The following is a 57671-nucleotide window of genomic DNA, read 5'->3' as shown; positions in this document are numbered from 1 at the left end:
CGCAGCCGCAGGCTGTTGCCGACCACGAACACGCTGGACAGGGCCATGGCGGCACCGGCCAGCATCGGGTTGAGCATCCCCGCCGCGGCCAGGGGGATGGCGGCCACGTTGTAGGCGAACGCCCAGAAGAGATTGGACCGGATGGTGCCCAGCGTGCGCCGCGCCATCCCGATGGCGTCGACCACGCTGCGCAGGTCGCCACGCACCAGCGTGATGTCCGCGGCCTCGATGGCGACGTCCGTGCCGGTGCCCATGGCCAGGCCCAGGTCGGCCTGTGCCAGGGCGGGGGCGTCGTTGACGCCGTCGCCGACCATGGCCACCACGCGCCCCTGCTCCTGCAGGCGCCGGACCTGCTCCACCTTCTCCTGCGGCAGCACGTCGGCGATGACGGTGTCGATCCCCACCTCGTCGGCCACCTGGCGGGCGGTGGCCGCGTTGTCCCCGGTCAGCAGCACCGGCTCGAGCCCGAGGCGCCTCAGCTGGGCCACGGCGGCGGCGCTCGTGGGCTTCACGGCATCGGACACCACGAGCAGGCCGCGGGGAGCGCCGTCCCAGCCGACGGCCACCACGGTGCGACCCCGCTGGAGGTGCTCGGCCTCGGCCCGGGCCAGGTCGGCGGTGAGCGTCATGTGATGCTCGGCGAGCAGGGTGGGGCGGCCGACGACCACCGTGCGGCCCTCCACGGTGCCGGTGACGCCGAGCCCCTCGACGTTCGCGAACCCCGAGGCGGCGGGCAGGTCGCCCGCGGTGCGCGCCGCATCGGCCACGGCACGGGCGATGGGGTGCTCCGAGGAGTCCTCCAGCGCACCGGCCACGCGCAGCACCTCCGCGGCGTCCTCGCCGGCGGCGGGCACCACCTCGGCCAGTGTCATGTGCCCGGTGGTCACGGTGCCGGTCTTGTCGAGCACCACGGTGTCCACGGTGCGGGTCGACTCCAGCACCTCGGGGCCCTTGATGAGGATGCCCAACTCCGCTCCGCGGCCGGTGCCCACGAGCAGGGCGGTGGGCGTGGCCAGGCCCAGGGCGCACGGGCAGGCGATGACGAGCACCGCCACCGCGGCGGTGAACGCGGCCGTCGGACCGGCACCGGACAGCAGCCAGCCCCCGAGCGTGACCAGGGCGATGAGCACCACGACCGGCACGAACACGCCGGAGACCCGGTCGGCCAGCCGCTGGACGGCGGCCTTGCCGGTCTGCGCGTCCTCCACCATCCGCGCCATCTGGGCCAGTTGCGTGTCGGCGCCCACGCGCGTGGCGCGCACCACCAGGCGCCCACCGGCGTTCACCGTTGCGCCGGTGACCTCGCTGCCAGGGCCCACCTCGACGGGGAGGGACTCGCCGGTGAGCATGGAGGCGTCCACGGCGGACGTGCCGGAGACGACCGTCCCGTCGGTGGCCACCTTCTCCCCGGGGCGCACCACGAACTCCTCGCCGGCGCGCAGCTCCCCGGCCGGGACCGTCACCTCGCGCCCGTCGCGCAGCACGGAGACCTCCTTGGCCCCCATCTCCAGCAGGGCGCGCAGCGCGGCGCCGGCCCGGCGCTTGGCGCGCTTCTCGACGTAGCGTCCGGCCAGGATGAACAGGGTGACGCCCGCGGCGGCCTCGAGGTAGATGTTCCCCGCGCCGTCGGAGTGCCCGATGGTGAACTCGAAGGGGTGCTTCATGCCGGGCGTGCCGGCATGGCCGAGAAAGAGCGCGTAGAGCGACCAGCCGAAGGCGGCGAGCGTGCCCATCGAGACGAGGGTGTCCATGGTGGCCGCGCCGTGGCGCAGGTTGGTCCAGGCGGCCCGGTGGAAGGGCCAGGCGCCCCACACCACCACGGGCGCGGCCAGGGTGAGCGAGGCCCACTGCCAGTTCCGGAACTGCAGGGCCGGCACCATCGCCATGAGGATCACCGGCACCGCCAGCACCGCGCACACGAGCACCCGACGGCGCAGGGCGTCGAGCTCGTGGTCGGCGTGCTCGGAGCCGTCGAAGGCCTCACCGGGGGAGTCGGTTCCCGGGGTCGGTGGGAGCGCCGGCAGCGTGGCCGTGTAGCCCGCCTTCTGCACCTCGGCCACCAGCAGGCCCGGGTCGTACCCCTCGGGTACGGTGACCGAGGCCTTCTCCGTGGCGTAGTTGACGGTCGCCTCCACGCCCTCGAGCTTGTTGAGCTTGCGCTCGATGCGGTGGGCGCACGAGGCGCACGTCATACCGCCGAGCTCCAGCTCGACGGCGGACGTGCGCGGGAGGGAGGGCGCGGTCATCAGGCCCGCTGCGCCCGGTAGCCGGCGTCCTCGACGGCGGCCAGCACGGCATCGGTGGACACGTCGTCGGCGCCGGTGACGGTCAGCCGACCGGTCTCGTGGCTCACCTCGACGGACTCGACGCCGGGCACCTCGGAGACCTCCTCGCGGACGGACGCCTCGCAGTGCCCGCAGGTCATGCCGGTGACGTTGTACTCGGTGGTGGCCATGGGTGCTCCTCTCGTCGGTGGCGCCGGGTGGCGCCACCGACGAGAACGCACATACCCCGGAGGGGTATTCCGTGGGGACGGTCAGCGGCGGCGGGCGCCGGCCACGGTGAGGCCGCCGGCGCCGACGAGGGCCAGACCGGCCAGGCCGAGGGCGGTGGTGTCGTGCGAGCGCTCGGGGGCGGTCCAGCCGGTGTCTACGATGGGGCCCTCGGTGGGCTCCTCGTTGGCCACGTACCAGCGCTTGTCGGCCGGCACCACGCCCTTGGCCACGAGCTGGTCGGCCCACTGGGCGTCGGTGAGTCCGTCCGGGCGCACCGCGTGTTCGAGCTGCTCCAGGAACTCCCAGTCGGGCTCGGCGTGGAACTCCATGCCGTAGCCCCCCTCGTTGGCTGTCGAACCCAACACCGAGGTGCCCACCTTGGTGAACTCGCCCTCACCCGTCCGCAGGAAGTGGGTCGTGTTGTGCGCGTAGGTGCCGTCGAACTCGCCGGGGTCGGGGATGCACCCGGTCGCCTCCACCGACACCGAGCGGACGTCCTCGCCGAGTCGATGGGTGGTGTCCTTCACGTACGAGCCCGGGACGGGGTCGTCGCTGTCGTCGTTCCAGAAGTCGTAGTCCGGGTCCACCACCCAGTGGAAGGACTCGTCCTCGGAGGAGAAGGAGGACTTCCCGGCACGTTCGGCGTTCTCCGGGCAGCCGCGGAAGATCCAGTCGGTCTGGTCGTCGTTCTGCACGCCCAGACGGTGGCGTCCCGGGTCCTCCTCGTTCGCGGAGACGCTCGTCACGCTGTTCCACCGGTCGAACCCGTGCACCTCGCGGTGCACCAGCCCGTCCTTTTCGTAGGGCAGCTCGAGGTAGTCGCCCCGGGTGGTGCTGGTCCACGGCCGGGTTCCGTCGGAGCCTGCCTCGCCCACGGAGAAGGTGTTCTCGTACGGCGCCGGGAGCTTGGGCTCCTTCGGCGCGGCCTGCGCCATCTGCACCGGGGCGGTCACCCCCATGGTGGCGACGGCGAGGACGGCAAGAGTCGTGCGCTTCATGGTTTTCCCCTCTGTGTCACGTCCCGACCCCCTGCCGGGACCCTTCGACCCTAAGCGCCTCACGGGGAGGGGGAAGCCGGGGCCGGGCGTCGGCGCCTGATTGTGCGCGGACTGTGAACGTGACCTGTCACGACGGGACCTCCGAGAGTCCAGTGACTCCGGAGGTCCCGTCGATTCAGGTGTCAGGCGGGCGTCAGCGACGGCGGGCGGCCACCACCGTGGCGCCACCGGCGCCCAGCAGCGCCACACCGGCCAGGCCGGCAGCGAACGCCGCGGACTGGTCGCCCGCCTCCACACCGGTGTCGACGATCGGGCCCTCGTCGTCGTCCTCACCGGGAGGCTCCTCGTTGGCCACGTACCAGCGCTTGTCGGCCGGCACCACGCCCTCGGCGACGAGCTTGTCCGCCCACTCGGCGTCGCTCATGCCGTCCGGACGCTCCTCCTTCTCGAGCTGCTCCAGGAACTCCCAGCCCTCGACGGTGTGGAACACGCTCTCGCCGCCCTCGTGGAAGGTGCCCTCGGTCACGACGGTGGCCACCCGCGTGAACTCCGTGTCGCTGGTGCGGACGAAGAAGCTGTTGCCGAACATGTAGCCCCAGTCGCTCTCGGTGGGGCACGTGACCGTGACGACCTCCAGGGCCCGGGTCTCCGGCGACAGCTTGCTCGTCTGGGTCTTCTCGTAGTGGCCCGGGGCGAACTCGGGGTCGACGATCGGGTTGTCCTCGGTGGACTCCTCGTCGACCACCCACCGGAAGGACTCGTCCTCGCTGGTCCGGCCCGACGGCATCTTGCCCGGCGTGCCCTCCTGGCAGCCGGTCAGACCGTCGTCCTGGATCCCGAGGCTGCTCGGCCCGTGGTCCGGGTGGTCGTTGTTGACGTTGTTGTTGTAGTCGGTAACCAGCAGGTTCAGCGTCGCCAGGCCGTCCTCGCCCTTCTTGGGCTGGGTGACGTCCCCGTCGACGCTGACGCTCCAGGGGCGCTCGCCCTGGCCGTCGGCCTCGCCGACCTCGAAGGTGATCGGCAGCGGCTCCCAGTCCGGGCCGGAGGTGCGGTCGTCCGGTGCGGCGGACGCCGGCGTCGCGAGTGCTGCCCCCAGCAGCAGCGCGGTCCCCACTGCGAAGGTCTTCGTGCTGTCCATGTCCTGCTCCCCTCAGATGATTCTGGACGTGTGAACGTTTCCGACCGTATCGATCTCGGGCCCCGGCGGGAAGTGCGGACCCCGGTGCCCGAGGCGCCGGGGTCCGCTGCGGCAGTGCGGCGACAGCCGCACGACAGCGCGTCAGCCCAGCTCGGTGGCGGGGCGGATCGTCCCGGTCACCTCACCCAGCCCGATGCGGGAGCCGTCCGGTCCCGGCGCCCAGCCGGTGATGGTCACCGTGTCACCGTCCTCGAGGAAGGAGCGCTCGCTGCCGTCCTCGAGCCGCATCGGCTCCTGGCCGCTCCAGGACAGTTCGAGGAACGACCCGCGCTCGGCCTTCTCGTCGCCGGAGACGGTGCCGCTGGCGAACACGTCCGCGGCCGAGAGGGCAGCGCCGTTGACGGTCATGTGCGCGAGCATCTGCGCCGGCGACCAGTACATCTCCCGGTAGGGCGGGCGGCTGACGACTGTGTCGTTGAGGCGCACCTCCATCTCGATGTCGAGACCGAACAGGCCGCTGCCGTCACCGCGCAGGTACTCCAGCGGCTCGGGGTCCTGGGTGGGGAGCTCGGTGCGCGCCTGCTCCAGCGCCGCCATGGGCACCACCCAGGCGCCCACCGACGAGGCGAACGACTTGCCCAGGAAGGGGCCCAGCGGCACGTACTCCCAGGCCTGGAGGTCGCGCGCCGACCAGTCGTTGAAGAGCATCACACCGAAGAGGTGGTCAGCCGCGTCGTCCACGGAGACGCGCTCGCCCACGGTCGTCGGGCCACCGACGAGGAAGCCCAGCTCGGCCTCGATGTCCAGACGCTGGCTGGGGCCGAAGGTGGGCACCTCGGCGTCCTTCGGCTTGCGCTGGCCGCAGGGACGCACCACGTCGGTGCCCGAGACCACGATGGTGCTGGAGCGCCCGTGGTACCCGATGGGCAGGTGCTTCCAGTTGGGCGTCAGCGCCGCCTGGTCCGGGCGGAAGATGCGGCCCACGTTGGTGGCGTGGTGCTCCGAGGCGTAGAAGTCCACGTAGTCCGCCGGGCGGAAGGGCAGCACCATCTCCACCTGGCCCAGCGGCAGCACGTGGGGGCGCACCACGGCCGGGTCGGCTCCCTCGGCGAACAGGCCGGTGACCCACTCGCGGGCGCCGGCCCACGCGGTGTGGCCGAGCTCCAGCAGGCGGTTGAGCGTCGGCTCCTGCAGGGCGCCGGCCCAGGCGCCGCCGGTGTCCGCGCCCGTGGCGTGCAGGGCGGCCGGCAGGTCCAGCACCTCGTCGCCGATGCGGACGCCCAGCCGGGGTTGCGCGGCGTCGCGGGTGAGGAAGGCGCCGTAGGGCAGGTTGTGCGGGCCGAAGGGGTGGTCGGCGGGCAGGTCGGGCCAGGCGGTCATGCGGGCTCCTCGTCGGTGGTGTGGTCGGTGGGGTGGGAGGGGGTGCTGGCGATGGTGGAGGGGTCGAGCACGCCGAGCTCGGCGGCCTCGGTGAGCGGGTCGGTGACGCCGCAGCAGCCGAAGGAGGTCCACGCGGCGCGCACGCCCTCGACGGCGCCGGAGTCGAGCGCCAGCACGGTGTCGGCCACGGCGCGGGCGTCGCGCTCGGCCAGCGCGGCGGCGACGTCGTCGGGACCCAGTCCGCAGAGGGCGCCGTGGGTGGCCACCACGACGTTGAGCATGCCGTGCATCTCCTCGGTGCCCTCGCCGGACTGGGCCGGCGCGGTGCGCGCCACGGCGTGGTGCAGGCCGCCGGTGAGCTTGAAGGGCACGTCGCGCTCCACGCAGGAGGTGATGAACCCGGCGAGCTCCTGCGGCGTGGGGACGGGGCCCGCCGGGGAGGCCTGGGTGCGCCACTTGGCCACGACCCGGGGCCCGCCAGTGCGGTCCGAGGCGGCCAGGCGGTCGAGCAGGGACTCCAGGGTGGCTGGGTCGCGGGGCGCCTCGAGTGCAAGGTCCACGCCGTGGTCGGCCGTGGCGTGCCAGTCGGCGTCCGCGGCGCGCTCCACCACCTCGAGGCGCACCTGCTCGCCGAGGCCGCGCAGCGTGGCCACGGCGCGGGTGACCGCCTCGGTGCCGGTACCGGGGCGGGCGGCGATGCCCACCGGGAGGGCAGCGGCGTCGGGGGCGGCAGGGGAGTCCGCGAGAACTTGCGGGAGCTGCGCCACGGCGTCGACCGAGAGCAGCAGCGGTCCCAGGCGGGAGCCGAGCGGGGCGGTGCGCCAGGCGCGGTGCTGCGCGACGGCATCGGGCAGGGGTGAGAGCCCCGGGGGGAAGATCGCCGCGTCGTCCACGAACGCGCGGGTGAGTCGCTCCATCGCCGGTGGGGTCGCCATGCCGCGCACGCTAACGTACGCGTGGCGTACGTCACTGCCGCGTGCGCCCACACCGCCGCCATCACCTGGAGGTCGAGCCATGGCGTACTACCGCTCCGTCGGATCGGTTCCCCCCAAGCGACACACCCAGCACCGGACGCCCGAGGGCGGGCTGTACTACGAGGAGCTCATGGGCGAGGAGGGCTTCTCGTCGGACTCCTCGCTGCTCTACCACCGCAACATCCCCTCCACCATCAGCGACGCCCGCGTCTGGGACCTGCCCGACGCCACGCTGACCCCCAACCACCCCCTGCGCCCGATCCACCTGCGCCCCCACGACCTGTTCGGCGGGGACGAGCCCACCGAGGGCGTCGACGTGGTGACCGGTCGACGGCTGCTGCTGGGCAACGCCGACGTGCGCCTGTCCTACGTGGTGGCCGACACCACGAGCCCCTGGTACCGGAACGCCATCGGTGACGAGTGCCTGTACGTGGAGCGCGGCAACGCCCGCGTGGAGACCGTCATGGGCGCCTTCGAGGTGGGGCAGGGCGACTACCTGGTGATGCCGCGCGCCACCACGCACCGGTGGATCCCGCGCGACGCCGGCGACGAGGGCTACTCCGAGCCGCTGCGCGTCTACGCCATCGAGGCCTCCAGCCACATCGGCCCGCCCAAGCGGTACCTCTCGCGGTTCGGGCAGCTGCTGGAGCACGCGCCCTACTGCGAGCGCGACCTGCGCGGACCGGAGGGGCCGCTGCTGGCCGAGGACATCGGTGCCGCGGCCGACGACGAGACCGAGGTGTACATCCGCCACCGCGCCACGGGGGAGGACTCCACCGGCGGCCAGGGCGGCACTGTGCACACGTTGCCCTTCCACCCGCTGGACGTCGTGGGCTGGGACGGCTGCCTCTACCCCTACGTGTTCAACGTGGCCGACTACGAGCCGATCACCGGCCGCGTCCACCAGCCGCCGCCCGCCCACCAGGTGTTCGAGGGGCACAACTTCGTGGTGTGCAACTTCGTGCCGCGCAAGGTGGACTACCACCCGCTGAGCATCCCGGTGCCCTACTACCACTCGAACGTGGACTCCGACGAGGTCATGTTCTACGTGGACGGGGACTACGAGGCACGCAAGGGCAGTGGCATCCGGCAGGGCTCCATCAGCCTCCACCCGGGCGGCCACGCCCACGGCCCCCAGCCCGGGGCCTACGAGAACTCCATCGGCGTGGAGTACTTCGACGAGCTGGCTGTGATGGTCGACACCTTCCGCCCCCTCGACCTGGGAGAGGGCGGTCTGGCCAGCGACGACGGGAAGTACGCCTGGTCGTGGCAGAACTCCGCCCAGCGCACTGCAACCGAGCAGCGTCCGCTCGGGGAGGACGAGGTTCCGCCGGCCACGGAATGAGGCCACGCCATCCGACCACGGTCCCAGTGGGCGTCCAGCCTCTGGGAGTAGCGTGACGCTCCCGCCCGGCGGACGTCGGACGGGAGCACTGTGTCGGGGCCGGTCGGCCGCGACGGACCGACTTCGCGGAAGGAGCCCAGGTGGGGCAGCAGGTCTCGACGAGCAGCGCAGGAGGGCCCCGGGCCACGGCACGGAGCGCCCCCTCGGGACGCCGCTATCTCACCGGTCTGGACGGGCTGCGCGCCCTGGCCGTCGTGTCGGTGATGCTCTTCCACTTCGACGCCGGCCTCGACGGCGGCTTCCTGGGCGTCGACGTGTTCTTCGTGCTCTCGGGATACCTCATCACGAGCCAGCTGATCACGCGCTGGAGCCCGACCACGGTGGACCTCAAGCACTTCTGGGGGCGCCGCGTGCGGCGCCTGTTCCCGGCGGTCTTCCTCCTGCTGCTCGTCGTCTCGGTGGCCATGCTGGTGCTCGACCGCACCGCCGTGCGCTCCTACGTGGGCGACGTGCTCGCCGCGGCCACGTACACCTCCAACTGGTGGTACGTGTTCCAGGAGCGCAGCTACTTCGAGGCCGCCGGCCGGCCGCCGGTGCTCCAGCACCTGTGGTCCCTGGCCGTGGAGGAGCAGTTCTACCTGGTCTGGCCGCTGGTGGTGGCCGGGCTGACCTTTGCGTTCACCAAGGCCTCGGCCCGCCGTTGGGCCGTGTTCACCATCTCCCTCGTGGGTGCGGTGGCCTCCTCGCTGTGGATGGGGATGGGCACGGCCGCGGCCGACCTGCCGGCCGCGGGGGACGCCAGCCGCTTCTACTTCGGCACCGACTCCCACGCGATGGGCCTGCTCGCCGGTGCTGCCCTGGCCGCCCTGCGGGGTGGCGCAGGCTTCAGCGACCGGGCGCCCCTCAAGCGCGCCGGCGTGCTGTGGACCCTGCTGGGCCTGGCCGGCCTGGGCGGGCTCGGCTGGTTCTTCGTGACCCAGGCCGAGACCTCCGAGTGGCTCTACCGATGGGGCTTCGCCGCCCTGGCCGCCCTGGTGGTCGTGCTCGTCGTGGCCGCCACCCGCCCCGGTCCGGTGGAGTGGCTGCTGAGCCTGCCGCTGCTGCGCTACCTGGGCACCCGCTCGTACTCCCTGTACCTGTGGCACTGGCCCATCGCCGCGTTCACCCGGCCCGGCATCGACGTGGAGTGGCCCGAGCCCGTGGTGCACCTGGTGCGCTGGGGCCTGACCCTGCTGCTGGCTGAGCTGAGCTACCGCCTGGTGGAGAACCCGGTGCGCGTGAACGGCCTGCGCGCCACGTGGGACCGCCTGCGCCGCACCGGCCGGGCTCCGCTGACGGCGGCCGCCGGGCTGACCACCGCCGTGGTGGCCCTCACGGCCACCCTGGGCGCGGTGGCCGCGACCACCGACCCGCAGGCCGTCGAGCAGCAGAAGGTGGAGGAGGTGCTGGGCAACGCCGACGTCGGCACTGCCCCCTCGGGGGACCAGACCCCGGCGCCCGACGGCCCGCAGGCCAGTGTCCCGGACGAGTCCGAGGAGAAGCCGACGGCATCGCCCACCTCCCCGCCGCCCACCGAGGGGGGCAAGGGTGCTGCCTGCGACCCCTCGAAGATCAGCGGTGACCGCGTGGCCGAGGGAGCCGACCCGCAGTGGCTCGGGCAGTCCAAGCTCGGCGCGGACACGCTGCCGGTCCCCTCCGACGGCACCAAGGTGGGCGACGGCACGCAGTGCATGAACGTCACCGTCTTCGGCGACTCCGTGGCCATGTCCGCCGGTCCGGTCATCTCCCGCGCGTTCGGGGCCCTCGACCTGCGGGCCACCGTCGGCGTCCAGGCCAGCGAGGTCCTGGGCTACGCGGAGAAGGCGGCCAAGGCCCACGACATCAAGAGCGAGGTGGTCGTGGTCCACACCGGCAACAACGGCCGGATCAACAAGGACGACCTCGTCGACGCCGCCACCCACCTGGCCAAGGAGAAGGCCGTGAAGCACGTCGTGCTCGTGCGCCCCAACTCCAACACCAGCTGGGACGCCGACAACCAGGCCGTCTTCGACGAGCTGGAGGACGAGGAGCTGGACCCCAAGGTCACCATCGCCGACTGGAAGGGCGTCTCCGAGGGCCACGACGACTGGTTCCTCAGCGACGGCACCCACCCGGACTACATCGGCAAGGTGCACTACGTGGTGGAGATCCAGCGGGCGATCACCGAGCACTGACGGCTGTCTGACGCTTCGAGGCCCCCACCGTGTGCGGTGGGGCCCGGCCGTCTGCTGGGAGCCTCAGGCGTGGCCGGTGGCCGGGGCGGGCTGCTCGTCGACGAACACCGTGGGAACGGCCTGCTCCCCAGCCGAGAGGCGCAGCGCGGCGGCCGGCAGCTCCGCCCGCGACGCGGCGTGGCGCGCCCGGGCCGCCCCCACCGCCTCGGGGCCGGTGGGGGCCACGACCTGGCCACCGCGCACCAGTGGCACGAGGAGCTCCCGGTCGTCCCCGTCGTGCTGGGGCACCTCCCCGATGCCGACGAGCTCGGCCTGCGCCACGCCGTCCACGACGCGGCGCACGGCGGTCTTCCGGCCGCCCACGGACGTCTTGTGCGCGCTCGCCTTGGCGACGTCGACCATCGTGCCGTCCTCGCCCTCCCGGGCCACCAGCTTGTAGACCATGCCCGCGGTGGGGTGCCCGGAGCCGGTCACCAGGCGGGTGCCCACGCCGTAGGTGTCCACCGGGGCCGCGGCCAGCGAGGCGATGGCGTACTCGTCGAGGTCGCTGGTGACCACGATGCGGGTGCCCGTGGCCCCCAGGTCGTCCAGCTGGCGCCGCACGGCGTGGGCCTGGCCGAGCAGGTCGCCGGAGTCCAGGCGCACCGCGCCCAGGCCGGTGCCGGCCACCTCGACGGCGGTCTGGACGCCGCGGGTGACGTCGTAGGTGTCCACGAGCAGGGCCGTGTCGGTGCCGAGGGACTCCACCTGGGCGGTGAAGGCCTCGCGCTCCCCGTCGTGGAGGAGGGTGAACGAGTGGGCGGCCGTGCCCGCCGTCGGCACGCCCCAGCGGCGCCCCGCCTCGAGGTTGGAGGTCGAGGCGAACCCGGCCACGTAGGCGGCGCGGGCGGCCGCCACGGCGGAGCCCTCGGCGGTGCGCCGGCTACCCATCTCGATGCAGGGACGGTCGCCGGCCACGGCGGTCATGCGGCTGGCGGCCGAGGCGACGGCGCTGTCGTGGTTGAGCATCGAGAGCGCGAGGGTCTCCAGCAGCACCCCCTCGGCGAAGGTGGACTCCACGACCATCAGCGGGGAGTGGCCGAAGTACAGCTCGCCCTCGGGGTAACCGTGGACGTCCCCCGAGAAGCGGTAGCCCGCCAGCCACTCGAGGGTGGGCTCGTCCACCACCCGATGGGTGCGCAGGTGCTCCAGCTCGGACTCGCCGAAGGTGAAGTCCACCAGCGCCTCCAGGAAGCGCCCCGTGCCAGCCACGACGCCGTAGCGCCGGCCCTCGGGCAGCTTGCGGGCAAAGAGCTCGAACACGCTGCGCCGGTGCGCGGCGCCGCTGCGCAGGGCGGCCTGCACCATCGTGAGCTCGTAGTGGTCGGTCAGCAGGGCGGTACTGGTCACCGGCTCACCCTATGCATGGGGCCCCGCGCCACCGGGGGTGGTGCGGGGCCCGGGCACGTGCTGGTCGGCCGGGGATCAGCCGACCCAGGCGCGCGCGTTGCGGAACATGCGCAGCCACGGGCTGGCCTGGGCGGGGTCGCCGTCGCTCCAGGACATCTGCACGGTGCGCTGCACCCGCTCGGGGTGCGGCATCATCGCGGTGAAGCGGCCGTCGGCGGTCGTGACGGCGGTGAGCCCCTCCGGCGAGCCGTTGGGGTTGGCCGGGTAGCTGGTGGCCACCCGCCCGTGGTTGTCCACGTAGCGCGCGGCGGCGACGACCTGCGAGGCGTCGCCCCGGGCCTCGAAGTTCGCCCGGCCCTCGCCGTGCGCCACCGCGATGGGCAGGCGCGAGCCGGCCATGCCGGTGAAGAAGACCGACGGGTTCTCCACGACCTCCACCATCGAGAGGCGTGCCTCGTACTGCTCGGAGAGGTTGCGGGTGAACCGCGGCCACGCCTCGGCGCCCGGGATGAGGTCGGCCAAGGCGGCGAACATCTGGCAGCCGTTGCAGATGCCCAGGCCGAAGGTGTCCTGGCGCCCGAAGAAGGTGGCGAACTGCTCCGTGAGCCGCTCGTTGAACAGCACCGAGCGCGCCCAGCCCTCGCCGGCGCCCAGGGTGTCGCCGTACGAGAAGCCACCGCAGGCCACCAGGCCCGTGGCGTCGGCCAGGTCGAAGCGGCCGGCCTGCAGGTCGGTCATGTGCACGTCGTAGGTGTCGAAGCCCGCGCGGTCGAAGGCGAAGGCGGTCTCCACGTGCGAGTTCACGCCCTGCTCGCGCAGGACCGCCACCTTGGGCCGGGCGCCGAGGTTCAGGTAGGGCGCGGCCACGTCCTCGGCGGGGTCGAAGGAGGGCGCCACGTGCAGGCCGGGGTCGTCGTCGGCCCCGAAGGCGGCGTGCTCCTCGTCGGCACAGGCCGGGTTGTCGCGCAGGGCCGCGATGCGCCAGCTCACCTCGTCCCACACCTGGGCCAGCTCGTGCACGCCCTCGTCGAGGGCGGGCGCGCCGCCCAGCGTGACGCGCACCCGGCGCTCGGCGGTCGCGCGGCCGACCGTGGTCGAGACCTCGCCCAGCCCGTGGCGCGCCAGCAGCTCGAGCACCTCGTCGGAACGCCCTGCCGGGACGCCGAGCACCACACCGAGCTCCTCGGCGAACAGGGCGGCCACATCGGCGACGTCGGCCTCCACGCCCACGGCACCGGCGAAGGCCATCTCGGCCAGGGTCGCCCACAGGCCGCCGTCCGAGCGGTCGTGGTAGGCCGTCACCAGGCCGGCCCCGCGCAGCTCGGTGAGCGCGGCGGCCAGACCCACCAGCAGCTGGGGGTCGTCCAGGTCCGGCACGGTGCCGCCGAACTCGCCGCGCACCTGCGCCAGCATCGAGCCGCCGAGGCGGTTGGCACCGCGGCCCAGGTCCACCAGCACCAGCTCGTCGTCGGCGTGCACCTGCGGGGTCCACGTGCCGCGCACGTCCTCCAGGGAGGCGAAGGCCGACACCACCAGCGAGACAGGGGAGACCACCTCGTGCTGGGTCCCGTCCTGCTCCCACTTGGTGCGCATCGACAGTGAGTCCTTGCCCACCGGCACCGAGACACCGAGTGCCGGGCACAGCTCCATGGCCACCGCCTGCACGGTGTCGTAGAGCGCGGCGTCCTCGCCGGGCTCGCCGCAGGCGGCCATCCAGTTGCAGGACAGCTTCACGCCGCGCAGGGTCACCGGCGCCGCGAGCAGGTTGGTGAGCGCCTCGCCCACGGCCATGCGGCCCGATGCGGGGCCGTCCACCGCCGCGAGCGGCATGCGCTCGCCACTGGCCATCGCCTGGCCGGACAGTCCCACCAGATCGCTCAGGGTGACGGCCACGTCGGCCACCGGCACCTGCCATGGGCCCACCATCTGGTCGCGGTGGCTCAGCCCGCCCACGGTGCGGTCGCCGATGGTGATGAGGAAGCGCTTGGAGGCCACGCTCGGGTGGCGCAGCACGTCGAGGGCCGCGCCGCGCAGCGCGTCACCGGTGAGCGACGCGGTGTCCAACGCGTCGGTGGAGCGCTGCACACGCTGCACGTCACGCAGCATCTTCGGCGGCTTGCCCAGGAGCACCTCCATCGGCATGTCCACCGCGGTGTCCTCGGTCTGGTCTCCGCCGGCACCCGCGGCGCCGGTGACCACCAGCTGGCCGTCAGCGGTGGCCTCGCCGACCACGGCGAAGGGGCAGCGCTCGCGCTCGCAGAAGGCCGTGAAGCGCTCCAGGGAGTCCGGCGCGATGGCCAGCACGTAGCGCTCCTGGCTCTCGTTCGACCAGATCTCCTTGGGGGCCAGGCCGGACTCCTCCACGGGCACCGCGCCGAGGTCGAAGCGGGCGCCCAGCCCGGCGTCGTCGACCAGCTCGGGGAACGCGTTGCTCAGGCCGCCGGCGCCCACGTCGTGGATGGCCAGCACCGGGTTGTCCTCGCCCAGGCTCCAGCAGTGGTTGATGACCTCCTGGGCGCGGCGCTCCATCTCCGGGTTTCCGCGCTGCACCGAGTCGAAGTCGAGCTCCACGGCGTTGGTGCCCGAGGCCATCGAGCTGGCGGCGCCACCGCCCATGCCGATGCGCATGCCCGGCCCGCCCAGCTGCACCAGCAGGGTGCCGGGGGCGAAGCGGACCTTCTCGGTCTGGCCGGCGCTGATGGCGCCCAGGCCGCCGGCGCTCATGATCGGCTTGTGGTAGCCGCGGCGGACGCCGTCCACGGTCTGCTCGTAGACGCGGAAGAAGCCGCCCAGACCGGGGCGCCCGAACTCGTTGTTGAAGGCGGCGGCGCCCAGCGGGCCCTCCACCATGATCTCCAGCGGGGTGGCGATGTGGTCCGGTGCGCTGGCCCCCCCGGCCTCCCACGGCTCGTCGGTACCCGGCAGGTGCAGGTTGGAGACGGCGAAGCCGGTGAGCCCGGCCTTGGGGGCGCTGCCGCGACCGGTGGCGCCCTCGTCGCGGATCTCGCCACCGGCCCCGGTGGAGGCGCCGGGGAACGGGGAGATGGCGCTCGGGTGGTTGTGGGTCTCCACCTTCATGAGCACGTGCACCTCGTCCTCGCGCTCGGTGTAGCGGGAGGCGCCGGGCTGCTCGGGGAGCCAGCGGGTGATGCGGCCACCGGTCATGATCGAGGCGTTGTCCTTGTAGGCCACCACGGTGCCCTCGCCGGCCACGGCCTCGGTGTGCCGGATCATGCCGAACAGGCTCTTCTCCTGGGCCTGGCCGTCCACCACGAAGTCGGCGTTGAAGATCTTGTGGCGGCAGTGCTCGCTGTTGGCCTGGGCGAACATCATGAGCTCCACGTCGGTGGGGTTGCGCTCCAGGCGCGTGAAGGCCTCCACGAGGTAGTCCACCTCGTCCTCGCTGAGGGCCAGGCCCCAGGCGGCGTTGGCCTCCACGAGCGCCTCGCGGCCCCGCCCGGCGATGTCGACCCGCTCCATCGCGGCCCCCTCGCGCTCTGCGAACAGGCCCGCCAGGTCGTCGGCCGAGACCAGCACGCTCTGGGTCATCCGGTCGTGCAGCACGGCGGCGCAGGCCAGCCACTGCTCGTCGGTGAGGGGCTCGGTGGTGGCCAGGCGGTACTCCGTCACCCGCTCGACGCGCTCCACCGCCAGCCCGCAGTTGTGCGCGATGTCGGTGGCCTTGCTCGCCCACGGGGAGATGGTGCCCAGGCGCGGGGCCACGAGCACCACGGCCGCGCTCCCGGAGGTGTCCTCGACGGCGGGCTCGCCGTAGGTGAGCAGCTCGCGCACCCGGCCGGCGGTGGCCTCGTCGAGCTCCGCGGTGGAGGCCACGAGGTGCAGGTACCGCGCCGTGACGCCCTCGATGCAGGGCACCACCTCGCGCAGCCGGCGCAGCAGCGCGGTGGCGCGGAAGTCGGAGAGGGCGGACCCGCCCGGGACGGTGGTCAGCACGAGGTCGTGCGGCAGCGCGGCCATGTCAGGGACTCCTGGGCAGGGGGCGGGACGGGGCGGCGACATTCTAGGTCGCGGCCCCCACCCCTGTGCCGGGGCCACGGCGCCGGTGGGCGGGGACGCGCGCCGCTCTCTACAGTGGGGGAGTGCCTGAACCTCATCACACCCCCGGCCTGTCCGATCCCGAGGGCTCCCTCGCGCTCGCCGGGCGTTCCGAGCTCGACGCGCCCTGGTACACGCTCGTCTGGAACGACCCGGTCAACCTCATGAGCTACGTGACCTTCGTGCTCATGGACCACTTCGGCTACTCCCGGCACGTGGCCGAGGGGATGATGATGGACATCCACACCAAGGGCCGCTGCGTGGTCTCCACCGGCACCCGCGAGGCGATGGAGGTGGACACCCAGGCCATGCAGGAGTACGGCCTGTGGGCCACCTTCGGGCAGGACACCTGATGGCGCGCGCGTTCCGCTGGGAGGGCGACGCCGCGGTGGCGCACCTCGACGAGCTCGAGCTCGAGGCCCTCGCCGACGGCGCGACGGCCGTGATCACCATCCTCGGGGAGGAGCCCGGGGCTGCCGTGACCGGGACCGATGCCGTGCTGCCCGAACTCTCCGGTGGCCCGACCTCCTCGGGAGGTGCCTCGGCCGAGGACGACCTGCACGCCCGCTTCGAGGCGCTCACCGCCGGCCTCACCCCGAGCGATCCCGAGCTCGCCGTCGACCCGGTGGACCCGGCCGAGCTCCACGGCGGCGACCCGGCCCTGTCCCGCCTGCTCCCCGCCGCGCACACCAGCGACGTGGCCGCGGCCCGGGACTTCGCCGCCCTGGCCCACGACGGCATCCGCGCCACCAAGGTGGCCAACCTGCGGGCCCTCGTGGCGGCCTGCGAGCGGTCCCGGGAGTCCGGCGTCATGGCCCTGAACCCGCGCGAGGCCCGGCAGGTCATGGCCGCGTTCACCGACGTGCGCCTCGTACTGGCCGACCGGCTCGGCATCCACGAGGACCACGACGCCGAGCGCGTGGACGCCCAGACCTCCGAGCTCATCCGCGCCGTGGAGCGCGGGGAGACGCTCTCCGACGCCGACGAGGTGGCCCTGCAGCTGGGCATCCACCACGGCTTCGTCGGGTGGATGCAGGAGACCCTCGTGGAGGCCCTGCTGCGGCACTGACCGGCCGGGGACGAGGGGGCCGGCTGCCCTAGGCTGGAGCCACCATGACTGCAGCCCCTGACCAGACCGTCGCACCCGCCGCCCACGCCTCCGAGCACGCCGAGGCCACCGGCTCGGACGTGCGCGTCCGCTTCTGCCCCAGCCCCACCGGAACGCCCCACGTGGGCCTGGCCCGCACCGCCCTGTTCAACTGGGCGTACGCCCGCCACACCGGCGGCAAGCTCGTCTTCCGCCTGGAGGACACCGACGCCGCCCGCGACTCCGAGGAGTCCGCCCAGGGCATCCACGACATGCTCGAGTGGCTGGGTCTCACCCCCGACGAGGGTGTCCGTGAGGGTGGCCCGTACGCGCCCTACCGCCAGAGCGAGCGCCACGACCACCACGCCGAGGTGGCCCGCAAGCTGCTCGAGGCCGGCTACGCCTACGAGTCCTTCTCCACCCCCGAGGAGGTGGAGGAACGCCACAAGGCGGCCGGCCGCGACCCCAAGCTGGGCTACGACAACTTCGACCGGGAGCTCACGCAGGAGCAGAAGGACGCCTTCCGTGCCGAGGGGCGTGAGCCGGTGCTGCGCCTGCGCATGCCGGACGAGGACATCACCTTCACCGACATGGTGCGCGGCGAGGTGACCTTCCCGGCCGGCCAGATCCCGGACTACGTCATCGTCCGCGGCAACGGTGTGCCGCTGTACACGCTGGTCAACCCGGTGGACGACGCCGCGATGCGGATCACCCACGTCATCCGCGGCGAGGACCTGCTGAGCAGCACCCCGCGGCAGATCGCGCTCTACCGCGCGCTCATCGCCATCGGCGAGGCGGAGCAGGTGCCCACCTTCGGCCACCTCCCGCTGGTGCTGGGCAACGGCACCAAGAAGCTCTCCAAGCGCGACCCGGAGGCCAACCTCTTCCTCCACCGCGACCGGGGCTTCGTGCGCGAGGGCATGATCAACTACCTGGCCCTGCTCGGCTGGTCGATCGGGGGCGACCGCGACCTGTTCACCCCCGAGGAGCTCGTCGAGGCCTTCGACGTGCACGCCGTGAACCCCAACCCGGCGCGCTGGGACCAGAAGAAGGCCGAGTCCATCAACGGCGACCACCTGCGCCAGCTGGAGCTGGGTGACTTCACTGGCCGGATGCTGCCCTACCTGCAGGACGCGGGGGTGCTGCCGGACCGTCCCTCGATGGGGGAGCTGGCACGCCTCAAGGACGTGGCCGAGCTGGTGCAGACCCGTGTGCCGGTGCTCAGCGAGACCGTGCCGCTGGTGCGGCCTTTCTTCGTGGATGACGAGGCGCTGGAGCGGGACGAGGCCGCCGTGGCGGGCCTCAAGGAGGACGCGCCGCAGGTGCTGGAGGCCGCCGTGGCCGCTCTGGAGCAGCTGCCGGACACCCCGGCGGTCTCCCTGGGGGAGGACGGCGACGGTCCGCGCTGGGTGACGGCCGACATCGAGGCCACGCTGCGCGAGGCGCTGCTCGACGGGATGGGCCTGAAGCCCAAGGTGGCGTTCACGCCTCTGCGCGTGGCCCTGAGCGGCGCGAAGGTCTCGCCGCCGCTGTTCGAGTCGATGGAGATCCTGGGTCGTCCGTCGACGCTCGCACGCCTGCGCTCCTTTCGGGAGCAGCTGGCCTGACGCGGATCTCGCGACGGGGGACGGCCGATTGGCGTCCCCCGTCGGAGTTGTGTAAGGTATCGCCTCGGTTCGCCCCGCTGGGGAGAGCCGCTCACGACAGGTGAGGGAGCCCTCGGGTTCACCGATCTTGGCGCGAGAACCCTTGGGGTATGGTGTAATTGGCAGCACGAGTGATTCTGGTTCATTTAGTCTAGGTTCGAGTCCTGGTACCCCAGCCAGCAGCACGAGGAGATCTTCGGATCACCGAGATGCTGCAGAGGGCAAGCCCTTGTGGTAGAGTCCTCCAGTCGCAAAGAGCGACACGGCCCCGTTGTGTAGCGGCCTAGCACGCCGCCCTCTCAAGGCGGTAGCGCGGGTTCAAATCCCGTCGGGGCTACAGTTCAGAAGGACCCCGGTCTTCGGACCGGGGTCCTTCTGCATGTCCGGGTGATGCCTGTCCGGGGGAGGAGTCGTCCGACGGGGCGGCCGACCCTGGGTGCACCCAGGGTCGGCCAGAGGTGGCCCGAGCACCGGGCGCGTGGCCCCCGTCACGTCCGCGAGCGGGTTTGGTCACGGCTCGATTTCAGTTTCCCCGGGGGCTTGGTCAGGCGCCGATCGGGTGTCACAGTTCCCCACGAAGGGGGCTCACGGTCCCCGTCCCACACACCCTCTGACCGAAAGGGCGCGCCATGAACAAAGCGGACCTGGCCACCATCCTCGAGCCCGTCGTGGGTAGCCACCACGCGGCCTCGCGGGCGGTCGACACCCTCGTCGACGCGATGATCCGTGAGGTGGCGGCCGGGGGGACGGTGACGCTCACGGGGTTCGGCACCTTCGAGCGCGTGGTGCGTGCCCCGCGCACGGGGCGCAACCCCCGCACGGGCGACGTGGTCCGCATCGAGGCCACGGCCGGCCCCCGCTTCCGGCCCAGCCGCACCTTCCGCAAGTTCGTGGCCGACCCGGACTCGCTGCCCGCCGCGGGCCTGGCCGGGGGGCGCACCCGCCGCTGACCGCCTCGGACGGGCCGTGGACGAGCGGGCGGAGCACGTAGGCTGACCCTCGATCCCGACCCGACCCGTGGAGGAGCACGATGACGCGCGCCGCCGTCCTTGGAGCTGGCAGCTGGGGCACGGCCTTCGCCCAGGTGCTCGCCGATGCTGGCACCGAGGTGGTGCTCTGGGGGCGTCGCGCCGAGCTCGTGGAGGCGGTGAACGCCGACCACCGCAACGAGCAGTACCTGCCCGGGCACACCCTGCCGGAGTCGCTGCGGGCCACGGCCGACGCCGCCGAGGCGTGCCGCGGGGCGGACGTCGTGGTGCTCGCGGTGCCCTCGCAGACCCTCCGCGACAACCTCGTGGAGTGGGCGCCGCTCATCCCGGCCGACGCGACCGTGGTCTCGCTCATGAAGGGAATCGAGCTGGGCTCCGGCCTGCGGATGAGTCAGGTCGTCAGCCAGGCCGCCGGCATCGACCCGGAGCGGGTGGCGGTGCTCTCCGGCCCCAACCTGGCGCGCGAGATCGTGCAGCGGCAGCCCTCGGCCAGCGTCGTGGCCTGCACGGACGCGGCACGCGCGGACGCCGTCGCCGAGGCGTGCGACGCGCCCTACTTCCGCCCCTACACCTCCTCCGACGTGCTGGGCGCCGAGGTGGGCGGTGCGGTGAAGAACGTGGTGGCCCTGGCCGTGGGGATGGCCCAGGGGATGGGTTACGGCGACAACACCTCGGCCATGCTCATCACCCGGGGACTGGCCGAGATCACCCGTCTGGGCACGGCCCTGGGAGCCGACCCCACGACCTTCCTCGGCCTGGCGGGGGCGGGGGACCTCGTGGCCACCTGCTCCAGCTCCCTCTCGCGCAACCACCAGGTGGGCACCCGTCTGGGGCAGGGCGAGTCCCTGGAGGAGGTGCTCGCCTCGCAGAGCCAGGTGGCCGAGGGAGTGAAGTCCTGCCGCTCCATCCAGGCCCTGGCCGAGCAGCACGGCATCCCGATGCCGATCGTGCAGGCCGTGGTGGGAGTGGTGCACGAGGGGGTCTCCGTGGAGGAGACCGCGCACCGCCTCATGGCGCGGGTCCGCAAGGCCGAGAGGTACTGATGCGGTCCGCGCGGGTTGAGTACGATCCTGCGCGATGACTGCTTCGAACCAGACCCAGCCCGGGCGCCGCCGCGTCGCGCTCGTCTTCGGAGGCCGCTCCAGCGAGCACCCCGTCTCCTGCGCCACGGCCGCCAGCGTCCTGGCCGCCATCGACACCGACCGGTGGGACGTCGTGCCCATCGGCATCACGCGGCAGGGGCAGTGGGTCGTCTCCACGGCCACCCCCGAGGAGCTCACCATCGGCGCCGGGCACATCCCGGAGATCACCGGCGGTGAGGAGAACGTCATCGTGCCGCTGGGCTCCACCCACACCGACTTCCAGGTGGTGCGCCAGGGCCTGCCGCCGGAGGTGCTCGGCGAGGTGGACGTGGTGTTCCCGCTGCTGCACGGCCCGTTCGGCGAGGACGGCACCCTGCAGGGCCTGCTCGAGATGGCCGACCTGCACTACGTGGGCTGTGGCGTCGCGGCCTCGGCGCTCATGATGGACAAGCACCACATGAAGGTGGTGTTCGAGTCCGCCGGGCTCGAGGTGGGGCCGTACGTGGTCATCACCGACCGCCGCTGGCGTGCCGACCGGCAGGGGGCCCTGGACGAGGTGGCCGGCCTGCAGCTGCCGGTCTTCGTCAAGCCGGCCCGCGCCGGGTCCTCCATGGGCATCACCCGGGTGGACGACCTCGCGGAGCTGGAGGCCGCCGTGGAGGCCGCGCGGGAGCACGACCTCAAGGTGGTCGTGGAGGAGGGCATCGACGCCCGCGAGCTCGAGTGCGCGGTGCTCGACGGCCACGGTGCCGACGCCCCGCGGGCCAGCACGGTGGGCGAGATCGTCGTCTCCGGCGACCACGGCTTCTACGACTTCGAGGCCAAGTACCTCGACGAGTCCTCGACCACCCTGTCGGCGCCCGCGGACGCCCCGGAGCACGTCATCGAGGAGATCCGGCGGCAGGCCGTGGTGGCCTTCGAGGCGGCCGGGTGCGAGGGCCTCTCCCGCGTGGACTTCTTCGTCACACCCGACGAGCGCATCCTCATCAACGAGATCAACACGATGCCGGGCTTCACGCCGTACTCGATGTACCCGGCGCTGTGGGCCGCCTCCGGCATCCCCTACCCGGAACTCATCGACGAGCTGCTGACGCTGGCCCTGGAGCGCCCGCTCGGCCTGCGCTGATCAGCCGCAGCTGCGGCCGGTGGTCTCCAGGGCCCCGGCCGCGTCGGCGAAGTCGACCACGAGGTCCGAGGACTGCGGGTAGCGGCGCGGCACCAGCACCTCCAGGGCGGGGGTGCGGCCGTAGGTGACCAGGGCGATGCCGTCGTCGAGGTCCTCCACGACCCAGTCCACGCCCTCGATCGTGAGGCAGCGGTCGGTGCTGGGAGCGGGGGGCTCCACCCCGCAGCGCGCCACGATGGCGGGGTTGCCCCAGGCCGCGGCGCTGTCGCGGGCCTCCTCGGCGACCGGTTGGCGCACGGCGCCGGCCACCGCCTGCGGGTACCGCCCGGCTGCCTGGGCACAGGCGGGCTCCGCGGCCATGGGAGCGGGGGAGACCGCCACCTCGCCCCGGGAGCACCCGGCCAGGGCGGCCCCCGCCAGCACCGTGGCGGTCGCCGCCCGCAGGGGCCGGCGGGCGGTCCGGGCGCGGACGGTGCAGGGGTGGGGGAGCATCGGCACAGGGTAGCGTCGCCGCGTGGTCCAGACCCTTGCCGACGTCTCCGAGAACGAGCTGCTGCCGCGGATCTGGCGGCACCTACCCACCACCGGCCCGGGTGTGGAGGTCGGCCCCGGGGACGACGCGGCGGTGCTGGTGGCCGGACCGGGCACGGTGGTGACCACCGACACCATGGTGCGGGGGGCCGACTGGCTCGACGAGTGGTCGACCGCCCGGGACGTGGGGGCCAAGGCGGTGGCGCAGAACCTGGCGGACGTGACCGCGATGGGGGGCCGCTGCACCTGGATGGTGCTCACCCTGGTGGCCGACGCCGCGACGCCCGTGCGGTGGGTGGAGGACCTGGCGCGCGGTGTGGGCGAGGCCGCGCGGCGCGCAGGGGTGGCCGTGGTGGGCGGGGACCTCTCCTCGGCCGCGCCGGGCACGCGGATGGTGAGCGTCACCGCGCTCGGGCGGGTGGCCGGCCGACCGGTGCTGCGCTCGGGGGCGCGGGCGGGGGACCAGGTGGCCGTGTCGGGGCCGTTGGGGCGGTCCGGGGCCGGCCTGGCCCTGTTGCAGCGGGGGGTGCTCGAGGGGCCGGGCAGCGCGGCGGCGGAGTGCCTGGCTCACCACCGGGCGCCGTGGGCGGACCCGGAGGCGGGGGAGGTGGCCGCCGGTGCCGGCGCGACCTCGCTCATGGACGTCTCCGACGGGCTGGCCCGTGACGGGGCCCGCATCGCGACGGCCAGTGGGGTGCGGCTCGTGCTGGACCGGGCCGGGCTGCAGCCGCTGGTGGACCGGCTGGCCCCGGCGGTCGGGGAGGAGGGGGCGTGGGAGGCCGTGCTGACCGGCGGGGAGGAGCACTGCCTGCTGGGCACCTTCCCGGCCGGGGGGGTGCTACCCCAGGGGTGGCACCGCATCGCGTGGTGCGAGGAGGCGGAGGGGCCCGACGGTCCCGCGGTCACGCTCGACGGGCGCCCGGTGGAGGGTGGCTGGGACCACTTCCGGGCCTGAGGACCAGTCCGCCGGGGGCGGGGGCGACGGCCCGGGTACGCGACAGGGCGCCCCGAGGGGCGCCCTGTGTGCGTCGTGCGAGGTGCGGCGGGGCCGCGCTCACCGGTGGGTCAGCGAACGACCTTGCCGGCCTTGAGGCACGAGGTGCAGGCGTTGATGCGCTTCACGGTGGCGAGGTTCTCGCCGACGCGGGCGCGCACGCGCTGGATGTTCGGGCTCCAACGGCGCTTGGTGCGGCGGTTGGAGTGCGAGATGTTGTGACCGAAGCTCGGTCCCTTGCCGCAGACGTCGCAGGTGGCAGCCACGGTTCTCTCCTGAGTGATCGATGGTCGAATGGGCCCCGACCGGGGGTTCCGCAGGGCCCGGATCCTGATGGATCCTGCATGCGGGAGGTCACGGGCAACCGGAGAATCATAGCGGACCACCGCAGTCGGGGCCAACCGGGGCGGTTGTCGGTGGCGGGTGCGACCATGTGCGGGTCCATCGGGAGCGCCCGTGCAGGCCTCCCGCCTCGCTCGCCCAGGAGACCCACCATGGCACCCGGTCCGCGTCGTCGCCTCACGGCCACCGACGCCCGTCGCTGGCTGCTCAACGTGCGGGGTGGACTGCGTCGGGCGGCGCCGGCCCTCGACGCGGTCAACGTCTTCCCGGTGGCCGATGGCGACACCGGGACCAACATGTTCCTCACCGTGGACACCGGCCTGCGCACCGCGCCGGCCTGGGACGCCCAGGACGTGCACGCCAGCATCGACGGGCTAGCGCGGTCCATCCTCTGGGCGGCACGGGGCAACAGCGGCGTCATCCTCGCCCAGCTCATCGCCGGAGCGGCCCAGGAGGTGGTGCGCGGTGCCGCGGGCGACGACGCCGGTGGGCTCGACGGGTCCGGGCTGGCGCGGGCCCTGGCCCGGGCGGACGCTTCGGCCTGGCAGGCCGTGGCCACCCCCGAGCAGGGCACCATCCTGAGCGTCTCGCGGGCCGCGGCGGACGCCGCACGGGAGGCGGCCGCCGCCGGGGGAGAGCTGGACGAGGTGGTGCGCCGGACCTTCGGCGCCGCGCAGGTGGCCCTGGCACGCACGCCCGACCAGCTGCCGGCCCTGCGCACGGCGCACGTGGTGGACGCCGGTGCCGCCGGGCTCGTGGTGGCGTTGCGGCACCTGGTGGTCACGTGCACCGGTGAGGACCCGCAGGCGCCCGGGCTGCTGTGGCTCGGCACCCCCGCGGACGGTGGGCTGCCGCTCCCCGAGGTCCCCGGCGAGGGATCGACCGGGGAACAGGCGCGCGTGGGCGAGGACGCCGGCACAGAGGCCGCAGGGCCCGGCGAGTCCCGGGGTGACGACGGAGCCGAGGGCTCGGTGGACACCGACGAGGAGCGGGACACCACGGCGTCGCGCTCCACGCTGGAGGTGGTGCTCAGCACGACCCTGCCCGAGGCGGCCGCCCGCAAGGCCGACCGTGTGGTCAAGCGGCTGCGCCGCCGGCTGGCGGACCTGGGGGACTCCGTGGTGGTGGCCGGCGCCGGCCGGCACTGGCGGGTGCACGTGCACGTGGCCGACGCGCCCACGGCCTCGAGGGTGACGGCACTGTGCCGCAAGGTGGGCGAGGTGGCCGACGTGCGCACCGAGAGCCTGGACGGCGCCCACGCGAGCCGGAGCGAGGTGGCGCTGCTGGTCGCCGCTTCCGGGGTGGGGCTGGTCGAGGTCCTGCGGACCGCGGGTGCAAAGGTGGTGCGCTCCTCGCCCGGCCGGCGGGCCGGCATCGGGGAGCTCGTGGAGGCCGTGCTCGCCTGCGGGGCCACCCGGGTGGTCTTCCTGCCCGGGGACGGCCAGCTGGTGCTGCCCGCCCAGGAAGCGGCTCGTCTCGTGGCCCAGCAAGGCGTGTGGATGCAGGTGGTCGAGAGCCGGACGCTGCAGGGCACCGTGGCCGCCGTGGCGGTGTGGGACCCCGCCGCCGACGCGGAGAAGGCCGCGCGGGCCCTCACCGCCGCGGCGGGGGCCACCCACGACGGGGCGGTCCGGGCCCTCCCCGGGGGCGGGGTCGTCGGCACCGTGGGTTCGCGCGAGGTGGCCCGCGGCGAGGACGTGGCCGACGTGCTGCCGGACGTGCTGGCCGAACTCCCCACCCGCGGCGTGGAGCTCGCCACCGTGGTGCTCGGGGAGGAATTGGACCCTGCCGTGGGGCGGGCCGTCGAGTCGAGCCTGCGGCTGCGACGCCGTGGCCTGGAGGTGCAGGTCGTCGAGGGCGGGCCCCGGGCGTTCCCGGTGCTCGTGGGGCTCGAGTGAGGGGGCCGGCGTGGTGACCTGGGACGCCCGGCTGCCGTCCGTCATCGGGGAGCGGGAGGCCAAGCGGCTGGAGAAGGAGCGCGGCCTGCGGACCGTGGGCGACCTGGTGCAGTTCGTGCCCACCCGCTACCTGGACCCCGAGCGGCCGGCGGCGATGGCAGACCTCACCGTCGGGGAGAGCTCGGTGGTGGTGGGCACCGTGGTCTCCGCGCAGCAGGTGCCGATGCGCAACCAGCCGCGGCGCAAGCGGCTCGTGGTGCAGACGCGCGACGACGCCGGGGGCCGGTTGACGGTGGTCTTCTTCACCGCCTTCGGGCACACCACCCGCCTCGTGCCCGGGGCGAGGGTGATGTTCATCGGCACCGTGGGGGAGTACCGCGGCGCGCTGCAGATGACGCACCCCGACTACGTGGTGCTGGAGTCCGCCGGCGAGGAGGCCGGCGCGTTCGCCGAGCCGGCCGAGGGCCTCATCGGGCTGTACAAGGAGGTCAAGCAGCTCACCTCCGTGCAGGTCGGCCAGGCCGCCGCCATGGCCCTGCACGCCCTGGACGAGGCACCCGACGTGCTGCCCCCCTCGGTGGCCGCTGCGCAGGGGCTCACCGCGACCGAGGCGTGGACGCTGCTGCACCGCCCGGCCGACTGGTCCGACGTGCAGCGGGCCCGGGCGCGGCTGCGCTTCTCCGAGGCGTTCGAGCTGCAGGTGGTGCTGGCCCGGCTGCGGGCCCGGCACGAGGCCGACCCGGCCACGCCGCGTCCGCGGCGCGAGGGCGGCGTGCCCGCCCGCTTCGACGCCGCCCTGCCGTTCGCGCTCACCGCCGCGCAGGAGCGGGTGGGGCGCGAGATCGCCGAGGAGATGGGGCACACCCACCCGATGCACCGGCTGCTGCAGGGAGACGTCGGCTCGGGCAAGACGATGGTGGCGCTGCGGGCCATGCTGCAGGCCGTGGACTCCGGCGGGCAGGCCGCGATGCTCGCCCCCACCGAGATCCTGGCTACCCAGCACCACCGCGGCCTCGTGCGGGCGCTGGGCGACCTCGCCACCGCGGGCCGGCTCGCCGGGGGCGTGGAGGTGCGGCTCCTCACCGGCTCCATGACGGCCTCGCAGCGGCAGAAGGTGCTGCTGGACACTCTGGCCGGCGAGGTGGACGTGCTCGTGGGCACCCACGCGCTGCTGGAGGACTCGGTGACCTTCGCCGACCTGGCCCTGGTGGTCATCGACGAGCAGCACCGCTTCGGCGTGGAGCAGCGTGACGCGCTGCGGGCCAAGGCCGACCCGCCCCCGCACCTGCTGGTCATGACCGCCACGCCGATCCCGCGGACCGTGGCCATGACGGTGTTCGGCGACATGGACGTCTCGGTGCTCGACGAGCTGCCCGCAGGCCGGCAGCCGGTGGCCACGCACGTGGTGCCGGCCGACAACGTCGTGTGGACCGAGCGGGCGTGGGACCGCATCGCCGAGGAGGTGGCGGCCGGGCGCCAGGCGTTCGTGGTGGCCTCCCGCATCGACACCGCCGAGGAGGAGTCCCCCGCGACGGACGACGACCCGGCACGGGGCGACGTGCGCGAGGTGCCCGGGCAGCCCGCGCTGGTCGACCCCGACGCGCCCGTGGCCGAGCCGCGCCCGCCCGCGGTGGGCGTCGAGGACCTGCTCGTGACCGCCCGGGAGAAACTCGGCGGGCGGGGGGTCCGGGTGGAGATGGTGCACGGCCGCATGCCCACCGACCAGAAGGACACCGTGATGTCGTCCTTCGCCGCCGGCGAGGTGGACGTGCTCGTGGCCACCACCGTGGTGGAGGTGGGCGTGGACGTGCCCAACGCCACGGTGATGCTCGTGGTGGACGCCGACCGGTTCGGCATCGCCCAGCTGCACCAGCTGCGCGGCCGCATCGGGCGTGGCGGGCACCCCGGCCTGTGCCTGCTCATGACGCACGTGGCCACCGGCCCCACCCACGAGCGGCTGGAGCGCGTGGCGTCCACGACCGACGGGTTCGAGCTGGCCCGGGCCGACCTGGAGATGCGCCGCGAGGGCGACGTGCTCGGTGCTGCGCAGAGCGGCCGTTCGGGACTGGAGTACGTGCGCGTGCTGCACGACGCCGAGCTCATCGGCCAGGCGCGCGAGGCCGCCCGGGCGTACGTGGAGCAGGACCCCGAGCTCACCGCGTGGGAGCCGCTGGCCCGCGCGGTGGCCGCCCGTGACGAGAGTGCCGCCTGGTTGGAGCGCAGCTGATGAGGATCATCGCCGGGGCCCACGGGGGCCGCCGCATCGAGGCACCGCGGGGCGCCGACACCCGCCCGACGAGCGACCGGGTGCGCGAGGCGCTCTTCGCCGCCCTGGAGCACGAGGGGGTGCTGCGCGACGCGTGGGTGCTCGACCTCTTCGCCGGGTCCGGCGCGCTGGGGCTCGAGGCCGCCAGCCGGGGCGCGCGACGGGTGGACTGCGTGGACCAGGCGGCGCCCGCGGCACGGGTGGCGCAGCAGAACGTCCGGGCCCTGGGCGTGGGCGGGGCCGTGAGCGTGCACCGGCGTGGCGTGCAGGCCTTCCTCGAGGCCGGGCGCGCGCCCCTCGTGGGTGAGGGCACCGACCTGCCCGACGGCGGCCGCGTGGTGCTCGCGCTGCTCGACCCGCCCTATCCCCTCGGCGAGGAGGAGCTGGCCGGCGTGCTGCGGGCGCTCGCCGAGGACTGGCTGGCCCCGGCCGCCGTGGTGGTGGTGGAGCGCTCCTCGCGCAGCCCCGAGCCCACCTGGCCGGCCGGTCTTCGGCGCTTCCGCCGCCGCGACCACGGGGAGACCACCCTGTGGTTCGCCGAGCCGGATGACACGATGGAGGCGTGACCACCGCCCTGCTGCCCGGCTCCTACGACCCGCTCACCAACGGCCACCTCGACGTGGTGCGCCGCGCCGCCGCCCTCTACGACCGCACGGTGGTGGCGGTGGTGCACAACCCGGAGAAGACCGGCATGCTGCCCGTGGCCGAGCGGGTGCGCGTCATCGAGGAGTCCGTGGGAGACCTGCCCGGGGTGGAGGTCTCCGCCCACACCGGCCTGCTCGTGGACGTGGTCCGCGCGGTCGGCGCCGACGTGGTGGTCAAGGGCATCCGCAGCGAGACCGACTACGCCTACGAGCAGCCGATGGCGGCCATGAACCGGCACCTGTCGGGCATCGAGACGCTGCTGCTGCCCGCCTCCGGCGAGGTGGCGCACGTGAGTTCCACCCTGGTGCGGCAGATCTCGGCCGGCGGGGGCGACGTCTCCGACCTCGTGCCGGCCCCGGTGCTGGCGGCGCTCGCGGCCCGCGCCTGAGCGCGACGGCGCCGTGGGGGAGGGCCGGGGCACAGCGCCTGACCGGCGAGGTCGTCGGTGCCCTGTGGGACGATGGGCCGCATGATCGAGCTCGACCGTCGGCACCCCCTCGCCCTCGACCTGCGCAGCTTCGGACGCCGCGCCGGCACCACCGAGTCCGGGGAGTTCGAGGTCCCGGCCCCCGAGGGCATCGGCACCGACGTGATGGCGGTGGAGCCCGGCTCGCCGCTGGGGCTCGACCTGCGTCTGGAGTCCCTCGTGGACGGGGTCCTGGCCTCCGGCACCGTGACCGCCACCGCGCGCGGCAACTGCGTGCGCTGCCTCACCGACCTCGACGAGCCCGTGGACACCGACTTCCAGGTGCTCTACGTGTGGCCCGGGGGGCGCGAGGACGGCGAGGAGGTGGACCCCGAGACCCAGGAGGACGTCCGCGAGATGGAGGACGACCTCATGGACCTCGAGCCCGCCGTGCGCGACGCCGTGGTGCCCACCTTCCCGTTCCAGCCGGTCTGCTCCGAGGACTGCCCCGGCCTGTGCGACCGCTGCGGCGAGCGGCTGGCCGACGACCCGGACCATGCCCACGAGGAGCTCGACCCCCGCTGGGCCGCCCTGGCCGACCTGACCCGCTCCGACGACCAGTGAGCCCGGCCGCACGACCCGTCTCCGAGCTGGCCGACCGCCTCGAGGAGGTGGTCGGTGCCCGCGTGGACGAGGACCTGCTGCTGCGGGCGGTGACGCACCGCTCGTACAGCTACGAGAACGACGACGCCCCGCACAACGAGCGCCTGGAGTTCCTCGGGGACTCCGTGCTGGGCCTGGTGGTGACCAACCACCTGTACCGCTCCAACCCGGACCTGCCCGAGGGCGAGCTGGCCAAGCTGCGCAGCGCCGTGGTGAGCGCCCGGGCCCTCGGCGGCGAGGCCGGCCGCCTGGAGCTGGGCAGCTACTTCCGCCTCGGCCGGGGCGAGGAGGGCTCCGGCGGGCGGCAGAAGAACTCGATCCTCGCCGACGCGGTGGAGGCCGTCATCGGGGCGGTGTACCTCTCGGTGGGGCTCGAGGCAGCGACCACCGTGGTGCACCACCTGCTCGACGAACTCATGGAGCGCTCGCAGACGATGGGCGCCGCGCTGGACTGGAAGACCAGCCTCCAGGAGCTCGGCTCCGCGCGCGGTCTGGGGCTGCCGGAGTACCGCATCACCGACTCCGGCCCGGACCACGCCAAGGTCTTCGAGGCCACGGCCCTGCTCGGCGGGGAGCCGGTGGGCACCGGCACCGGGCGCACCAAGAAGGCCGCGGAGATGATGGCCGCCGAGGCGGCTTGGGAGCACTTGAACCCCCAGGGCGATGCGGGTGAGGACGGTGGCGCCCCGGCCGCGTCCTCCGAGGTCGCCTGAGGTGCCTGAGCTCCCCGAGGTCGAGGTCGTCCGCGCCGGTCTGGCCGACCACGTGGTGGGCCGCCGCATCGCAGTGGCCGAGGTGCGCGGCGAACGCGTGGCCCGGCGCCACGCAGGTGGGGCCGCGGCCCTGGCCGAGCGCCTCACCGGGCGCACGCCCACCTCGGCCGAGCGGCGCGGCAAGTTCCTCTGGCTCGCCCTCGACGACGCCTCGGCGCTGGTGACCCACCTGGGCATGAGCGGCCAGATGCTCGTGCTGCCCCCGGACGACCCGGCGGTGCGCCACGAGCACGCCCGCCTCGACTTCGAGGACGAGGGCCCCTCGCTGCGCTTCGCCGACCAGCGCACCTTCGGCGGGTGGTCCGTCGAGCCGCTGGTGACCGACCCCTTCGGCGGCGACCACCCCGGCGGGGTGCCGGCGAGCACCACCCACATCGCGCCCGACCCCTTCGAGGCCGTCTTCGACGCCGAGGTCGTGGCCGCCCGGCTGGTGACGCGCCGTGGCCCGGTGAAGCGCGCCGTGCTCGACCAAGGTCTCGTCAGCGGCGTGGGCAACATCTACGCCGACGAAGCGCTGTGGCGCACCGGCGTGCACGGGGAGCGCCCCGGCACCGCGCTGACCCGCCCGGCCGCGCGCCGCCTCATCGGCCACCTGCAGGACGTCATGGCCGAGGCCCTCGAGCAGGGCGGCACCTCGTTCGACGCCCTCTACGTCAACGTCAACGGCGCCAGCGGCTACTTCGACCGCCGCCTGGCGGTCTACGGCCAGCAGGGCCGTCCCTGCCCGCGGTGCGGCGCCACGGTGCTGCGCTCGCCCTTCGACGGCCGCAGCTCCCACTGGTGCCCCGCCTGCCAGACCCGCCCGCGCCACGCGCCGAAGGGGGACGTCCGGTGAGTGGCGAGTGGGTGCCCGACCACCTCGAGGCCGATGCGGTGCAGGCCTCCATCGACCGGCTGGCCCGCCGCATCCGCGCCCGCTTCCCCGAGCGCTCCCTGGCCGGCGTGGCCGACCACCTGCGCTCCCTGGCCGACGAGGTGGAGGACACCTCGGACTCCAGCCGCCTGCGGCTGCGGGTGATGCGCTGGGTGACCGGCCTGCTGGCCGCCGCTCTGGCCGTGGCCACCGCCGTGGTGGTGGGGCAGGTGGTGCTCGACCTGCGCGCCGACGGCCTGGGAGAGCCGGCCGACCTGCTGGCCCTGCTGGAGACCGGCGTCAACGACCTCGTGTTCTCGGCCCTGGCCATCTGGTTCCTCATGATGGCGCCCGCACGCCACGAGCGCTCCCGCATGCTCGGGCTGCTGCACCGGCTGCGGTCCACGGCGCACGTCATCGACATGCACCAGGTGACCAAGGACCCCGAGCACCTGCGCGCCGACTACGTGCCCACCGGCGCCTCGGTGCGCGACCCCATGACCCGCGAGGAGATGGCGCACTACCTGGACTACTGCGCCGAGATGCTCTCGATGGTGGGCAAGGTGGCCGCCCTGTGCGCCGAGGCCTCGGGCGACGACGTGGTGCTGGACACGGTCTCGGACGTGGAGTCGCTGGCCAGCGACCTGGCGGCGCGCATCTGGCAGAAGATCTCGGTTCTGCCCTGAGCGCGCGTCGTCCGGGGTGCGGGCACCGGCCGGGGCTGTGACAGTGGGGGCGTGCTGATCCCCGACCCCACCCCACCCCGTCGTCCCGGGTGCCTCGCGCCGGAGTCGCTGCCCGCGCCCGCCGAGGGATCCGTCCTGCCCCTGCCCGCGGTGGCCGGCCCGGTGGCGGTCCTCTCGGCGCACCCGGACGACGAGGTCATCGGTGCCGGGCGGCTCGTGGCCCACCTGGCGGGCACCGTCGGGGCCACCGCGCACTGCGCCACCGCGGGGGAGGGGTGCTACCTGGGCCGTCCGGTGCCCGGGGTGGACGACGTGGGGGCCGTGCGCCGGGCCGAGTGGCTCGCCGCCGTGGCCGCACTCGGCGCCCGCCCGGGTCGATGGGGTGGGCTCCCCGACGGGGCGCTCGACGCACGCCCTGACGAGCTGGCGGCGTGGGTCGCCGCGGTGCTCGAGGAGTCGGCTCCGTCCGCCGTGCTCGTGCCCTGGCGCCTGGACCCGCATCCCGACCACGCCGCCCTGGGCGAGGTCGTGGCGCGGGAGGCGGGCCGTCGCGGCATCGAGGTGCTCGAGTTCCCTGTCTGGGCCACGGTCTGGTGCCGCCCGGAGCAGCTCGCCGCCACCGGGTGGCGGCTCGCGGTCGTCGGGACCCCCGCGCACACCGAGGCCGCCCGCGGGGCGGCGCTGACCTGCTACCCCTCGCAGACCACCGAGCAGGTGCCCGGGTGGGGCGCGGTCGTGCCGCCGGGGGCGCTGGCCCACCACGGCGTGCAGCGCCTGGCCGTGGGCGCCCCGGGGGAGGTCGCGTGAGCCGGGGACCGGACGTGGACGCCTGGTACGCCGGGCAGGACGACCCCTTCGGGGTGGGCACCCACTGGTACGAGCGCCGCAAGCGCACCGTCGTCCTGGCCGCCCTCACCCGGGAGCGCTACGCCCGGGCCTGGGACGCCGCGAGCGGCACCGGCCACCTGGCCGCCGACCTGCTGGACCGCTGTGACGAGGTGGTGGCCAGCGACGCCGCCGCCCGCGCCGTGGAGCTCAGCGCCGCCCGGCTGGCCGCCGCGGGGCACCGCGCACGGGCCACCCGGTGCGTGCTGCCCGACCGCCCCGTGGCCGCCGTGGGCTGCGACCTGGTGGTGCTCTCCGAGGTGCTCTACTACCTCGACGACGCCACCCGCGGGGCGCTGCCCGCCGTGCTGGAGGCCGCGGTCCACGGCGTACCGCGGGCCGAGGTGCTGGCCGTCACCTGGCGCCACCACCCCGGCGACGCGCACCTGTCGGGCACTGCGGCCCAGGCCGAGCTGGACACCGGCCTGCGGACCGCCGGGTGGAGGCACCGCGTGGGGCACCGCGAGGAGGACTTCGTGCTCGACTCCTGGACGCGCACCGCCTCGAGCCCGACCGCCCACGACGCCCCGGAGGAGACATGACCCCCGTGACCCACCTCATCGACCTGCCGACCCCGCTGGAGGTCGGTGACCTGCCGCGCTGGTCGACCGACCCGGCCACCCTCCGCGATGCCGTGCACCGCCTCACGGCCGACGTGGACTGGGCGGGGCTCACCTGGCCGCAGCTGCTCGACGCGCTCGCGCGGCGGGGCGCCACCGACATCGGGTGGTCGCGTCTGGCCGAGGGGCACGCCGACGCCGTGCGTGTGCTGGCCCAGGCCGGCCGCACGCCCGAGCCCGGCGCGCTGTACGGCGTGTGGGCCTCCCGCTCCCGGGGCAGCGGACCGGTCGCCCGCCCGGTGCCAGGTGGCTGGGAGGTGTCCGGTGAGCTGCGCTTCGCCTCCGGGGTCGGCGTGCTGGACCGGGCGTTGGTCACGGCGGTGGACGCCGAGGGCACCCACCGCCTGCTCGACCTGCCCGTGGCGGGCTGGGAGGGCGACCCCGCCTCGTGGCCCGTGACCGCCATGGCCACCTCGCGCTCCTGGACGGTGCCGGTCCGCACCACCTGTGCCGCCTCCGCCGAGGTGGGGGCACCCGGCTGGTACCTGGCGCGTCCGGCCTTCCTGCCCGGTGGGGTGGGCGTGGCCGCGGTGTGGTGGGGAGCGACGGTGCGGGTGGCGCGCGAGGCCGGGCGGTTCGGGGCCGGGGCCCCGCCGAGCCCCGAGCGTGCCCGGCGCCACGGTCTGGTGCGCACCGAGCTGGTGGCCGCGGGGGCCGTGCTGCAGGAGGCGGGTCGCCGGCTCGAGGAGTTGATGCCGCCGGGGTCGATGGGGGAGTGGGACGCCCTCGGTGCCGGCACCCGCGAGGCGCTGGCAGGCCTCTCGCAGGAGGTCCGCGCCGTGGTGGCCTCGGCCGGCACGCGGGTGCTGGGCCACGTGCGCGTGCTCGGCGGGGCGGTGGGTCTGGCACAGGACGAGGACCTGGCGCGCAGCGTGGCCGACCTGGAGGTCTACCTCGCCCAGCACCCCGCCGACCGGGCCGCCGTCGGGCTGGGGCAGCCTGCGTGACCCGCGTCGTCATCGGGGTGCCGGCGCGCGACGAGGCCGAGCTGCTCCCCGCCGCGCTGGGTGCCCTCGTCGCGGCTGCGGGGGAGGCGGTCAGGGTGGATGCGGGCAGGGCGGACCAGGTGCACCTCGTGGTCGCTGCCCACCGGTGCCGGGACGCCACGGCCGCCCTCGCACACGGGGTGTTGGCCGGCCCCCTGCCGGAGCACGTGACCGGCGAGGTGCTGCTCGACGGCGTCTCGGAGACGGTGGGGCAGGTGCGTGACCGCGCGCTGCGGCACGGCCTGGACCCAGGCGACCCCGCGCACACCTGGCTGTTCACCACCGACGCCGACTCCCGCGTCCCGGTCGACTGGCTCACCCGGGCCCTCGCCGCAGCACGCGCCGAGGACGCCGTCGCCGTGGCAGGGCTGGTGGACCTGGTCGGCTGGCAGGCACCCCCGGAGGCCCGCCGTGCCTACGACGCCGAGGTGGCCACCGGCCTGCACGCGCGAGGCCACTGGCACGCCTATGGGGCCAACCTGGCCGTTCGTGCGGACGCCTACCTCGCGATCGGCGGTTTCCCGCACCGCGCCCGGGGCGAGGACGTCGCCCTCGTGCAGGCCCTGCGAGCCGCCGGGCTGCCGGTGGCCACGCCCCGGGACCTCGTGGTGCACACCTCGGGACGCACCGACGGCCGGGCCGCCGACGGGCTCAGCGCCCTGCTGGCCCGGTTGGGAGGCACACTGGGGGCCCGCACCACCGACCCGCAGGAGCACCCATGACCCCACCCGAGGAGACGCCCACCCCCTCTGCCGGCCACCGCCGCGCCACCCTCTTCGTGAAGGGCCACGTGCAGGGCGTCGGCTTCCGCTGGTGGACCCGCAGCCGCGCCCTCGAGCTGGGGCTGGTGGGGCACGCCCGCAACATGTCCGACGGACGGGTGGAGGTGGTGGCCCAGGGGCGCGGCGCGGACATCGCCGCCCTGGAGGCCCTGCTGCGCGAGGACCCCTCGTCGCACGGCCGCCCCGGCCGCGTGGACGCCGTGGTGCGCCAGGAGGGTGACGCGCGGGAGGGCGTGACGGGCTTCGTCGAGAAGTGACGCGCGCCCGCGGCCCCAGGACGCGGGGCGCCCTTCCGTAGGATGACGCGACGGCCGCCGCCGTGACCGCCCGCTGACAGGAAGCCCCCACCCGTGTACGTGACGTCCCTGACCCTCAAGGGGTTCAAGTCGTTCGCCTCGTCCACCCGCATGGAGCTCGAGCCGGGCATCACCGCCATCGTGGGGCCCAACGGGTCGGGCAAGTCCAACGTCGTGGACGCCCTGGCCTGGGTGATGGGCGAGCAGGGCGCCAAGTCGCTGCGCGGCGGCAAGATGGAGGACGTCATCTTCGCCGGCACCTCCGGCCGCGCGCCGCTGGGCCGCGCCGAGGTGGCCATGACCATCGACAACAGCGACGGTGCGCTGCCCATCGACTACTCCGAGGTGACGATCAGCCGCACCATGTTCCGCTCCGGCGGGTCGGAGTACGCCATCAACGGCGCGCCCTGCCGCCTGCTCGACGTGCAGGAGTTGCTCAGTGACTCCGGCATCGGCCGCGAGATGCACGTCATCGTGGGGCAGGGCCAGCTCGATGCGGTGCTGCGCGCCACCCCGGAGGACCGGCGCGGCTTCGTGGAGGAGGCGGCCGGCGTGCTCAAGCACCGCCGCCGCAAGGAGAAGGCGCTGCGCAAGCTGGACGCGATGGAGGGCGACCTCGCCCGCGTCCGCGACCTCACCGCCGAGATCCGCCGCCAGCTGGGCCCGTTGGGGCGTCAGGCCGCCACCGCCCGCCGGGCCGCGGTCATCCACATCACCGTCCGCGACGCCCGTGCGCGCCTGCTGGCCGACGACCTCGTGCAGCAGCAGGCCGCGCTGGAGACCGACCTCGCCGACGAGAAGGCCGCCCTGGACCGCCGGCAGGAGGCCGAGGCCGCTCTGGCTGCCGCCTCGCAGGGGCTGGAGGAGCTGGAGCGCGCCGTGGCCACCGCCGACGAGCGGCACGACGCCTTCCGCAGCGCCTGGTTCGAGCTGGGCACCCTCGTGGAGCGCACCCGGGCCGCCGGCCGCCTGGCCACCGAGCGGGCCGGGCTGGCCGAGCGCGACGCGACCGAGTCGGAGCAGCGCAGCCGCAGCGGACGCGACCCCGCGCAGCTGGAGCGACAGGCCGCCGAGCTGCGCCAGCAGGAGGCCGACGAGCGCGAGCGCATCGAGTCCACCGAGGCCGCCCTCACCGAGGCCACCGCGGCCAAGAAGGAGGCCGAGGCCGCCCACGGTGCCGAGGTGCAGCGTCTGGAGCGTCTGGCCAAGGCCGCCGCCGACCGTCGCGAGGGGCTGGCCACGCTCGGCGGGCAGGTCGAGGTGCGGCGTTCGCGGGTGGCCTCCGCGCAGGCCGAGATCGAGCGGCTGGAGGCCGACATCGCCGCCGGGCGCGAGGCCGCGCAGGCCGCGTCTGCGCGGCTGGCCGAGCTCGAGGGCGGCATGGAGGAGGCCGAGTCCGGGGAGGCCGGCCTCGATGCCGCGTACGAGGCCGCCCAGGAGCAGGTGGACACCGCCCGGGCCGCGCTGGAGGACGCGCGCAACCGCCTCAACGCCGCCCAGCAGGGGGTGCAGCGGCTCACCGCCCGCGTGGAGGGCCTGGCGGTGGCCCTGCAGCGCCGGGACGGCTCGGCCACCCTCGTGGCCGACGACGGCCCCGCCGGCGTGCTGGGAGAGTTCACCGACCACCTCTCCGTGGCGCCAGGCCACGAGGCCGCGCTGGCCGTCGCCCTGGGCCCGGTGGCGGGCTCGCTCGTCGTGGACGGGCGCGCGGCCGCCACCACCGCGCTGGCCCACCTGGCCCAGCACGATGCCGGGCAGGCCACCCTGCTGCTCGGGGACCGCGCGGATGCGGCCACCACCGCCCTGGCCGAGCGCGCTCCCGCGACCGCCCTGCCCGGCGAGGCCGTGTGGGCGCTCGCGGTGGTGGAGGTCTCCACCTCCCTGGCCGACGCGGTGGCCGAGGCGCTGTCCGGCACCGCCCTGGCCGCCGACGAGGCCGCCGCCCAGCAGGTGCTGCAGACCGAGCCGGCCGTGCAGGCCGTGGCCACCGCCACCGGCGAGCTGTGGACCCGCCACCGCGTCACCGGCGGCTCCTCGGCCGGACCGTCGGCCGTGGAGGTGGCCGCCGACCACGAGCGCGCCCTGGCCGAGCTGGAGACCGCCCGCGAGGAGGTGGCCGCCGCCGAGCAGGCCCGCGACGCCGCCCAGGAGCGCCTCGCGCAGGCCCAGCCGGCCGCCGACGAGGCCCTGGCCGCCCTCCACGAGTCCGACGCCCGCATGGCCGCCGTGGCCGAGGAGCTCGCCCAGGCCGCGCAGGCCGAGCGGCAGGCCGCCTCCACCATCGAGAAGGCGACCCAGCGCCTGGAGGCCCGGCGGGCCGAGGCCGCGGCCGACGAGCAGGACCTGGCCGCCCTCGAGGAGCGCCTGGAGGCCGCCCGCACCGAGGCCGCCGAGGCGCCCGACGCCGCGGACGACACTGCCGAGCGGGAGCGACTGGCCACGGCCGCCGCCCAGGCCCGCACCGCCGAGACCGAGGCCCGCCTGGCCGCCCGCACCGCCGCCGAGCGCCTCAAGGCCATCGCCGGCCGCGGCGACGCGCTGGCCGCCCAGGCCCGCAACGAGGTGCTCGCCCGCCAGGACGCCGCTCGCCGGGCCGCCCAGCGCCGCCGCGCCGCGGAGCACGCCCGCGGCATCGCCGAGCGGGCCACCGCCCTGGTGCAGCGCCTGGAGGCCACCCGTGAGGAGGCCGAGGCCGGCCGGCAGGGCGCCGAGGCCGCACGCGCCGAGCAGCGTTCCGAGCTCGCCGCGCGCCGCACCCGCATCGCCGAGCTCACCGACCGCGTCCGCGAGCTCACCGACGCCGTGCACCGCGACGAGGTGGCCCGTGCCGAGATGCGCCTGCGTGTGGAGTCCCTGGTGCAGCGCGCCGCCGACGAGCTGGGCATGGAGCCGGGGCCGCTGGTGTCCGAGTACGGCCCCGAGGTGCCCGTGCCGGTGCTCGACGACGACGGCGAGCAGTCCGTGGACGAGGACGGCGACCCCGCCACCGTGCCCTTCGTGCGCGACGAGCAGGCCAAGCGCCTGCGCCGCGCCGAGCGCGACCTCAAGGCCCTCGGCGCCGTGAACCCCTTGGCGCTGGAGGAGTACGCGGCCATGGAGGAGCGCCACCAGTTCCTCGCCGGCCAGCTCGACGACCTCGTGAGCTCCAAGGAGGCGCTGCTCGACCTCGTGGCCGAGGTGGACGAGCGTGTCCGCACCGCCTTCGAGGAGGCCTACGCGGACGTGGCCCGCGAGTTCGAGGGCGTGTTCTCCCGCCTGTTCCCCGGCGGCGAGGGGCGCCTGGAGCTCACCGACCCCGAGGACATGCTCACCACCGGCATCGAGGTGCACGCCCGGCCGCCGGGCAAGAAGGTCAAGCGGCTCTCGCTGCTCTCCGGCGGCGAGCGCTCACTGACGGCCGTGGCACTGCTGGTGAGCATCTTCAAGGCCCGCCCCTCGCCCTTCTACATCATGGACGAGGTGGAGGCCGCCCTGGACGACACCAACCTGGGCCGCCTCATCCAGCTCTTCGAGGAGCTGCGCGACTCCAGCCAGCTCATCGTCATCACCCACCAGAAGCGCACCATGGAGGTCGCCGACGCCCTCTACGGCGTCTCGATGAAGGGCGACGGCATCAGCCAGGTGGTGAGCCAACGGCTCAAGGACGTGGACCTGCCGCGCGCCTGAGCGGTGCGTGCCAGACTGCGGCCGTGCCTTTCTTCCTCGACGAACTCTACGAACAGCTCATCGCCGGCGGCCTGACCGTCGGCCTCCTGGGTGGCGGCACCTGGGCGTGGCTGCGCGCCAAGGCGGGCGGCGCCACGCAGGCCCCGCCGGAGCAGGAGCCGCGCACCACCACCCGCCCGCCGATCGAGCACACGCCGGCCAAGAAGTCGACCTACGGCGAGCGCGCCAAGGGTGCCGTCATCGACACCAACCGGCGCACCGACCCGGTGACCACGGCCGGCCCGGGCACCGACGCGCCGGCCGCGGGCGAGGGGGCCACCCACCTGCGGGAGCGCTCCACCATCCCGCCGGAGCGCGTGGGCGGCACGGATGCGGAGGTCCTCGAGCCGGAGGTCGACGGCACCACCGGCACCCCCGCGGACTACGCGCGCGAGCCGGGTGTGGAGGTGCCCGACGAGGCCCAGGGGCGCCTGCACCGCCTGCGCTCGCGCCTCTCGCGCTCCAACAACGCCGTGGGGCAGGCGCTGCTCAAGCTGCTCTCCTCCGGCGACCTCGACGAGGAGGCCTGGGAGGAGGTCGAGGACACCCTGCTCGCGGTGGACCTCGGCGTGGAGGCCACCACCGAGCTCGTGGACAACCTGCGCACCCGGGTGCGGGTGGAGAACACCACCGACCCCGACGTGGTGCGCGGCTGGCTGCGCGAGGAGTTGGTGCGCCTGGTGGACCCGACCATGGACCGCGGCATCGCCGCCACGCGTCAGGGCGACCGCCCGTCGGTGGTGCTCGTGGTGGGCGTGAACGGCACCGGCAAGACGACCACCGTGGGCAAGCTGGCCCGCGTGCTCGTGGCCGAGGAGAAGGACGTCGTGCTCGGCGCCGCGGACACCTTCCGCGCTGCGGCCGCCGACCAGCTGCAGACCTGGGGTGAACGCGTCGGGGTGCGCACCGTGCGCAGCGAGAAGGAGGGGGCCGACCCGGCATCGGTGGCCTTCGACGCCGTTGCCCAGGGCGTGGACTCCGAGGCGGACGTGGTGCTGCTGGACACCGCCGGGCGCCTGCACAACAAGGCCGGGCTCATGGACGAGCTGGCCAAGGTCAAGCGCGTGGTGGAGAAGCGCAGCCGCATCGACGAGGTGCTGCTGGTGCTGGACGCCACCACCGGCCAGAATGGCATGAAGCAGGCCGAGGTGTTCGCCCAGGCGGTGGACGTCACCGGCATCGTGCTCACCAAGATGGACGGCACCGCGCGCGGCGGCATCGTCGTGGCCGTGCAGCGGGCCCTCGGGGTGCCGGTCAAGCTCGTGGGCCTGGGCGAGGGGCCGGACGACCTCGCGCCCTTCGTGGCCGAGGACTTCGTGGACGCCCTGCTGGACTGAGTCGCGGGTAGATCGTGGTCAAGCTCAATCCCGCCATTCGGGCAATTGCGAGCCAGCAGTCGGACTCATGGCTGCAGGGGTTCTTCGATCCAGATGCGGAGGAGCGCGTTGAAGGTGTTCGGTTGCGGCGACTGAATGGAGTAACACTCCCTGCGCCGAACCGCATTGATGATCCTGGACAAGCAAGGCAGTACGCGCTTTTGTGTCGTCGGTGCGCTGACTCTGCCGCCAGTCAGTGGAGCACATACTGGAACATTATTTGGGGAGTTGTACTTGGTGTGGCGGCGGGATTATTTGTTCCGTGGTTAGACAGTCTGGCGTCGCCTAGGTCTCCGTTTGTGGGTCCGGTGAACGCGGTGATTGCGATTGCGATTGCGATTGCGATACTTCTCGGTTGCGCATTGGTTGCGGCGCATTTTCTTTCTAGGGGAGATCTCAGCGTGGCCTTTAATTTTCGAGCGGGCCTCTATGAGATGCGCGCCCATGAAATTGAAGCGGATGGGAAGTGGGAGGCCTCGGATAATTCGTCCGCCCTCGGCTCCCGGCAATGGCGCCGCCGATCTCGTGGACGCGCTGCTCGACAGAGCGGCCGTCGCGCGGTGGCCCTTGCCTCGCGCACCCCAAGATCAGCACCCGGGCGGTTCTAGCCTTGCCTTCGGTGCCGACCTCAGCACCCGTGCTGATCTCGACTGTTGAGATCAGCACGGGTGCGGTTCTCGCGGCAAGGTGCAGGGTGAGATCAGCACGGGTGCGGATCTCCGGAGGGCGGTCGTGGGCCCGGTGAGCCCGGTCCTGCCCGGCCGCACCGCTCAGCTCCCGGCGGCCGCTCAGTTCGCGGGGCCCCTCAACTGGTGGCGGCGGCCAGCGCCAGGGCGAGCGCCCCGCCGAAGCGGGTCTCGCGCTCCTGTGCGCTCATGTCCGCCGAGCCGTCCACGAGGTGGTCGCTCACCGTGAGCACGGCCAGGGCCTGCCGCCCGAACTCGTGCGCCACGCCGTACAGCGCGGCGGCCTCCATCTCCACGCCGAGCGTGCCGTGGGCGCGCAGGCCGTCCACCATCCCCGGCACCGCCCAGTAGAAGTGGTCGCGGCTCACGACGGGGCCGGCGTGCACGGTGCCCTCGGTCACCTTCTCCCGCGCGCCCCAGGCGGCCGCGGCCAGCTCCAGGTCGGCCACGGCGGAGAAGTTGATGCCCGGCACGCGCGCCTGGTTCATGGACGAGTCGGTGTGCGCACCGGTGCCGATGACCACGTCGCCCACGGCCACGCCCTGCGCGATCCCGCCGCAGGTGCCCACGCGGATGATGCGCTGCACCCCGTACTCGCGGAACAGCTCGGTGGCGTAGATGGTCGCGCTCGGCTGGCCCATGCCCGAGCCCATCACCGAGAGCGGGTGGGCCACGCCGTCCACCTCGACGGTGCCGGTGAAGCCGAGCATGCCGCGCACGTCGGTGACCAGGCGGGCGTCGGGCATGAGGGCGTGGGCGATGCGCTCGGCGCGGCGGGGGTCGCCGGGCATGAGCACGGCGGGGGCGAAGTCGTCGGGTCCGGCGGAGATGTGGGGAGTCGGCATGGGCGGATTCTTGCAGCACGTAGAATCCACCGGGTGTTCAACAGCCTCTCCGACCGCCTGACCCACACCTTCGGCAACCTGAAGCGCAAGGGCAAGCTCACCGAGTCCGACGTCAACGCGACGGTCCGCGACATCCGCCTCGCGCTCCTGGACGCCGACGTCGCCCTGCCGGTGGTGAAGCAGTTCACCAAGGTGATCCGGGAGCGGGCCACCGGTGCGGAGGTCTCCGAGGCGCTCAACCCGGCCCAGCAGGTCGTGAAGATCGTCAACGAGGAGCTCGTCGACATCCTCGGTGGCGAGACGCGCACCATCCGCTTCGCCAAGCGCCCGCCGACGGTGATCATGCTCGCCGGTCTGCAGGGTGCCGGTAAGACCACCCTGGCCGGCAAGCTCGGCAAGTGGCTCAAGGACCAGGGGCACACCCCGCTGCTCGTGGCCTGCGACCTGCAGCGCCCCAACGCGGTGAACCAGCTGGAGATCGTCGGTGAGCGCGCCGGTGTGCCGGTGTACGCCCCGGAGAAGGGCAACGTCTACGGCCACGACGCCGCGCTGGAGAGCGGTGAGGGCACGCGCTCCTTCGGTGACCCGGTGGAGGTGGCCCGCCGCGGTGTGGCCCAGGGTCAGGCCCGCCAGCACGACGTGGTCATCATCGACACCGCCGGCCGTCTGGCGGTGGACGAGGAGCTCATGCAGCAGGCCGCGGACATCCGCGCCGCGGTGAACCCCGAGGAGGTGCTGTTCGTCATCGACGCGATGATCGGACAGGCCGCCATCGACACCGCCATGGCCTTCGACAAGGGCGTCGACTTCACCGGTGTGGTGCTCTCCAAGCTCGATGGTGACGCGCGCGGTGGTGCCGCCCTCTCGGTGGCCTCGGTCACCGGCAAGCCGGTCATGTTCGCCTCCACCGGTGAGCAGACCAAGGACTTCGAGGTCTTCCACCCCGACCGCATGGCCTCCCGCATCCTCGACATGGGTGACGTGCTCACCCTCATCGAGCAGGCCGAGCGCGCCTTCGACCGCTCGCAGGCCGCGGAGATGTCGCGGAAGTTCATGTCCGACGAGGACTTCACCTTCGACGACTTCCTGCAGCAGATGGCCGCCATCAAGAAGATGGGCAATCTCAAGCAGTTGCTGGGCATGATGCCGGGCATGGGCCAGATGCGGGCCCAGATCGAGGCCCTCGACGAGCGCGAGTTCGACCGGGTGGAGGCCATGGTGCAGTCCATGACGCCCTTCGAGCGCTCGCACCCCAAGCAGATCAACGGCTCGCGCCGCGCCCGCATCGCCAAGGGTTCGGGCGTGACCGTCTCCGAGGTGAACCAGCTCATCGAGCGCTTCACCGCCGCCCAGAAGATGATGAAGCAGTTCAAGAAGGGCGGCGGGATGCCCGGCATGCCGGGGATGGGGGGCATGCCCGGCATGGGCTCGATGCCGGGTGGTGCCGGCGGCAAGGGCAAGAAGGGTGCGAAGGGCAAGAACCAGCGCTCCAAGGCCAAGTCCGGCAACCCCGCCAAGCGCGCCCAGCAGGAGGCCGCGGCCGCTCGCAAGGCCGAGGAGGCCCAGCAGCGCCGTCTCGACGAGATGTTCGGCGGCGGCGGGGCCGAGGAGGCCGCGCCGCAGAAGAAGTCGGCCTTCGGCGGGCTCGGCGCCGTGGCCGGTGGCCACGGCGGCGGTCTGGGGGCCCTGGCCGAGGGGAACGGGTCCGGCAAGGACTCCGGCAAGGAGGCGACGGGCACGGGTCAGGGCGACCAGGGCCTGGGTGACCTGCAGCTGCCCAAGGGCTTCGAGAAGTTCCTCGGCGGCGGGGGCCACGGCAAGGGCTGACCGCCCGCCCCACCGCGTCGGCCCCCCTACCTCGTGACGCCCCCGCACCGCGGGGGCGTCACGGCGTACGGTGAGCCCATGAGTGCCCCCGCGCAGCCCGTCCTCCACCTCACCGGCCAGGTCATCTGCGGCCCCGAGGAGGTGCACCCCGAGGCGTGGGTGGTCGACGGCCACCTCACCTTCGAGCGGCCCCCGGCCTCGCTGGAGGTCGAGCGCCTCGAGGGCTACGTGCTGCCTGGCCTCGTGGACGCCCACTGCCACGTGGGCCTGGAGGCCGAGGGGGGAGTGACGCCCGAGCGTGCCGAGGAGCACGCCGTCACCGACCGCGAGGCCGGGGCCCTGCTGCTGCGCGATGCCGGGTCGCCGGTGGACACCTCCTGGATCCACGACCGCGAGGACCTGCCCCGCCTGGTGCGTGCCGGCCGCCACATCGCCCGGCCCAAGCGCTACATCCGCAACTTCGCCCACGAGATCGAGCCCGACCAGCTCGTGGAGTACGTGCGGGCCGAGGCGCGGGCCGGTGACGGCTGGGTGAAGCTCGTGGGCGACTGGATCGACCGCGAGGTAGGCGACCTGCGCCCCCTGTGGCCGGTGGAGGTGCTCACCGAGGCGATCGCCGCCGCCCACGAGGAGGGCGCGCGAGTGACGGCGCACTGCTTCGCCGAGCAGTCGCTGCTGGACTTCGCCGCCGCGGGCACGGACTGCATCGAGCACGCCACCGGGCTCACCGAGGAGACGGTGCGGATCTTCGCCGAGCAGGACATCGCCATCGTGCCCACGCTGGTGAACATCGAGAACTTCCCCGCCTTCGCCGAGGCCGGGCAGGCCAAGTTCCCCGCGTACGCCGCGCACATGCGCGACCTCTACGCGCGCCGCTTCGAGACCGTCGGCCTGGCCCGGGAGGCCGGGGTGCGCATCTACGCCGGCACCGATGCCGGGGGCCAGCTGCCGCACGGCCTCATCGCCCGCGAGGTGGAGGCGATGCTGCAGGTGGGCATGACCCCCACCGAGGCCATCGGTGCCGCCACCTGGGAGGCCCGCGAGTGGCTGGGCCACCAGGGCCTCACCGAGGGAGCGAGCGCCGACGTGGTGGTGTACACCGACGACCCGCGGCGCGACGTGCGCGCCCTGTCCGCGCCGGCCCACGTGGTGCTGCGGGGCGTGCGCCACGGTGGCTGAGCCTCCCGTGCTGCCGTCGCACACGCCCACCCACCGCCTGGTGGCCACCGATGGCGAGCTCGTGGCCGCCACGCTCGTGCCGCAGGACGAGGCGGAGTACACGGTGGCCGGGGACGCCTCGGCCGCACGCGTCGGCCGGTTCAACCCGGTGGTGCCCGGCGACTTCCGGGCGCGCCTGGCGGCCCAGGGGGAGTCCCAGCGGATGGTGCTGGTGCGCCTGCGCGACCCGCAGCAGGCCGCCGAGGACCTGGCCGGGCAGGGGAGGTGGCCCGGGACCGACCGGCCGGGCTGCGCGCCGGACGGTCGACCGCTCCACGGCATCGTGGCCCGGGTCAACGTCATGAACACGGTGCGGGGCCGCTTCCAGAGCGCCGCCCTGGGCTACGACGCCCTCGACCCCTGGGCGGGGACGGGGCTGTTCACCCGGGCGCTGCGGCTGGTGGTGGACCTCGCGTTCACCCCGGTGGCCCCGGACCCGGGACCCGGTGGCGGCCCCACTGGCGGTTTCGGCCTGCACCGGGTGGAGGCCAACGTGCAGCCGGACAACGCGGCCAGCCTGCGGGTGCTGCAGAAGGTGGGCTTCCGGCGCGAGGGCCTGGTGGAACGGATGCTGTACGTCCCGGGCCCGGACGGGGCCGAGGCCTGGCGCGACCACGTGGCCCACGGCCTCACGGTGGAGGAGTGGGCGCCGCGCCGGTGAGGCCCGGGTTGGGCGGGCGCGGAGGCGTCTGGCATCATTGGCCGGTACTCGCTGTGTGCCGGACCCTCTCACCGGCACGGAGCAAGTCCCGGGCGTCGGGCGTCACCGTGACCCCACCGGATGGCCCCCGGACCCCACCCGATTCGAAACAGGAGTTCCACTCACGTGGCAGTCAAGATCCGACTGAAGCGCATGGGCAAGATCCGTGCACCGTTCTACCGCGTCGTCGTCATGGACTCGCGCCAGAAGCGCGATGGCCGCGCGATCGAGGAGATCGGTCTGTACCACCCGACCGAGGAGCCCTCGCGCATCGAGATCGACTCCGAGCGCGCGCAGTACTGGCTCGGCGTCGGCGCGCAGCCGACCGAGCAGGTCGAGGCGCTGCTGAAGGTCACCGGCGACTGGGCCAAGTTCAAGGGTGAGGGCGACGCCGCCACCCTGAAGACCCGCGAGGCCAAGCCCTCCAAGCAGGAGCTCTTCGAGCAGGCGCTCAAGGACGCGGAGAACGCCCCGGCGACCGCGCCCACCCCCAAGAAGAAGAAGGCCGAGGAGGCCGCTGAGGCCCCCGCCGCCGAGGAGCCGAAGGCCGAGGAGGCCGCCGAGGCCCCCGCCGAGGACGCCAAGGCCGACGAGGCCTGATCGTGCTCACCGAGGCGCTCGACCACTTGGTCCGCGGCATCGTCGACCACGACGAGGACGTCCACGTGACGACCGTCGAGGGACGACGCGGCGAGACCCTCCAGGTCCGGGTCCACCCCGACGACCTGGGGCGGGTGATCGGTCGCTCCGGCCGGACCGCGCGTGCCCTGCGCACCGTGGTCCAGGCACTGGCCGGCGAGCGGCGCCAGGTGCGGGTCGACATCGTCGACACCGACCGGCCCTGACCCGGCACCACACCGACGTGTGACGCGTGGCCCGGTACCTTCGCGGTACCGGGCCACGCGCGCGCCCGGACCCTGTGGCGTGAGCACCGCCGCGTGCCGGCCCCGGACCACCCGACCACGACCCAGCCCACCGCGCCGGACCCACCGAGGACGACATGGCACAGCACAGCAACCGCGAGCGCGGCACCATCCCCGAGGGCATGGTGCGTCTGGCCCGCATCGGCAAGCCCCACGCCCTGCGCGGTGAGGTGACCGTGCAGCTGCACACCGACGAGCCGGAGGTCCGGTTCGCCGTGGGGGAGCGCATCGCCACCGTGCCGGCCGAGGAGGGCCCCCTCACCGTGGCCTCGCGCCGGGTGCACCAGGGCGTCACCCTGCTCGGCTTCGAGGAGGTCACCGACCGCACCGGTGCCGAGGGGCTGCGCGGCGTGGTGCTCGTGGCCGCCGCGGAGGCCGACCCCGACGACGAGGGCTTCTACCCCGAGGACCTGCGCGGCCTGCGTGCCGTCGACGCCGAGGGCGCCCCGCTCGGCACGGTGAAGGACCTCCACCTGCGCCCGGCCCAGGACCTGCTGGAGCTCACCACCACCGCCGGGCACGAGGTGCTCGTGCCGTTCGTGGCCGAGCTGGTGCCCGAGGTCGACCTCGAGGAGGGCGTCGTGGTGGTCACCGCGCCCGCCGGTCTGCTGGAGCCGCTCGACTGATGCCGGCCACCCGCACCCCGCTCACCGCGGCCGCCCCGCAGGAGGTCGCGTCCGAGGCTTCGCGCGCCGCGCTGCGCATCGACGTCGTCTCGATCTTCCCCGAGTACCTCGCTCCGCTGGACCTCAGCCTCATCGGCAAGGCGCAGCGCGACGGCCTGCTCGAGGTGCACACCCACGACCTGCGCGCCTTCACCCACGACCGCCACCGCACTGTGGACGCCACTCCCTACGGCGGCGGCGCCGGCATGGTCATGAAGCCCGAGCCGTGGGGGGAGGCACTCGACCACGTGCTGGCCAGCGACCCCACGCGCACCCCGGTGCTCGTGGTGCCCGGCCCCGGCGGTGACCGCTTCACCCAGCCCGTGGCCCGCGAGCTCGCCGGCGCCGACTGGCTGGTGTTCGCCTGCGGTCGCTACGAGGGCATCGACGAGCGCGTGGTGCTGGAGTACTCCCGGCGCGTGGACCTGCGCGTCCTCTCCCTGGGCGACTACGTGCTCAACGGCGGCGAGGTGGCCGTGCTGGCCATGACCGAGGCCATCGCACGCCTCGTGCCGGGCGTCATCGGCAACGCCGAGTCGCTCGTGGAGGAGTCCCACGAGGACGGGCTGTTGGAGTACCCCGTGTTCACCAAGCCGGCCTCCTGGCGCGGCCACGACGTGCCGGACGTGCTGCTCTCGGGCAACCACGCCCGCATCGCCGCCTGGCGCCACGAGCAGAGGGTGACTCGCACCGCCGCGCGGCGACCTGACATGCTGGCCGGCGATCTGGACCACTAGGCCTCGATGACGCGGGGCCGGGAGGGAGCGCCCGTGGAGGCCCTGCAGGAACGGCTCGTCGCAGCCGGAGAGTGGATCTGGGGACCGATGGTCCCCGTGGTGCTGTTGGCGGGGGTGGTGTTCACTGTCATCACCCGTGGCGTGCAGCTCACGATGCTGCCGGAGATGTTCCGGACGCTGCTGGACCCACCGCTCAAGGACGAGCACGGCAACGACCGTAGCGTCTCCACCCTCGCGGCCTTCTCGATCTCTGCGGCCGGCCGCATCGGCACCGCCAACGTGGCCGGCGTGGCCACGGCCGTGGCCCTGGGTGGCGCCGGTGCCGTCTTCTGGATGTGGGTGACCGCCCTGCTGGGCGCCGCCACCGCCTTCGTGGAGTCCACCGTCGCCCAGCTGTACAAGGTGCGCGACGGCGACGCCTACCGCGGTGGCGGGGCGGTGACCTACGAGAAGGCGCTCGGCTCGCGGGCCGGCGGTGTCCTCTTCGCCGTGATGGTGCTCGTGTGCGCCGGCATCTCGTTCAACATGCTTCAGGCCAACACCGTCACGCAGGCCGTGGTGAACTCCGCCGGTGACAACGGCGGGACCACGCTCAAGTGGGTGAGCGCCGCCGTCGTGGCCGCCCTGACCGCCGCCGTCGTGCTCGGCGGCGTGCGCCGCATCGGCAAGGTGACCGAGTGGATGGTGCCGTTCATGGCCGCTGCCTACCTGGTGCTCGGCGGCGTCATCGTCGTCACGAACGTCCAGCACGTCCCGGAGGTGTTCGGCGAGATCTTCGGGCGGGCCTTCGGCGTGCGCGAGGCCGTGGCCGGCGCCTTCGGCACCATGGTGCTGCAGGGCGTGCGCCGCGCGATGTTCTCCAACGAGGCCGGTATGGGCCTGGGTGGCCACGCGGCCGCCTCGGCCTCGGTCTCCCACCCGGTCAAGCAGGGCTTCGCCCAGGTGCTGGGCGTGTACCTCGACACCCTGGTGGTCTGCTCCATCACGGCGTTCATCGTGCTCTCGGCCAACCCGCTGCTGGGTGGCCAGCCCGATGCCGAGGGCGTCACCATCGCCAACGACAGCGTGGTCGACGCCGTGGGCAGCTGGGGCGGCGTGGTGCTCGGCGCCATCCTCGTGGTGCTGGCCTACTCCTCGGTGCTCGCGGACTACTACTACGGCGAGTCCAACGTGCACTACCTGACCCGCAACAAGGCCGTGCACAAGGCCTTCGGCGTGGTCTTCGTCGTGCTCACCTTCCTGGGAGGCGTGCTCGAGCCGACCCTGCTGTGGACGCTGGCCGACGTGCTCTTCCCGCTGCTGGCGCTGCTCACCATCGGGTCGCTGCTCGTGCTCTCCCCGAAGGCCGGCTGGCTGCTGCAGGACTACCGCCGCCAGCGCCGCGAGGGGCGTCAGCCGGTCTTCACGGCCGACCGTGCCCCGCGCAGCTGGAAGGGCGTCACCGCCTGGGCGCCGGAGGACGCGATGGACCACGACCAGGCGCAGGCCTACCGGCGGGAGCACGGACTGGCCGGGACTGCCGCACCTGTGGCAGACTGAGCCGCTGCCGACCGGCCCGACAGGCCCCTGCCGCAGGGGGGAGAAGCTCCGGGCACCACGCTCGGCGAATCCACGTAGCGACCACGGGAGACCGTGGTGACCCAGTGGCCGTGACCTGCGCGCACGCCACGGAAAGCGACACGCATCATGCAGAAGCTCGACTTCGTCGACGCCGCCAGCCTCCGCGACGACATCCCGGAGTTCCGCGCCGGTGACACGATCAACGTGCACGTCAAGGTCATCGAGGGCAACCGCACCCGTACCCAGGTCTTCAAGGGCATCGTGATCCGTCGTCACGGCCGCGGCGTGGGCGAGACCTACACCGTGCGCAAGGTGTCCTTCGGCATCGGTGTGGAGCGCACCTTCCCGGTGCACTCCCCGGTGGTGGAGAAGGTGGAGGTGCTGACCCGCGGTGACGTGCGTCGCGCCAAGCTGTACTACCTGCGCGACCTGCGCGGCAAGGCTGCCCGCATCCGCGAGAAGCGCGAGGACGTCAAGGCCTGATCCGGCGGGCACCCGTCCCTCCGGTCGCCGTGAGCGCCCTGCCCGAGCCGTCCTCGTCCCTGCGACGAGGGCGGCTCCGGCGTGTCCGGGGCCCCGAGGGGAACCGGCCCGGGGGCTCGCCGTGGCGACGGGCCGGGTGGGCCCTGCTGGCCCTGGCCCTCGTCGCCGCCCTCGTGCTGGCCACCTCGGTGCGCACCTACCGGGTGAACGGGCCCTCGATGGAGCCGGGCCTCGCGGCGGGCGACCTCGTGGTCGGCACCATCGTGGGCGGGCTCGGGGGGGCGGCGTCGGACGCGGTCGCGGTGGGCGACGTGGTCGTCGTCGACGCCACGGCCGCCTGGGGCGACCGTGCGCCCGGGGTGGAGCGGCTGCACGTGGTCAAGCGCGTGGTCGGCGCCCCCGGCGACCGCGTCTCGTGCTGCACCGACGGCGCGATGGTGCGCAACGGCACCCCGGTGCCCGCCCACGGCCCGGGCGGGGAGGGGCTCGACCAGCGCTTCGACGTGGTGCTCGGTGAGGACGAGTGGTGGGTGGTGGGGGACAATGCGGTGCACTCCGCGGACTCACGCACCCACCTGGCCGCGCCGGGGGGCGGTGTGGTGCGGTCTGACGAACTGGTGGCCCGCGTACGGTGGGCCCCGTGAACACCGAGGAGCAGTCGATGCCGCCCGAGCAGCACGAGCCGAACCACGCCGCCGACGACCAGCCGGCCACCGGGTCCACCTCCCTCGAGGCCGACCCGGCGACCCCGGGGGAAGCGGTCAAGGAGCGCGGGGGCTTCCTCAGCGCGCTGCGGGAGACCGTGGTGGTGGCCGCGCTGGCCCTGTTCTTCGCCTTCCTCATCAAGACCTTCCTCGTGCAGGCCTTCTTCATCCCCTCGGGCTCCATGGAGAACACGCTCCAGGAGGGCGACCGCCTGCTGGTGAACAAGCTGAGCCCCACCCCCTTCGCAGTGGAGCGCGGCGAGGTCGTCGTCTTCCAGGACCCGGGCCAGTGGCTCGGCAGCACGCCCAAGGACAAGTCGCTGCTGCACAAGGCCGGCCAGTTCGTCGGGGTGCTGCCCGGCGACGGCGACGAGTACCTCATCAAGCGCGTCATCGGGCTGCCGGGCGACCGGGTGCAGTGCTGCGACGCCGAGGGCCGCGTGCAAGTCAACGGCAAGAGCATCGACGAGCCGTACGTGTTCCCCGGCAACCCGCCGAGCCTGGTGGAGTTCGACGAGAAGGTCCCCGAGGACCACCTGTGGGTCATGGGTGACCACCGCTCCAACTCCGGCGACTCGCGTTACCACGGCACCGTGCCGATGGACCGCGTGACCGGTGGCGCCTTCGTCGTCATCTGGCCGTTCGACCACGTGGGCACCCTGCCGGGCAAGGACGTCTTCGCCGACGTGCCCGACCCGAAGTGACCCCGGGCGCCCCAGGGCGTCCCCGCACCGGCGTCACCACGCCCAGCCTGCGCGTCGAGCGCGAGCTGCTGCGCGGTGGCGCCGTGCGCGTGGCCGGCATGGACGAGGTGGGGCGGGGGGCACTGGCCGGGCCGGTGAGCGTGGGCGTGGTCGTCGTGGACGCCGCCGTGGGCACCGCGCCGGTGGGGGTGCGCGATTCCAAGGACCTCAGCGCCGCCCGCCGGGAGGCACTCGTGCCGCAGCTGCTCCGATGGGGTGTGGCGCGGGGCGTGGGGCACGCCTCGGCGGCCGAGGTGGACGCCCGGGGGATCATGGGCGCGCTGCGCACCGCCGGGCGGCGGGCCCTCGAGGCCTGTGGTGTGGAGGTGGACGTGGTGCTGCTCGACGGCAAGCACGACTGGCTCACCGACCCACTCTCCGACGGGCTCCTGGCCGGCCTGGGCGTCGGCGGCGCGATGTCGGCCACGCCCCCGGTGGTGACCCGGACCAAGGCCGACCGCACCTGCTCCTCGGTGGCCGCCGCCAGCGTGCTGGCCAAGGTGGAGCGCGACGGCCTCATGGCCGGCCTGGCCCGGCAGCCGGGCATGTGGCCCTACGGGTGGGCCCGCAACAAGGGCTACGCCGCGGCCGACCACCGCGAGGCGCTGGAGCGGCGCGGACCGAGCACCCACCACCGCCGTTCCTGGCGGCTCGGGGTGCAGGATGGGACGAGCACCACGGAGGACCTTCCGTGGGCCGACGACCGGGAGGTGTGAGTGAGCGAGGAGGATCTCGACCGCTTCGAGGCCGATGCCGAGCTGGCCCTGTACAAGGAGTACCGGGACGTCGTGGGGCTCTTCTCCTACGTGGTGGAGACCGACCGCCGGTTCTACCTGGCCAACGAGGTGGACGTGCAGGTGGCCGGTGAGCCGGGCGACACCTGGTTCGACGTGCACCTCACCGACGCCTGGGTCTGGGACGTCTACCGTCCGGCGCGCTTCGTCTCCCGGGTGCGGGTCATGACCTACAAGGACGTCAACGTGGAGGAGCTCGCGCCGCAGGAGCTGACGCTGCCCGAGTGAGGGCCGCCCACAGGCGCCTCGATGCTGGGGACCGGCCCGGGGGCGCAGCCACAGGCCCGGCGCCCTCGCCCACCGCGCGCCGGTGCACGGGGCCACGCTGCGGGGCATGACTGCACGACGCACAGCCCTGGGGCGGCAGGGGGAGGACATCGCCGCCCGCTGGTGGGAGGAGCGCGGCGCGGAGTTGCTCGACCGCAACTGGCGCCACGGGGCCCACGGCGAGATCGACCTCGTGGTGGCCGAGGGGCCCCGCCTCGTGGTCTGCGAGGTGAAGACCCGCTCCACGGCGGCCTTCGGCGAGCCGGTGGAGATGGTCTCCCTGGCGCAACGGCGCCGCCTGCGGCGCCTCACCGCGGCCTGGCTGCAGGCGCACCCGGGCCGGTGGGACGAGGTCCGCATCGACGTGCTGGGGGTGCTCGCGCCGCCCGGGGGCCCGGTGACCGTCCACCACGTGCCGGGGGCCGTGTCATGACCCTCGGGCGCACCTGGGCGGTGGGCCTGGTGGGGGTGACCGGCCGGATGGTCCAGGTGGAGGCCGACATGGGCGCGGGGCTGCCCACCTTCACCATCGGGGGCCTGCCGGACGCCGCGTGCGCGCAGGCGCCGGACCGCATCCGGGCCGCGACGGCCAACGCCGGCATCCAACTGCCCAGCCGCAAGGTGGTGGTCAACCTGTCCCCGGCCGACCTGCGCAAGCGGGGCACGGGCTACGACCTGGGCATCGCCCTGGCGATCCTCGCGGCGGCGGGTGTCGTGCCGGCCGGGGCGGTGGAGCAGGTCGCACACGTCGGGGAGCTCGGGCTCGACGGGGAGGTCCGCCCCGTCCCGGGCGTGCTCCCGGCGGTGCTCGCCGCCCGGGCGGCCGGGGTCGAGCGGGTCGTGGTGCCCGCGGCGTCGTGGACCACCACCTGCACCGTGCCCGGCGTCGAGGTGCTGCCCGTGACCCACCTGGCGGCACTGGTGGAGGACTACGTCACCCACGGCCGCCCGATGGGGTGCACCACCGCGCTGCCGGAACCCCCGGCCGCCGAGGAGGTCGCCTGCCTCTCCGAAGTCGTGGGCCAGGAGGCCGCCCGACGGGCCCTGGAGGTGGCCGCCGCCGGCGGGCACCACCTGCTCCTGCACGGGGCGCCCGGCACGGGAAAGACCATGCTGGCGCGGCGGCTGCCCGGCATCCTGCCGCCGCTGGAGAAGGACGAGGCACTGGAGGTCGCGGCCATCGCGTCGGTCACCGAGGCCACCCCTGTGGGCCTGACCCGGGTGAGGCCCTTCGTGGCCCCGCACCACGCGTCCACCGCGAGCGCGGTGCTCGGGGGTGGGTCGGGGCGGGCCCGCCCCGGGGCGGTCTCCCGGGCCACCCACGGGGTGCTCTTCCTCGACGAGGCCCCCGAGCTGCGGCGCGACGTGCTGGAGGGGCTGCGCCAGCCGCTCGAGGAGGGGCGCGTGGTGGTGCTGCGTTCGGAGGGGGCGGTGGAGCTGCCGGCGCGCTTCCAGCTCGTGCTGGCGGCCAACCCGTGTCCCTGCGGCCTCGCGGGCCGGCGGGCCACCGCGGGCGCGGTCTGCGAGTGCACGCCCACCACGCGCCGGCAGTACGCCAAGCGCCTGTCCGGCCCCGTCCGCGACCGCATCGACCTGCAGGTCGAGATGGACCCCACCACCGTCTGGCCGATGACGCGCGAGCTCCCGGAGTCCTCGGCGGTGGTGGCCGAGCGCGTGGCGCGGGCTCGGCAGCGGCAGCGGGAACGCTGGGCGGGGCACCCGTGGTCGCTCAACGTGCACGCCCCGGGCAGCGTCCTGCGCCGCGGCCCCCACGCCGTTCCGCCCGCCGCCCTGGACCGCCTCCGGACGGCCCACGCCGCCGGCGTGCTCAGCACGCGGGCCGTGGACCGGGTGCTGCGGGTCGCCCGCACCCTGGCCGACCTGTCCGACGGGGGTGCGGTGACCTCCGAGCACGTGGCGCAGGCCGTGGTGCTGCGCGGGGTGGAGGCGGCATGAGCGCACCGTCCGCCCCGACCCCGCGCTGGTCGCCCGAGCGCGCGGCACGTGCCGCGTGGAGCCGCCTGTCCGAACCCGGCGACAAGGAGGCCACCGCCCTGCTGGAGCGGCTCGGTCCCGAACGCGCCTTGGAGCACCTCGTGGCCGACCCCTCGGTGGCGAAGGGTCGCTTCGCGCCCCGGCTCGCACAGTGGGACCCGGCCGAGGAGGAGGCCCGCGCCGCGCGCCTGGGCGTCCGGGTGCTCGTGCCGGGTGACGAGGAGTGGCCCGACGGCGCCGACCGCCTCGAGCACCCACCGGTGTGCCTGTGGGTGCGGGGCCGGTCCCACCTGGCCGAGGCGCTGGAGTGCTCGGTGGCCGTGGTCGGTGCTCGCGCCGCCACCCACTACGGCCAGTCGGTGGCCGGCACCTGGAGCCAGGAGTTCGCGGCCTCGGGGGTGACGGTCGTCTCCGGGGGAGCCTTCGGCGTCGACGCCGCAGCCCACCGGGGCGCCCTCTCGGCGCCCGGCACGACGGTGGCCTTCCTCGCCGGGGGAGTGGACCGCCCCTACCCGGCGGCACACGCGGACCTGCTCCAGGCGGTCGCCGGGCAGGGGGCGCTGGTCAGCGAGGCCGCCCCGGGCTGTGCACCCCACCGGGGGCGCTTCCTCACCCGCAACCGCCTCATCGCGGCCTTCTCCGGCGGCACGCTGGTGGTGGAGGCCGGTGCGCGGTCGGGTTCGCTGTCCACCGCGCGCTGGGCGGACTCCTGCTCCCGCCCGGTGGCCGCGGTGCCCGGCCCGGTCACCTCGGAGTTCTCGGTGGGGACCCACCAGGTGGTCCGCGATGGCCTGGCGACCCTGGTCACCACGCCGCAGGAGGCCCTGGAGGCCCTGTCACCCCTGGGTGCCGCCCTCGCGCCGGTACCGGTGGGGCCGGCGGCGGACCGGGACGCGGTGGAGCCCGAGCACCGGTGGTGCTGGGACGTCGTCAGCCCGCGGGGCTCCACCACCGATGCGGTGGCCCGCGCGGGGGGCCGGTCCCTCGCCGAGGCCGAGTTGGCCCTGGGGCTGCTGGCGCTCGCCGGTCAGGTGCAGCGCACGGACCGGGGGTGGGTCCGCACCCGCTGACGCACGGAGCCCGGTACTGTGCACTCGTCCGCCGGCCCGGCCCCGCCCGGGCCGGGCCGGCCCACCACGCACCCAGGTTCCGGGACGCCGTGGTGGACTGTCCCGCATGCGGACGGACCTGGCGCGGGCGGTGGAGGAGTTCGGCGACCACCTCGAGCACGAGCGTGGCCGCTCGGCCCACACCGTCCGGGCCTACCTGACCGACCTGCGGGGACTGGCCGAGCACCTCCAGGAGCAGGGCGTGGACCGGTGGGACCGGGTGACCCTGGCCCACCTGCGGTCCCACGCCGCGGCGCGCTCTGCCCGGGGCCTCGCGCGCACCACCCTCGCCCGGGGTGCTGCGGCGCAGCGGGCCTTCTTCGGCTGGATGGTGGCGCGCGGCACCTTGGACACCGACCCCTCGGCCCGCCTGGTCTCGCCGCGGGGGGAGCGGCGGCTCCCCGGCGTGCTCCGGGCGGACCAGGCCGAGGCGGTGGTCTCGGGTGCAGTGGCTGCCGGGCCGGTCGACAGGCCCGGCGGGGCCGGGCCGGACGGCGCGGCCCCGCGGCAGGACGGGGCACCGGACGACCCGGTGACCACGGCGCTGGCGCTGCGCGACCGCGCCCTGCTCGAGCTGCTCTACGCCACCGGCATCCGGGTGGGGGAGCTCGTGGGCCTCGACCGCGGGGCCGTCGACCACGCCGAGCGCACCGTGCGCGTGCTGGGCAAGGGGGACAAGGAACGGGTCGTGCCCTTCGGCCGCCCGGCCGCCGAGGCGCTCGCGGCCTGGGCCGACCGGGGACGGCCCGTCCTGGTGGGTGACCGCAGCGCGGGCGCGCTCTTCCTGGGGGCGCGGGGCGGTCGCATCGACCCCCGCGAGGTGCGACGCGTGGTGCACCGGGCCGTCGAGGGCGTGGACGGCGCCCCCCGGATGGGCCCGCACGGCCTGCGCCACTCGGCGGCCACGCACATGGTGGACGCGGGGGCCGACCTGCGGTCGGTGCAGGAGCTCCTGGGGCACGCCAGCCTGGCCACCACGCAGGTGTACACCCACGTCTCGGTGGAACGCCTCCGCGAGGCCTTCGGGCGCGCCCACCCCCGGGCCTGAACCGGCCCCCTGCCCATTCCGTGGGCCGGGGCCGGATCAGCGCCGGCGCCGACGCTGGTCCAGGGGCTTGAGCTCCGGCGCGAAGTCCGGCAGGAGCGTCGGGTCGATGTAGGTCCGCAGCCCGGTCCTGGCGCCCCAGTGCAGGCAGGCCGGCAGGCAGTGCCCACCCGGGGACAGCAACCCGATGGGCGTGCCGGCGACCACGGGTGTGCCCATCGGGACGCGGGCGGTGAGGGGCTGGTAGGTGGTGCGCAGCCGCAGGGTGTGCTGGATGGAGAGCGTCCCCACCGAGGCCACCGGACCGCTGAAGGCGACGAACCCGGGCCCGGCGGCGTAGACGGGCGTCCCCGGGACGGCCCGCAGGTCGACCCCGCGGTGGCCCCGTCCGTAGCGGTGCTTCGGCGGCTTGAACGGGCGCACGACCTTCACCGGTGCGATGGGCCACTTGTAGTCCATGGGGTCCAGGCCCGAGGCCGTCGCCAGCGGTGCGGTGTCCCCGGTGGCCGGCACCCCGCCGGGTACCTGACCCCACGCTGCGGCCAGGGCCCACGCCTGGGGCGCCGCGCGGGAGACCAGGTCGAGATGCACATCCTTCTCCCAGGGCAGCCACAGCGGAGGAGGCAGCGTGACGTCGGTGGTGTTGGGCATCGACTCCACCTCCTCCGGTCCGGGCGGCGCCGCGTCCGGATGGGCCTCGGCCGCCGCGGTCGGCGCATCGAGGCCGGCGAGGAGCACCGCCCAG

The 57671-nt window shown here is 74.1% G+C and carries 52 protein-coding genes, 2 tRNA genes and 1 pseudogene (1 of these 55 only partly in view); 43 read left to right on the top strand and 12 right to left on the bottom strand.

All coding sequences use genetic code 11. The annotated features are described in order from the left end of the window. The 6 genes from ACFFHC_RS02375 to ACFFHC_RS02350 form a co-directional block, all read right to left on the bottom strand. On the bottom strand, positions 1 to 2246 hold the 5' portion of the coding sequence (locus ACFFHC_RS02375) for a heavy metal translocating P-type ATPase (RefSeq protein WP_070705717.1). It extends 25 nt beyond the left edge of the window; 2246 of the gene's 2271 nt are visible here — the first part of the coding sequence; it begins with the start codon at positions 2244 to 2246; its stop codon lies beyond the left edge, outside the window. Further along, complete coding sequence (locus ACFFHC_RS02370) at positions 2246 to 2455, bottom strand: heavy-metal-associated domain-containing protein (protein WP_070705718.1); 210 nt, start codon at positions 2453 to 2455, stop codon at positions 2246 to 2248. The genes ACFFHC_RS02375 and ACFFHC_RS02370 overlap by 1 nt, the downstream gene beginning before the upstream one ends. Positions 2456 to 2536: 81 nt before the next feature. Continuing rightward, positions 2537 to 3493 carry a hypothetical protein gene (locus ACFFHC_RS02365; protein ID WP_070705719.1) on the bottom strand — a complete coding sequence of 319 codons (957 nt, stop codon included), beginning with the start codon at positions 3491 to 3493 and terminating at the stop codon, positions 2537 to 2539. 193 nt (positions 3494 to 3686) lie between these two features. After that, entirely contained in the window at positions 3687 to 4631 is a 945-nt protein-coding gene (locus tag ACFFHC_RS02360) for a hypothetical protein (protein WP_379802722.1), read from the bottom strand. A gap of 141 nt (positions 4632 to 4772) precedes the next feature. Continuing rightward, a complete protein-coding gene (fahA, locus tag ACFFHC_RS02355) occupies positions 4773 to 6011 on the bottom strand; it encodes a fumarylacetoacetase (protein ID WP_379802720.1) in 1239 nt (412 codons plus the stop codon). Further along, positions 6008 to 6946, bottom strand: a complete 939-nt coding sequence (locus ACFFHC_RS02350) for a hypothetical protein (RefSeq protein WP_379802717.1) — start codon at positions 6944 to 6946, stop codon at positions 6008 to 6010. Before ACFFHC_RS02350 ends, fahA begins: the two co-directional genes overlap by 4 nt. Before the next feature lie 79 nt (positions 6947 to 7025). Between ACFFHC_RS02350 and ACFFHC_RS02345 the strand changes: the two genes are divergently transcribed. Next, on the top strand, positions 7026 to 8330 hold the full coding sequence (locus ACFFHC_RS02345) for a homogentisate 1,2-dioxygenase (RefSeq protein WP_070705844.1): 1305 nt from the start codon (positions 7026 to 7028) through the stop codon (positions 8328 to 8330). Positions 8331 to 8470: 140 nt separating this feature from the next. After that, positions 8471 to 10543: an acyltransferase family protein gene (locus tag ACFFHC_RS02340; protein ID WP_379802714.1), complete on the top strand. Its 2073-nt coding sequence runs from the start codon at positions 8471 to 8473 to the stop codon at positions 10541 to 10543. 63 nt (positions 10544 to 10606) lie between these two features. Here ACFFHC_RS02340 and ACFFHC_RS02335 read toward each other — a convergent pair whose 3' ends face one another. Then, the gene (locus tag ACFFHC_RS02335) at positions 10607 to 11932 is read right to left on the bottom strand and encodes a nicotinate phosphoribosyltransferase (RefSeq protein WP_379802712.1); all 1326 of its coding nucleotides are present in this window, start codon (positions 11930 to 11932) and stop codon (positions 10607 to 10609) included. 75 nt (positions 11933 to 12007) lie between these two features. Beyond that, on the bottom strand, positions 12008 to 15910 hold the full coding sequence (gene purL, locus ACFFHC_RS02330) for a phosphoribosylformylglycinamidine synthase (protein WP_379802710.1): 3903 nt from the start codon (positions 15908 to 15910) through the stop codon (positions 12008 to 12010). 149 nt (positions 15911 to 16059) lie between these two features. Between purL and clpS the strand changes: the two genes are divergently transcribed. The 8 genes from clpS to ACFFHC_RS02290 all read left to right on the top strand — a co-directional run bounded on the left by clpS (position 16060) and on the right by ACFFHC_RS02290 (position 21918). Continuing rightward, on the top strand, positions 16060 to 16341 hold the full coding sequence (gene clpS / locus ACFFHC_RS02325; protein ID WP_101849440.1) for an ATP-dependent Clp protease adapter ClpS: 282 nt from the start codon (positions 16060 to 16062) through the stop codon (positions 16339 to 16341). Next, entirely contained in the window at positions 16341 to 17057 is a 717-nt protein-coding gene (locus ACFFHC_RS02320) for a DUF2017 family protein (RefSeq protein WP_070704645.1), read from the top strand. Before clpS ends, ACFFHC_RS02320 begins: the two co-directional genes overlap by 1 nt. Positions 17058 to 17101: 44 nt before the next feature. Then, positions 17102 to 18682 carry a glutamate--tRNA ligase gene (gene gltX, locus ACFFHC_RS02315; protein WP_379802707.1) on the top strand — a complete coding sequence of 527 codons (1581 nt, stop codon included), beginning with the start codon at positions 17102 to 17104 and terminating at the stop codon, positions 18680 to 18682. Positions 18683 to 18825: 143 nt separating this feature from the next. Further along, positions 18826 to 18900: transfer RNA gene (locus ACFFHC_RS02310), tRNA-Gln, on the top strand. Positions 18901 to 18985: 85 nt separating this feature from the next. Beyond that, positions 18986 to 19058 (top strand) — tRNA-Glu (locus ACFFHC_RS02305). A gap of 292 nt (positions 19059 to 19350) precedes the next feature. Continuing rightward, positions 19351 to 19671, top strand: a complete 321-nt coding sequence (locus ACFFHC_RS02300; protein ID WP_379802704.1) for an HU family DNA-binding protein — start codon at positions 19351 to 19353, stop codon at positions 19669 to 19671. An 80-nt stretch (positions 19672 to 19751) separates the two neighbouring features. Continuing rightward, positions 19752 to 20753 (top strand): NAD(P)H-dependent glycerol-3-phosphate dehydrogenase, encoded by a 1002-nt coding sequence (locus tag ACFFHC_RS02295; RefSeq protein WP_101849413.1) that lies wholly within the window; start codon positions 19752 to 19754, stop codon positions 20751 to 20753. A 34-nt stretch (positions 20754 to 20787) separates the two neighbouring features. Further along, the gene (locus ACFFHC_RS02290) at positions 20788 to 21918 is read left to right on the top strand and encodes a D-alanine--D-alanine ligase family protein (protein WP_070703544.1); all 1131 of its coding nucleotides are present in this window, start codon (positions 20788 to 20790) and stop codon (positions 21916 to 21918) included. Here the strand turns inward: ACFFHC_RS02290 and ACFFHC_RS02285 are convergent, their stop codons facing one another. Further along, positions 21919 to 22410: a DUF3515 family protein gene (locus ACFFHC_RS02285; protein ID WP_141494154.1), complete on the bottom strand. Its 492-nt coding sequence runs from the start codon at positions 22408 to 22410 to the stop codon at positions 21919 to 21921. A gap of 22 nt (positions 22411 to 22432) precedes the next feature. On the opposite strand from ACFFHC_RS02285, the gene thiL reads away from it, so the two are divergent. Next, positions 22433 to 23404, top strand: a complete 972-nt coding sequence (gene thiL, locus ACFFHC_RS02280) for a thiamine-phosphate kinase (protein ID WP_070705700.1) — start codon at positions 22433 to 22435, stop codon at positions 23402 to 23404. Positions 23405 to 23514: 110 nt separating this feature from the next. Here the strand turns inward: thiL and rpmB are convergent, their stop codons facing one another. Then, positions 23515 to 23709 (bottom strand): 50S ribosomal protein L28, encoded by a 195-nt coding sequence (rpmB, locus tag ACFFHC_RS02275; protein ID WP_070705701.1) that lies wholly within the window; start codon positions 23707 to 23709, stop codon positions 23515 to 23517. Between the two features lie 228 nt (positions 23710 to 23937). Between rpmB and ACFFHC_RS02270 the strand changes: the two genes are divergently transcribed. From ACFFHC_RS02270 to ftsY, 15 genes are all read left to right on the top strand, one after another. Continuing rightward, positions 23938 to 25683 (top strand): DAK2 domain-containing protein, encoded by a 1746-nt coding sequence (locus ACFFHC_RS02270; RefSeq protein WP_379802697.1) that lies wholly within the window; start codon positions 23938 to 23940, stop codon positions 25681 to 25683. Positions 25684 to 25693: 10 nt separating this feature from the next. Further along, positions 25694 to 27910 carry an ATP-dependent DNA helicase RecG gene (locus ACFFHC_RS02265; RefSeq protein ID WP_379802695.1) on the top strand — a complete coding sequence of 739 codons (2217 nt, stop codon included), beginning with the start codon at positions 25694 to 25696 and terminating at the stop codon, positions 27908 to 27910. Then, entirely contained in the window at positions 27910 to 28515 is a 606-nt protein-coding gene (gene rsmD / locus ACFFHC_RS02260; protein ID WP_083323427.1) for a 16S rRNA (guanine(966)-N(2))-methyltransferase RsmD, read from the top strand. The genes ACFFHC_RS02265 and rsmD overlap by 1 nt, the downstream gene beginning before the upstream one ends. Beyond that, a complete protein-coding gene (gene coaD, locus ACFFHC_RS02255; RefSeq protein WP_070703705.1) occupies positions 28512 to 28982 on the top strand; it encodes a pantetheine-phosphate adenylyltransferase in 471 nt (156 codons plus the stop codon). Before rsmD ends, coaD begins: the two co-directional genes overlap by 4 nt. An 81-nt stretch (positions 28983 to 29063) precedes the next feature. Next, a complete protein-coding gene (locus ACFFHC_RS02250; protein ID WP_379802691.1) occupies positions 29064 to 29624 on the top strand; it encodes a YceD family protein in 561 nt (186 codons plus the stop codon). Further along, on the top strand, positions 29621 to 30376 hold the full coding sequence (gene rnc, locus ACFFHC_RS02245; protein ID WP_070703701.1) for a ribonuclease III: 756 nt from the start codon (positions 29621 to 29623) through the stop codon (positions 30374 to 30376). Before ACFFHC_RS02250 ends, rnc begins: the two co-directional genes overlap by 4 nt. A gap of 1 nt (position 30377) precedes the next feature. Beyond that, positions 30378 to 31271, top strand: coding sequence for a bifunctional DNA-formamidopyrimidine glycosylase/DNA-(apurinic or apyrimidinic site) lyase (gene mutM, locus ACFFHC_RS02240; protein WP_070703699.1), 894 nt, complete (start codon positions 30378 to 30380; stop codon positions 31269 to 31271). Next, positions 31268 to 31975, top strand: a complete 708-nt coding sequence (locus ACFFHC_RS02235) for a hypothetical protein (protein ID WP_202820454.1) — start codon at positions 31268 to 31270, stop codon at positions 31973 to 31975. The genes mutM and ACFFHC_RS02235 overlap by 4 nt, the downstream gene beginning before the upstream one ends. A gap of 51 nt (positions 31976 to 32026) precedes the next feature. Continuing rightward, positions 32027 to 32782: a PIG-L deacetylase family protein gene (locus ACFFHC_RS02230; protein ID WP_379802686.1), complete on the top strand. Its 756-nt coding sequence runs from the start codon at positions 32027 to 32029 to the stop codon at positions 32780 to 32782. Beyond that, the gene (locus ACFFHC_RS02225) at positions 32779 to 33402 is read left to right on the top strand and encodes a class I SAM-dependent methyltransferase (protein ID WP_379802684.1); all 624 of its coding nucleotides are present in this window, start codon (positions 32779 to 32781) and stop codon (positions 33400 to 33402) included. Before ACFFHC_RS02230 ends, ACFFHC_RS02225 begins: the two co-directional genes overlap by 4 nt. Beyond that, on the top strand, positions 33399 to 34427 hold the full coding sequence (locus ACFFHC_RS02220; protein WP_101849420.1) for a hypothetical protein: 1029 nt from the start codon (positions 33399 to 33401) through the stop codon (positions 34425 to 34427). The genes ACFFHC_RS02225 and ACFFHC_RS02220 overlap by 4 nt, the downstream gene beginning before the upstream one ends. Further along, positions 34424 to 35188, top strand: coding sequence for a glycosyltransferase family 2 protein (locus ACFFHC_RS02215; RefSeq protein WP_070705657.1), 765 nt, complete (start codon positions 34424 to 34426; stop codon positions 35186 to 35188). Before ACFFHC_RS02220 ends, ACFFHC_RS02215 begins: the two co-directional genes overlap by 4 nt. Then, the gene (locus ACFFHC_RS02210) at positions 35185 to 35505 is read left to right on the top strand and encodes an acylphosphatase (protein WP_070705656.1); all 321 of its coding nucleotides are present in this window, start codon (positions 35185 to 35187) and stop codon (positions 35503 to 35505) included. Before ACFFHC_RS02215 ends, ACFFHC_RS02210 begins: the two co-directional genes overlap by 4 nt. 93 nt (positions 35506 to 35598) lie before the next feature. Continuing rightward, positions 35599 to 39210: a chromosome segregation protein SMC gene (smc, locus tag ACFFHC_RS02205; protein WP_379802679.1), complete on the top strand. Its 3612-nt coding sequence runs from the start codon at positions 35599 to 35601 to the stop codon at positions 39208 to 39210. A 23-nt stretch (positions 39211 to 39233) separates the two neighbouring features. Continuing rightward, on the top strand, positions 39234 to 40586 hold the full coding sequence (ftsY, locus tag ACFFHC_RS02200; protein WP_101849421.1) for a signal recognition particle-docking protein FtsY: 1353 nt from the start codon (positions 39234 to 39236) through the stop codon (positions 40584 to 40586). Between the two features lie 844 nt (positions 40587 to 41430). On the opposite strand, the gene deoD is transcribed toward ftsY, so the two are convergent. Then, on the bottom strand, positions 41431 to 42156 hold the full coding sequence (deoD, locus tag ACFFHC_RS02195) for a purine-nucleoside phosphorylase (RefSeq protein ID WP_379802676.1): 726 nt from the start codon (positions 42154 to 42156) through the stop codon (positions 41431 to 41433). Between the two features lie 33 nt (positions 42157 to 42189). On the opposite strand from deoD, the gene ffh reads away from it, so the two are divergent. The 17 genes and pseudogenes from ffh (at position 42190) to ACFFHC_RS02110 (ending at position 56929) form a co-directional block, all read left to right on the top strand. Continuing rightward, positions 42190 to 43983: a signal recognition particle protein gene (ffh, locus tag ACFFHC_RS02190; protein WP_379802673.1), complete on the top strand. Its 1794-nt coding sequence runs from the start codon at positions 42190 to 42192 to the stop codon at positions 43981 to 43983. Between the two features lie 78 nt (positions 43984 to 44061). Further along, the gene (locus ACFFHC_RS02185) at positions 44062 to 45162 is read left to right on the top strand and encodes an amidohydrolase family protein (protein WP_379802671.1); all 1101 of its coding nucleotides are present in this window, start codon (positions 44062 to 44064) and stop codon (positions 45160 to 45162) included. Positions 45163 to 45169: 7 nt separating this feature from the next. Then, complete coding sequence (locus tag ACFFHC_RS02180) at positions 45170 to 45862, top strand: GNAT family N-acetyltransferase (protein ID WP_101849425.1); 693 nt, start codon at positions 45170 to 45172, stop codon at positions 45860 to 45862. Between the two features lie 165 nt (positions 45863 to 46027). Next, positions 46028 to 46501, top strand: coding sequence for a 30S ribosomal protein S16 (rpsP, locus tag ACFFHC_RS02175; RefSeq protein ID WP_379802668.1), 474 nt, complete (start codon positions 46028 to 46030; stop codon positions 46499 to 46501). A gap of 2 nt (positions 46502 to 46503) precedes the next feature. After that, positions 46504 to 46746, top strand: coding sequence for an RNA-binding protein (locus ACFFHC_RS02170; protein WP_070704700.1), 243 nt, complete (start codon positions 46504 to 46506; stop codon positions 46744 to 46746). Positions 46747 to 46901: 155 nt separating this feature from the next. Continuing rightward, the gene (gene rimM / locus ACFFHC_RS02165; RefSeq protein WP_379802665.1) at positions 46902 to 47450 is read left to right on the top strand and encodes a ribosome maturation factor RimM; all 549 of its coding nucleotides are present in this window, start codon (positions 46902 to 46904) and stop codon (positions 47448 to 47450) included. A 71-nt stretch (positions 47451 to 47521) separates the two neighbouring features. Continuing rightward, positions 47522 to 48205, top strand: a pseudogene (trmD, locus tag ACFFHC_RS02160) (tRNA (guanosine(37)-N1)-methyltransferase TrmD); the annotation flags it as partial. 54 nt (positions 48206 to 48259) lie between these two features. Beyond that, a complete protein-coding gene (locus ACFFHC_RS02155; protein ID WP_379802662.1) occupies positions 48260 to 49765 on the top strand; it encodes an alanine/glycine:cation symporter family protein in 1506 nt (501 codons plus the stop codon). A gap of 147 nt (positions 49766 to 49912) precedes the next feature. Continuing rightward, complete coding sequence (gene rplS / locus ACFFHC_RS02150; RefSeq protein ID WP_070704691.1) at positions 49913 to 50269, top strand: 50S ribosomal protein L19; 357 nt, start codon at positions 49913 to 49915, stop codon at positions 50267 to 50269. A 29-nt stretch (positions 50270 to 50298) separates the two neighbouring features. Beyond that, positions 50299 to 50913: a signal peptidase I gene (gene lepB / locus ACFFHC_RS02145; RefSeq protein ID WP_379802659.1), complete on the top strand. Its 615-nt coding sequence runs from the start codon at positions 50299 to 50301 to the stop codon at positions 50911 to 50913. Beyond that, complete coding sequence (lepB, locus tag ACFFHC_RS02140; RefSeq protein WP_238138152.1) at positions 50910 to 51677, top strand: signal peptidase I; 768 nt, start codon at positions 50910 to 50912, stop codon at positions 51675 to 51677. The genes lepB (ACFFHC_RS02145) and lepB (ACFFHC_RS02140) overlap by 4 nt, the downstream gene beginning before the upstream one ends. Further along, positions 51674 to 52432, top strand: coding sequence for a ribonuclease HII (gene rnhB / locus ACFFHC_RS02135; RefSeq protein ID WP_238138153.1), 759 nt, complete (start codon positions 51674 to 51676; stop codon positions 52430 to 52432). The genes lepB (ACFFHC_RS02140) and rnhB overlap by 4 nt, the downstream gene beginning before the upstream one ends. After that, a complete protein-coding gene (locus ACFFHC_RS02130) occupies positions 52433 to 52738 on the top strand; it encodes a DUF2469 domain-containing protein (protein WP_070705651.1) in 306 nt (101 codons plus the stop codon). A 106-nt stretch (positions 52739 to 52844) separates the two neighbouring features. After that, a complete protein-coding gene (locus tag ACFFHC_RS02125) occupies positions 52845 to 53210 on the top strand; it encodes a YraN family protein (RefSeq protein ID WP_070705652.1) in 366 nt (121 codons plus the stop codon). Next, positions 53207 to 54733, top strand: coding sequence for a YifB family Mg chelatase-like AAA ATPase (locus ACFFHC_RS02120; protein WP_070705653.1), 1527 nt, complete (start codon positions 53207 to 53209; stop codon positions 54731 to 54733). The genes ACFFHC_RS02125 and ACFFHC_RS02120 overlap by 4 nt, the downstream gene beginning before the upstream one ends. After that, entirely contained in the window at positions 54730 to 55842 is a 1113-nt protein-coding gene (gene dprA / locus ACFFHC_RS02115; RefSeq protein ID WP_101849431.1) for a DNA-processing protein DprA, read from the top strand. Before ACFFHC_RS02120 ends, dprA begins: the two co-directional genes overlap by 4 nt. Before the next feature lie 106 nt (positions 55843 to 55948). Continuing rightward, a complete protein-coding gene (locus ACFFHC_RS02110; RefSeq protein WP_379802651.1) occupies positions 55949 to 56929 on the top strand; it encodes a tyrosine recombinase XerC in 981 nt (326 codons plus the stop codon). Between the two features lie 36 nt (positions 56930 to 56965). Here ACFFHC_RS02110 and ACFFHC_RS02105 read toward each other — a convergent pair. Continuing rightward, a partial coding sequence (locus tag ACFFHC_RS02105; protein ID WP_379802649.1) for a M23 family metallopeptidase occupies positions 56966 to 57671 on the bottom strand: 706 nt, incomplete at its 5' end.

Origin of the sequence: Kytococcus schroeteri, assembly GCF_042433515.1 — a bacterium.
In the GTDB taxonomy this organism is placed as follows: domain Bacteria; phylum Actinomycetota; class Actinomycetes; order Actinomycetales; family Dermatophilaceae; genus Kytococcus; species Kytococcus schroeteri.
This window is presented reverse-complemented; position numbering and strand designations above follow the sequence as displayed.

Excerpts from the sequence above, each read along its gene's own strand:
- rsmD (WP_083323427.1), top strand. The coding sequence starts at position 27,910 with ATGAGGATCATCGCCGGGGCCCACGGGGGCCGCCGCATCGAGGCACCG.
- purL (WP_379802710.1), bottom strand. The coding sequence starts at position 15,910 with ATGGCCGCGCTGCCGCACGACCTCGTGCTGACCACCGTCCCGGGCGGG.
- ACFFHC_RS02250 (WP_379802691.1), top strand. The coding sequence starts at position 29,064 with ATGATCGAGCTCGACCGTCGGCACCCCCTCGCCCTCGACCTGCGCAGC.
- ACFFHC_RS02350 (WP_379802717.1), bottom strand. The coding sequence starts at position 6,946 with ATGGCGACCCCACCGGCGATGGAGCGACTCACCCGCGCGTTCGTGGAC.
- ACFFHC_RS02290 (WP_070703544.1), top strand. The coding sequence starts at position 20,788 with ATGACTGCTTCGAACCAGACCCAGCCCGGGCGCCGCCGCGTCGCGCTC.
- ACFFHC_RS02365 (WP_070705719.1), bottom strand. The coding sequence starts at position 3,493 with ATGAAGCGCACGACTCTTGCCGTCCTCGCCGTCGCCACCATGGGGGTG.
- ACFFHC_RS02370 (WP_070705718.1), bottom strand. The coding sequence starts at position 2,455 with ATGGCCACCACCGAGTACAACGTCACCGGCATGACCTGCGGGCACTGC.
- ACFFHC_RS02360 (WP_379802722.1), bottom strand. The coding sequence starts at position 4,631 with ATGGACAGCACGAAGACCTTCGCAGTGGGGACCGCGCTGCTGCTGGGG.
- rimM (WP_379802665.1), top strand. The coding sequence starts at position 46,902 with ATGGCACAGCACAGCAACCGCGAGCGCGGCACCATCCCCGAGGGCATG.
- ACFFHC_RS02295 (WP_101849413.1), top strand. The coding sequence starts at position 19,752 with ATGACGCGCGCCGCCGTCCTTGGAGCTGGCAGCTGGGGCACGGCCTTC.
- ACFFHC_RS02185 (WP_379802671.1), top strand. The coding sequence starts at position 44,062 with ATGAGTGCCCCCGCGCAGCCCGTCCTCCACCTCACCGGCCAGGTCATC.
- ACFFHC_RS02345 (WP_070705844.1), top strand. The coding sequence starts at position 7,026 with ATGGCGTACTACCGCTCCGTCGGATCGGTTCCCCCCAAGCGACACACC.
- ACFFHC_RS02220 (WP_101849420.1), top strand. The coding sequence starts at position 33,399 with ATGACCCCCGTGACCCACCTCATCGACCTGCCGACCCCGCTGGAGGTC.
- ACFFHC_RS02210 (WP_070705656.1), top strand. The coding sequence starts at position 35,185 with ATGACCCCACCCGAGGAGACGCCCACCCCCTCTGCCGGCCACCGCCGC.
- dprA (WP_101849431.1), top strand. The coding sequence starts at position 54,730 with ATGAGCGCACCGTCCGCCCCGACCCCGCGCTGGTCGCCCGAGCGCGCG.
- rplS (WP_070704691.1), top strand. The coding sequence starts at position 49,913 with ATGCAGAAGCTCGACTTCGTCGACGCCGCCAGCCTCCGCGACGACATC.
- gltX (WP_379802707.1), top strand. The coding sequence starts at position 17,102 with ATGACTGCAGCCCCTGACCAGACCGTCGCACCCGCCGCCCACGCCTCC.
- ACFFHC_RS02300 (WP_379802704.1), top strand. The coding sequence starts at position 19,351 with ATGAACAAAGCGGACCTGGCCACCATCCTCGAGCCCGTCGTGGGTAGC.
- ACFFHC_RS02320 (WP_070704645.1), top strand. The coding sequence starts at position 16,341 with ATGGCGCGCGCGTTCCGCTGGGAGGGCGACGCCGCGGTGGCGCACCTC.
- ACFFHC_RS02270 (WP_379802697.1), top strand. The coding sequence starts at position 23,938 with ATGGCACCCGGTCCGCGTCGTCGCCTCACGGCCACCGACGCCCGTCGC.
- ACFFHC_RS02125 (WP_070705652.1), top strand. The coding sequence starts at position 52,845 with ATGACTGCACGACGCACAGCCCTGGGGCGGCAGGGGGAGGACATCGCC.
- ACFFHC_RS02285 (WP_141494154.1), bottom strand. The coding sequence starts at position 22,410 with ATGCTCCCCCACCCCTGCACCGTCCGCGCCCGGACCGCCCGCCGGCCC.
- fahA (WP_379802720.1), bottom strand. The coding sequence starts at position 6,011 with ATGACCGCCTGGCCCGACCTGCCCGCCGACCACCCCTTCGGCCCGCAC.
- deoD (WP_379802676.1), bottom strand. The coding sequence starts at position 42,156 with ATGCCGACTCCCCACATCTCCGCCGGACCCGACGACTTCGCCCCCGCC.
- ACFFHC_RS02120 (WP_070705653.1), top strand. The coding sequence starts at position 53,207 with ATGACCCTCGGGCGCACCTGGGCGGTGGGCCTGGTGGGGGTGACCGGC.
- ACFFHC_RS02110 (WP_379802651.1), top strand. The coding sequence starts at position 55,949 with ATGCGGACGGACCTGGCGCGGGCGGTGGAGGAGTTCGGCGACCACCTC.